A 55,675-nucleotide genomic window follows, 5' to 3' on the forward strand; every position below is an offset into this window, starting at 1 on the left:
TGGTGGGTCCCCAGGGCTGGATGGTTCGGACACCCCGTTGCTCGGCATCCGTTGGGTAACGGTTTTCCGAGAAGGCGGCGCGGTTGCGGACACGCTGCTGGGCTCGCGGACCGTCCGGTGTGCTATTCGCGCCGGTCGATAACCTGTTCTGGCACAACGCAATGCACACCGCGCCGGTTCTGTCAACCCCCGGGGTTGCCTCGTTGTGGCCCTGACCTGCACAGTTGATCGCGCCGTTACCGAGTCGCATGTTAAACTGTGAACATCGAAAGGGGCACGGGACACATGATTTTTAAGGTCGGAGACACCGTCGTTTACCCCCACCACGGAGCGGCGCTGATCGAAGCAATCGAGACTCGCACCATCAAGGGTGTGCAGAAAGAGTATCTGGTCCTGAAGGTCGCCCAAGGTGACCTGACTGTTCGCGTTCCCGCAGAGAACGCCGAATATGTCGGCGTGCGCGACGTCGTCGGCCAGGAGGGTCTCGACCGAGTCTTCCAGGTGCTGCGTGCGCCGCACACCGAAGAACCGACTAACTGGTCTCGCCGCTACAAGGCCAACCTGGAGAAGCTCGCCTCCGGCGATGTGAACAAGGTGGCCGAGGTCGTTCGCGACCTGTGGCGTCGGGAGCAGGACCGCGGTCTGTCTGCGGGTGAGAAGCGGATGCTGGCCAAGGCCCGTCAGATTCTCGTCGGTGAGCTCGCGCTCGCCGAGGGGACCGATGACGGCAAGGCGGAGACGCTCCTCGATGAGGTTCTCGCCGCGGCTTCCTGACCGTGAACGTTTCTAACAGCGACGGATCCGTCGTTGCGTTGGTGCCTGCCGCCGGTCGCGGCGTTCGTCTGGGTGAATCGACACCCAAGGCGTTCGTCACGGTCGGCGGCACACCTATGGTCCGGCTGGCCGTCGACGGCCTGATCGCCTCCGGGGCGGTCGACCGGATCATCGTGATGGTCCCCACTGAACTCGTCGAGAGCGCCGTTGCCCTGCTGCCGCCCTCGGAGTCGGTGCGCGTGGTCATCGGCGGCGCCGAGCGCACCGATTCGGTGCGCTGCGGTATCGCCGCCGCTCCCGATGCCGCCCACTTCCTCGTGCACGACGCCGCCCGCGCATTGACCCCGCCCGAGCTGATCGCCCGGGTCGTCGCGGAACTGCGCGCGGGTGCCGAGGCCGTCGTGCCCGCATTGCCGGTGGTCGACACCATCAAATCCGTCGACGCGCGTGGCGAGGTCACCGGCACGCCCGACCGCGCCGGTCTGCGCGCCATCCAGACTCCACAGGGTTTCGCCGCCGACCTGCTGCGCGCGGCCTATGCCGACGAGCGGCTGCAGGCCACCGACGACGCCGGTCTGGTCGAACTGCTCGGCACCCGGGTGCGCACCATCGCGGGCGACCCCATGGCTTTCAAGATCACCACCCGGCTCGATCTGGTGCTGGCGAACGCCGTGCTCGAGGGCGCGCGGACGGCGGGGCTGGCATGAGTGAGCGCAGCGAGCGAACGTTCAACACAGCCATGAGCATGCGCGTCGGCATCGGCAGCGATGTTCATCCCATCGAGGCGGGTAGGCCGTGCTGGATGGCGGGGCTGCTCTTCGACGGCGACGACGGCTGCGCCGGACATTCCGACGGCGATGTCGCCGCGCACGCGCTGTGCGATGCGCTGCTGTCCGCGGCCGGACTCGGCGATGTCGGTGCGGTCTTCGGTACCGGACGGCCGGAATGGGCCGGTGTCTCCGGTGCGGCCATGCTCAAAGAAGTGCGAAGGCTGCTCGACGAAGCGGACTTCGAAATTGTCAACGCGGCGGTCCAGGTGATCGGCAATCGGCCGAAGATCGGGCCGCGTCGCGCCGAGGCCCAAGAGGTACTCGGCGAACTGCTCGGCGCCCCGGTTTCGGTGTCGGGCACCACCACCGACGGCCTCGGGTTGACCGGCCGCGGTGAGGGCATTGCGGCAGTGGCTACCGCCCTGCTACAAGAGTGTCGCTGATCCAGCTTCCGCCGACCTGAGCCGCTCCATGAACGGCCTTATCTACCAGCTAGGATCGACTTCCGTGACTCTGCGCCTTTTTGACACCGACACGCGGACCATGCGCGATTTCGCGCCATTGGTCCCCGGCCGTGCGTCGGTGTACCTCTGTGGCGCCACCGTGCAGGGGGAACCGCATATCGGTCACGTGCGCAGCGGAGTCGCATTCGACGTACTACGGCGCTGGCTGCTCGCCCACGACTACGACGTGTGGTTCATCCGCAATGTCACCGATATCGAGGACAAGATACTGACCAAGGCCGCCGAAGCGGGTCGGCCCTGGTGGGAGTGGGCGTCGACCTACGAGCGCGCCTTCGACATGGCCTATCAAACCCTCGGCGTACTGCCGCCTTCGGTGGAGCCGCGCGCGACCGGCCACATCACCCAGATGATCGATCTGATGCAGCGGCTGATCGAACGCGGGCACGCCTATGCCTCCGCGGGCAACGTCTACTTCGACGTGGTCAGCTATCCGGAATACGGCAGCCTGTCCGGGCACAAACTCGATGACGTGCACCAGGGCGAGAGCGCGGGTGAGGGCAAGCGCGATCCGCGCGACTTCACGCTGTGGAAGGCGGCCAAACCCGGCGAGCCGACCTGGCCTTCGCCGTGGGGTCCCGGTCGCCCCGGCTGGCATCTGGAATGCTCCGCCATGGCCGAGTTCTACCTCGGCTCCGAATTCGATATCCATTGCGGCGGAATGGATTTGGTGTTCCCGCACCATGAGAACGAGATTGCCCAGTCCAAGGCGGCCGGTGCCGGTTTCGCGCAGTACTGGCTGCACAACGGCTGGGTGACGATGGGCGGGGAGAAGATGTCCAAGTCGCTCGGCAATGTGCTCTCGGTGCCGAATGTGCTGAAAAAGGTTCGGGCCGTTGAACTTCGGTTCTATCTGGGCAGCGCGCACTACCGCTCGATGCTGGAGTACTCGGATAAGGCGCTCTACGATGCCGCCGCCTCGTATCAGCGGATCGAGGCGTTCGTGCACCGGGTGGCCGAGCGGGCCGGTGAGATCGCGGTCGGCAAATGGACCGATGCGTTCGCCGAGGCGCTCGACGACGATCTGGCGATTCCGCGGGCCCTGGCCGAGGTGCATCGCGTTGTACACGAGGGCAATAAGGCGCTGGAATCGGGTGCGATCGATGAGGCGGTCGAGTTGGCCGGGCAGGTCCGGGCCATGCTGAATATCCTCGGCGTCTGCCCGTTCGACCCGCAGTGGTACACCCCACAGGACAATTCGGTCGCGTTGGATGCCCTGGACGTCCTGGTGCGTGCCGAACTCGACCGCCGCCAGCAGGCGCGCGCCGCGAAGGACTGGGCCAGCGCGGATGCGGCGCGGGACCGGTTGCAGGCGGCGGGAATCGAAGTGACCGATACCCCGCAGGGTCCGGAATGGTCGTTGGGCGCGGCACAGCATTCGCCGGGCGCGGTACAGCGTGGAAAGGCGAACTGATGGCAGGTAATTCGCAGCGTCGCGGCGCGATTCGTAAGGGTGGCACCAAGAAGGGTGCGGTCGTCGGCTCCGGTGGGCAGCGTCGGCGCGGTCTGGAGCCGCGCGGTGCGACCCCGCCCGCCGAGGCACGCACCAAACATCCGGCCGCCAAGCGCGCGGCCGCCAAGTCGAAGGCCGCGGCGCAAGGCAGGCCCGGTCCGCGCGGTGGGGCCGGACGCAAGAGCGACGACGGTCCGGAGATGGTGCTCGGCCGCAATCCGGTCGTCGAATGTCTGCGGGCCGGTGTGCCCGCGACCGCGCTGTATGTCGCGGTGGGCACCGAGAACGACGACCGGCTCACCGAAAGTGTGAAAATCGCCGCGGATGCGGGCATTTCGATTCTCGAGGTGCCGCGCACCGAATTGGATCGGTTGAGTGCCAACGGACTACATCAGGGTGTTGCGCTGCAGGTGCCGCCGTATCGGTATGCCCATCCGGATGATCTGGTCGCGCTGGTCCATGATTCGGCCGAACCCGCCCTGCTGGTCGCGCTGGACAATATTTCCGATCCGCGCAATCTCGGTGCGGTGATCCGTTCGGTGGCCGCCTTCGGTGGCCAGGGTGTGCTGATTCCGCAGCGGCGCAGCGCGAGCGTTACCGCGGTGGCCTGGCGGACCAGTGCCGGTGCCGCGGCCCGGCTTCCGGTCGCGCGCGCGACGAATCTCACTCGTACGCTGAAGGATTGGGCGTCGCAGGGATTCCAGATCGTCGGTCTCGACGCGGGTGGTGACACCACCATCGACGATTTCGACGGCCGCATCCCCACCGTGGTCGTGGTCGGCTCGGAGGGGAAGGGCCTGTCTCGGTTGGTTCGCGAGACGTGTGATTCGATCCTGGGCATCCCGATGGCGGGGCCGGTGGAATCGTTGAACGCTTCCGTCGCGGCGGGTGTCGTACTCTCCGAGATCGCGCGCCAGCGTCGAGTCTGAGTACCGCGGCTGGTCGCCTGTTCGAACCGCAACGGGCGGACGGGGAATCAGCCATCGGGCAAATCGGCCGCCGGGGTTGAACCGCAAATCGACTCCGGCCCCGTAGAATTCGACTCGTGGTCATCCCGAATCAGGCTCCCCAGGAGACGATCGAGCATCCGCATGCGACGGCGGTGCTCGCGCTCGGCGCGGCGAGTCTGTTCTGCTGCGGTGCGCTGGGACCGGTGGCCTGGGCGCTCGGAAGACGCGCGCTCGACCAGATCGAGGAATCCCACGGTGGTTACAGCGGCCGCGCGCAGGTGCTGGTCGGCTATGTCCTCGGTGTCATCGGCACGATCCTCATGGTCTGCATGGCGATCGTGTTCCTGCTCATCCTGATCGGCGGCCGCGCGTAAACGAGCGGGTCAGTCCAGGCTGGGCGGTTGCTTGTCACCCTTGCTGTCCCATGCGGGCCATTCCTCGCTGATGCTGCCGGTCCAGTTGGGCTGGCGGCGATCCCGGAAGGCCGCCATCGCCTCACCGCCGTCGATGCTCTTGCTGACGTGCGCGTTCAGATCGGTCTCCAGTTGTCCGACCATGGCCGGGCTCATGCCGAGGCTCTCCCATAGCAGCCGCTTCGACAGTGCCACCGGCAGCGGCGCCGCCCCGTTCGCGATGTCATGGGCGATGGCGAGTGCCGTCGGCAGCACCTCGCCCCCGGGCAGGCAGCCATTGGCCAGCCCCATCGCCTTGGCCTCGTCGCCGTCGAAGGTGCGACCGGTCAGCATGATGTCGGCGGCATTGGCCATGCCGACCAACCGTGGCAGCGTCCAGTGCGCGTAGCCGTCGGCTAGTACACCTCGACGCACCTGATTGAGTCCGTACACCGCGTCGCGTGCCATGTACCGCAGATCGCATTGCAGGGCCAGTGCGAGTCCGATGCCGACCGCGTGTCCGTTCACCGCCGCGATCACCGGCTTGCGCACCCGCCACGGCGCCGGTTCGATGGTCGCGCTGACCTCGCCGACCCGGTTGGACAGATCCGCGCCCGCGCAGAACGCGGGCGCCGTGCCGGTGATGACGACCGCGCGAATCGCATCCTCGACATCGCAACGCTGGAGCGCCGCACTCAATTCGGCGGCCATGGCCGGGGTGACGGCATTTTGCTGTGCGGGTCTATTGAGGGTGAGGACGGCGATGCCCGCGGAGACATCGACGAGCAGTTCCGAACTCATGCCAGGCATGTTAGTCGACCCGCCCGGCTGCGTGCCCGGCCTGACAAAGGCCGTACAAGCACTGATCACCCCGTACGGAGCGAGTCTTACGAGCGAGGAGTTCGCGGCCCGTTTCGCGTCCGCGCGAAGGCGCGGCCATTGACACAGCCGAGTCGTCGAAGCGCATGCGCCGCAGGCGCGAGTCTCGACTATCTGGCACCGGTGCACCGGGTGCCGAACGCCTCCGCCATCCCCGACCACCACGGAGCGAGTCTTACGAGCGAGGAGTTCGCGGCCCGTCTCGCGTCGCGCGAAGGCGCGGCCATTGACACAGCCGAGTCGTCGAAGCGCATGCGACGAAGTCGCGAGTCTCGACGGCTCGGACGCGAGACACCAGGGGGCCGCGAACACGCGGCGCCGTAGGCGCCGCAAATTCAACACCGCAACACATGGCGGCCGATGGCGTACTTGTGCACCTCGGTCGGACCGTCGTAGAGGCGGAAGGCGCGCATGTCGCGGAAGATCATTTCGACGACCGTCTCATCGCTGATGCCGATGCCGCCGAGCACCTGTACGCAGCGGTCGGCGACCTTGAACAGCTCCTCGGAGACGTATGCCTTGGCGATCGAGCTCTCGTGCCTGGCCTTCTCGCCCTGGTCCATCAGCCAGCAGGCGTGCCAGATGGTGAGGCGGCACTGGTGCAGTGCGATCTCGTTGTCGGCCAACATGAACGAAACGCCCTCGTGGTCGCCGATCGGCTTGCCGAAGGCGGTGCGGGTCCTGGCGTATTCGACGGCGATGGATTGTGCGCGTTCGGCCGCGCCGAGCCAGCGCATGCAGTGGGTGAGCCGGGCCGGGGCCAGGCGCAGTTGGGCGTAGCGCAGCGCCTGACCGGTCTCGCCGAGCAGCGCTGTCTTCGGCAGCACCAGATTCTCGAAGCGCACCACGCCGTGGCCGCCGACGTAGTTGCGGTCCATGGTGTTCATGGTGCGTTCGATGATGATGCCGGGCTGGTCGCCCTCGGTCAGGAACAGCGTCGGACCGTCGGGGACATGCGGGTTCGGTGCGACGCGCGCCATGATGATCCAGGTCTTCGCGCCGTCCGCGCCGGTGATGAGCCATTTGCGGCCGTTGATGGTGAAGTTCTCGCCGTCGAAGATGGCCTCGGTGGCCAGCTGGTTCGGATCCGAACCCGCGCCGTCCGGTTCGGTCATGGCGAAGACGGTGCGGCGGTGTCCGGCGACCGCGGGCGCGAGGTGGCGCTCGACCTGCTCCGGGTTGGCGATTTTGGAGAGCAGGAACATATTGCCCTCATCGGGTGCGGCGCAGTTCATGGCGACCGGGCCGAGGGTGGACCAGCCCGCCGCCTCGTAGATCACCGCCTGCTCGATATGGGTGAGGCCGCGCCCGCCGAGAGATTCCGGGGCCTGCACGGTGAGCAGTTTTTCCGCGCGGGCCAGTTCGACGAGTTCCTGGCGCAGTTCGTCGCTGGGCCCGTGCGAGGTGAGTCGCGGATCGCGCTCGAAGGGGACGATCTTGTCGATGACGAACTGGCGGACCCGGTCGCGTTCGGCGGCGAGTTCGGCGGGAATCGTGAAGTCGATCATTGATCACCATTCGTTCGATGGGGCGCGTGGGTCGAGCATACGAAACCGGGGGTGCACGACTGAAGGCGACTGCCGTCAAATGCGTTCTCTAGCTGGCCAGAGCCTTGCTGACCTGCGCTGATGTTCGATATCAGCGCGGGCCGGTCAGGTGTCAGTGCGCTATCAGCGTGGCGAGAGATCGTTCGGTCATTCGAGGAGCCGACTCGACCCGATGAGGAGAAACCCCCATGATGACCATCGCCGCCGTCGCCCAGCTGCTGATCGCCTTCGCCTTCGTCAGCATCCCGCTGGTGCGCCACCGCTATGGGGCCGCCGCGAAGGCCGCCGCCGATGCCGAGCTCACTCGTCAGGGTGTGCGCCACGGCGTACTCGAGGAGAACGGTCTGCGGTTCGACGCCGGTGGCCACGAGACCTGGGCACCGGTCGGGATCGCACTGGTGATGACCGGAATCGCCGCGCTGAATCTGGCGGGCAACGACTGGGGACGGACGCTGACCTTGGTCTGCCAGGTGCTGGTGCTGCTCGGCAATGTCGCGATCGTGTACAGCAACCTGACCGCGGCCAAGAGCGTCCGGGCCGCCTTCGCCCACAAGGGTGACCCGGAACTGGCCCGCATCGACGTCCAGAGCTTCCTCGACGCGGCCGGTGCCGCCTTCCCCCGCTGGGTGCTCCCGCACCTGCAGAACCTGCGCCACGTCATCGTCTTCGGCGGTTCGATAGTGGTCCTGATCGCCCTGTTCACGGTCTGATCACCGCCCACCGGCCAGGTGCTCGCTCCCGCGCCCGGAATCTGCACAGGCGCGCGATCGCCTGTGCGGGGTCAGCGGGCTCGGGCGGCCTGGCGGCGGCGCGGGCCGACGACTCGGCAGACCAGGTAGATGAGGAAGGAGATGGTGGTGACGAAGGTGGAGACCGGGACGCCGGGTGCGAGTGACAGCAGGATGCCGCCCACCGCGGCCGTCTCCGCGAACAGCACCGCGAACACCGTGGCGCGCACCGGATTCGCGGTCAACTGCGCCGCCGCGGCAGCAGGGGTGATGAGCAGCGCGAGCACCAGCAGCGCGCCCACGATCTGCACACCGAAGGCCGCGGTAATGCCGAGCATGACCGCGAACACCACCGAAAGCGCCCGCACCGGAACCCCGCGTGCGAGGGCGACCTCGGGATCCGAACTCGCGAAAAGCAGCGGCCGGTACACCACCGCAAGTACGGCCAGCACTAAAACAGTGCAGGTCAGCAGCAGTGCCAGCCCGTTGTAGCCGACGCTGACCACCTGACCGGTCAGCAGCGAGAATTTCGATCCGGCGCGTTCGGGACCGAGCCACAGGAACAGCACCGACAGCCCGAGCCCGAACGACAGCACCACCGCGATCACCGAATCGCGTTCTCTGGCTTTGGTTCCGAGCAGACCGAACAGCACCGCCGCCACCACCGAGCCGACGATCGCACCCAGCCCGACCCCGATTCCGGCGAGCAGCGCGGCGGCCGCACCGGTCAGCGAGAGCTCGCTGGTGCCGTGCACCGCGAACGACATCTGCCTGCTGATGATCAATGGCCCGATCACACCCGCCAGCAGTCCGAGCAGCGCGGCCGCGAATACCGCCTGCTGAACGAAGGAGTAGGAAAGCAGGTCTGCGGTGGTGCTGAAGTCGAACATCTTCGTGACGACATCGGACAGCTTGTCGATCACGAACGAACCCCGCTCGATTCGGGCAGCTCATCGGAGAGCGTTGCGCCGTGGCAGTGTTGGGCCCCGGCCGCGCCGAGTGCGTCCATGGTGTCGCCGGTGCCGACGACGACCAGCCGCCCGCGCACCCGCAGCACATCGACCTCGGTCTGGTACAGCTCCGAGAGCACCGCCGAGGTCATCACCTCGTCGGGCGTACCGATCCGGAATTTCCCGTCGACCAGATACAGCACCCGATCCACCAGCGGCAGAATGGGATTGATCTCGTGCGTCACGAAAAGCACTGCGGTGCCATGTGTTCGCCTGCGTCGATCGATCAGCTCGGAAACCAACCGCTGATTTGCCAGATCGAGGCTCAGCAGCGGTTCATCGCAGAGCAGCACCTTGGGATCGCCGACCAACGCCTGCGCGACTCGCAGCCGCTGCTGCTCACCGCCGGACATGGATTCCAGTGGCGCGTAAGCGAATTTCTCCGCGCCGACATCGGCAATGGCCGCGCGGACCTTGCGCTTGCGCTCGGCGCGACGGCGCACTCCGAGGCCCCAGCGGTGCCCGTCCACACCGAGTCCGACCAGATCGACCCCGCGCAGCTGCACACCCGCATCGATCGTCTTCTGTTGCGGCACATAGCCGATATCGGAATTGCCAGCGCGTGCGGGTCCGCCCGCGACATCGGCGGTGCCGGAGCTGAGCGCCAGCTGACCGAGCAGCACCTTCAGCAGCGAGGTCTTACCCGACCCGTTCGGCCCGAGAACCGCGACGAATTCACCGGGTGCGATCTCGAGATCCAACCCCTGCCACAGCGTGCGTTCGCCGAATGCCAAGCGGGCGGAATCGAGCTTGACGGCGGCGGAGCGGGTAGCAGACTGCCGCTCCACCTTCTCGGTGTCTTCGGTGGTCAGCGCTGCTCCCATAGTCATGCGATTTCGATCAGCCCAGCGCCGCGGCCAGTGCCTGGGCGTTCTTGGTCTGCCACTGAATGTAATCCACACCGTCGGGCAGCGTTTCGGTCACCTCGACAATGGGTAGACCGTTCGACTGCGCGAGCGCCCGCAAATCCTTGGTGATCTTGTCCTCGGTCTGGATGTTGTAGACCAGCGCGCGGACCTTCTTACCGGTCAGCAGATCCTGGGTGGCGGCGACGGCGGCGGGGGCGGGATCGGTCTCCTGCTCGATCGCCTCCTGGAATTCGTGCGGGGTCAGATCCTGGGTTCCGGCGGCGACCAGCAGATAGTGCGCCAGCGGTTCCGTCTGCAGCACCGGCGTCTTGGGGTGCTCACCCGCGATCTTGGTTGCGATGGCGGTGATCGCGGCCAGCTGGCTCTTGAACGCGGCGGCTCGGTCGGTGTAGGCAGTGGCGTGGGCGGAGTCGATCTCGCCGAGACTGCTCGCGATCCGGTCGGCGACCGTGCTCACCGTGCTCATGTCATAGAAGACGTGCTCGTTCTCGTCGCTCTTATCGCTGCGGGATTCGAATGCGTCGACGGTGCGCTTGTCCTTGCCCTGGATCGCCTTCTCGATGAACTCGTCGTAGCCACCGCCATTGAAGACGACCAGATCGGCGTCGCTGATCCTTGCCGATTCCGTCGCCGAGGTTTCGTGCGAATGCGGGTCGGCGGCGGGGTCGGTGATGAGCGAGGTCACCGAGGCGTCCGGGCCCGCGATGGTTGCCGCGATATTGCCCCAGACGTTGGTGGAGGCGACGACGTTCGGCTTATCCGAAGCCTTCGAGCTACCGCATGCGGTGAGGGCCGCAGCGGTGGCCACCCCCACGGCGATACCGGCGAATTTTATGGCAATTCGTGTGCTCACGCGGGGGTTACTCCTGGCAGTGCGGCAGATCTGAGCGTGCTCTAGATCATAATGGAAATCGTTACCATTTGAACTGTAGCAGCAGGCCCTGCTCGGCACGAGTCGATGTTTGCCGGATCACTTCGGCCGCGGATACGGACCGGGCCCGCGAACCGATCGGTTCGCGGGCCCGGTGCGCGGTGGTCGGCTCAGACGAACGCTTCCACCGGCTTGCCCAACAGCTGTGCACAGCGCAGCAGGCCGAGATGGCTGTAGGCCTGTGGATGATTGCCGAGCGAGCGTTCGGCGACCGGGTCGTACTCCTCGCTGAGCAGACCGGTCGGTCCGGCGACATCGACCAGCTGCGCGAACAGCGCCTCGGCATCCGAGCGCTTACCGATCAGCAGATACGCCTCGACCAACCAGGCCGCGCAGAGGTGGAAGCCGCCCTCGCCGCCGGGCAGGCCGTCGTCGTGGTGGTACCGGTACACCGTCGAACCGCTGCGCAGCTCCGCCTCGGTGGCGACAACCGTCGCCGCGAAACGCGGATCCGACGGTTCGATCAGTCCGCTGAGGCCGATGTGCAGGGTGGCCGCGTCCAGATCGGTGCCGTCGTAGGCGGCGGTGTAGGACTGCACGTCATCGTTCCAGCCCTTGGACTTCACCTCGTCGGCGATGGTCTCGCGCAAGGTGACCCAGACCGGATCGATCTGACGCTGGAACCGCTGCGCGAGCGTGATCGCCCGGTCCACGGTCAGCCAGCCCATCACCTTCGAGTACACATGATGGCGCGGATTGCCGCGGATCTCCCAGATGCCGTGGTCGGGTTCCTGCCAGCGACGCTGCACCGCGGAGACCATGGCGTGCACCAGTTCCCAGTCGGCGTCGGGCAGTGCCTTGGCCGGATCGGTCAGTCCCTTCGCCTCACGGCCGTGCGCCAGCGTTGCGATGAGATCGACAATCGGACCGAAAACGTCCAGCTGCACTTGCATATTCGCGGCGTTGCCGACGCGTACCGGACGCGAACCCGCATAGCCGGGCAGCTGATCGATCGAGGCCTCCGGCGGCAGGGTTTCGCCGTAGAGCGTGTACAGCGGGTGCAGGCGCTCCGGGCCGGGCAGCGTCTCCAGCACCCGGTGCACCCAGCCGAGGAATTCCTCGGCCTCGGTCAGCGAGCCGAGCGAAACCAATGCCTGCGAGGTTAGCGCGGCATCACGCAGCCAGCAGTAGCGGTAGTCCCAGTTGCGTACGCCGCCGATATCTTCCGGCAGCGAGGTGGTGGCCGCGGCCAGGATGGAACCCGACGGCGCGTGCACCAGCCCGCGCAGTGTGAGCGCCGAACGCTTCATCAGATCCGGCTTAAGCGGCGGCAGTTGCAGTTTGGCCGCCCACTTCGACCAGTAGTCCTCGGCATCCCTGCGTCGCTCCGGCTCGCTGACCATTGCGGGCGCGAGATCCTGAGTGCCGCAGCGCATTTCCAGTACGATGGGGCCGCGGGACGGATCGACGACAGCGCGCGCGGAGCTGTGCATGCCGTCGGACTGGATCTGCCAGTGCACGCCGGGCGAGCGCAGCACCATCGGGTCATTGGTGCCGACCACACGCAGGCCGTTCGATTCGATTTCGATGCTGACCGGCACCTGGCCGAATTCCGGTCGGGGCGCGAAGGTTACGACGGCCTTCGCATCGCCGGTGATCACCCGGGTCAGGTCGGTGCGGGTCGGTGCCACATCGTGCGGCAGATAGTCCACCACTTGCAGACTGGCCCAGCGGGTTTCGACGGTCATGGTGCCGTCGATATAGCGCTGCGAGAGCGGCAGCCCGGGACGTTCCGGTTCGATGGTGAAATGTCCGGCCTGCGGTCCGCCGAGCAGATGGGCGAAGACCGCGGCCGAATCCGGTTCGGGATGGCAGAACCAGGTGACGGTCGCATCGGGTGTGAGCAGCGCCACCGAGCGCGGACTGGCCAGCATGCTCAGCCGCTCGATGCGCGGCGCGCTCGCACCCGCCAGCCAGGTGCGCCGCTCCTCGAGCAGGTAGGCCAGCGCCCAGGACACCGCCTCGGTGCTGTCCACCCGGAATTTGGCCAGGCTCTCGCCCTCGCCGACCTTGATGCCGACATCCGGTCCGGACAGCATCCGGAAGGCCTTCTCATCGGTGACGTCGTCGCCGAAGAACACCGCGGCCGACGCGCCCTCCTGATGCCGGACGGTATCCAGCGCGACGCCCTTATCGGTCTGGATCACCGCCAGTTCGATCACCGATTTGCCCTCGGTCACCTGCACGCCGACCCAGCAGGCCGGGCCTTGGCGCACCGCTTTCAGCGCGCGTAGCCCGATTTCCGGACTCGCATTGCGCACATGCAATGCGACGCTGGCCGGTTTCAGCTCGACGCTGGCGCCGGGATTTTCCGCGGCGATCTGCGTCAGACTGGTCTGTACTTCGACCAGCAGTTGTTTGGCGTCATTGTCGATGGCGTGCACGAAACCCACATCGAATTCCGAACCATGACTACCGATAAGTTGCACCTCGACCGGAAGTCGCGACAATGCCGCGAGATCTCGCAGTGCACGGCCGGAGATCACGGCGGCGGTCGTTCCGGTGAGACCGGCCAGCGCTCGTAGCGCGCTTACCGATTCCCGATGCGGAAAGGCCTTCGCCGGGTCGGACACGATGGGTGCGATCGTCCCGTCGTAGTCCGATGCGACCAAAAGCCGTGGCACGCGCGCGACCGTCGACAGTGCACGGCGAAGTTCGAGTGGCAGATCCTGTGCGCTCACGCATCCAACCTAGTGATCGGAGGAGTTTTTTCAGGGGCACGCGTGACAATACTGTGTTGAATTTGCCGCACCGAAGCGCGCCGCGTGGCGTGCGCATGATTGCGCACGCGTCTAGCCGCCCCGTATTGGATCTGCCCAGCTGACGCGTTTTTACACAACCACCAGCGTGTGCAGGCTCACGTCGGCGGATCCGATTGATGCTGCGCGACAGGCCCGGTCGATTTGCCGGGCATGAGCTGATCGGTCCCAGCTACTGACCTTTCCGAGCGACCTGCCCGCAATAGCTAACGGCTACCGCCATTGTCGCCGAGCAATAGATCCACGGTCAGTTCCAGTCGCTCGGTCACATCGGTGGCCGAGGCGCGTCTGGTCAGCCAGGCGACCAGATTCGACAACCAGACATCGCTTATCACCCGCGCGATCGCCAACTGGCGTTCGGTGGGCTCGCCGTCGTTCATGGCCCTGGCGAATACCCGGTCCATCACCTTGCCGACACGGTCGACCTCCGCGGCGGCCGAGGCGTCGGCGAACATGAATGCGCGCGTCATCGCCTCGGTGAGCAATGGGTCGCGCTGCATCATCCGGGTGATCTGGGTCAGCAGCAGATGCATGCGCTCGTTCGGCGTCTGACCGGCAAGTGGTTTGCGTTTGCCCTCGATCTGCTCGAATTCCCGCGACAGCGCGGAAACGAGCAGATGCACCTTGGACGGGAAATACCGGTAGAGCGTGCCGACCGCGACATCTGCGCGTTCGGCAACCGCGCGCATCTGGACGGCGTCGTAACCGCCTTTGGAGGCCAGTGCGAGCGTCGCGTCCAGAATTCGCTTACGCCGTTCCCGCTGCGCGGCCGAGCTGAGCTCGTCCTCGCTCAGCGTCGTGACCGTCGCGGTAGCCGATGCTCGCCCGGCCGCATTCGAATCGGCTGGCTGCGATCGGGAGGGACTGGCCATTGATGAGAGTCCTTTCCTGCATTCCGGCAACGGGCATCGGTCGTCTCTTGACTTCCGCCCAGCTAGGATATTAGAACATGTTCTAGGTGTGGGAGTCACGCCGGAAAGGCGGTACGGACTGTGACCATCGCCACCACTGACGAGCATAAAGCCGTTCAGGAGTCGATGCGCGGATGGGCTGGATCGGTACGTCCGATTGCAACAATGCGGGACGAGCCGACGGACTTCTGGCGCGCATATTGGCCGGGGCTGGCCGACTTCGGAATTTTCCGGGTCGCCATTGCCGAAGCGGCAGGTGGCCACGGTGGATCCGTCGCCGACCTCGCGGTATTGGTCGAACAGGCGGCGCACGATCTGGTCGGTGGGCCGGTGCTGTCCACCGCATTGGCGAATCTGGTCACCGCGGGCGCGCTCGCCGAGGATATGCCGTGCGGGGTCGCGCTCGACTTCGTTGTCGGGGAGATAGTGAGCGTACCGGCCGCATCCGATGAGTTGTTGCTCACGGGTGTCTGGGAATCGGTACTCGGCGCCGCGACGGGTACCTCGGTGCTGTTGCCGGTGATGACTCCGGATGGGTTGCGCTGGTGCGTGATCGGGCCCGATGCCGACGGCCTGCGGGTCGAGGCGCTGACGCCCGCTGACTCGAGTACGCCACTGGCGCGTGTGCATTGCGCCGAGGTGCATGTGCCCGCGGACCGGGTGTTCGTCTCGCCGCATGCGGTGGAAGATCTTCTCGCGGTACTCGTTTCGGCCGAACTCGCCGGTGTGGCGGGCTGGTGTCTGGAGACAGCGGTCGAATACGCCAAGGTGCGTGAGCAATTCGGTCGCAAGATCGGCTCTTTCCAAGCGCTGAAACACATTTGCGCGTGGATGCTGTGCCGGGCCGAGCTGATCCGCTCCGTCGCGGCCGATGCCGCGGCCGCCGTCGACGAGGGCGGTGCGGAACTGCCCATCGCGGCCGCCATCGCCGCCGCGATATCGCTGGACGCCGCGGTGGAGACCGCCAAGGACTGCATCCAGGTGCTCGGTGGTATCGGTTTCACCTGGGAGCACGACGCGCACTTCTATCTGCGCCGGGCCACCGCACTGCGGCAGCTGCTCGGAGGATCGGCGCGCTGGCGGGCTCGGGTTACCGAACTGACCCGGGCGGGGCAGCGTCGAACCACTGGCGCGGACCGGGTGTTCGCCTCTGCGGCGCAAGCGGTGTCCCCGGAGGAGGCGGCGAAACGTAACCACGGAGGGGATCGCGAATCGGACACAGCCGGTGTCGAGCTCACCGGCGGCAATGCGAACGAGCTGGCCGCCGAGGTGGCCGCGATCGCCGCGCTGCCGGTCGATCAGCGCCGCGATGCGCTGGTCGACGCGGGGCTCGCCATGCCGCACTGGCCCGCACCATACGGGCGCGGCGCGAATCCCATGACGGGCCTGGTCATTTCGGAGGAACTGCGACGCGCGGGCTTGGAGTCGCCGGATCTGGCGATCGGCGGCTGGGCCATTCCGACCCTGCTGCAGCACGGCACACAGGAGCAGATCGACCGCTTCGCGTGGCCGACGCTGCGCGGCGAGGTGGTCTGGTGTCAGCTGTTCAGCGAGCCGGAGGCCGGTTCGGATCTGGCCGCGCTGCGCACCACCGCCAAGAAGGTGGACGGCGGCTGGGTGCTGCGCGGGCAGAAGGTGTGGACATCGCTGGGTGATCGGGCGAACTGGGCGATCTGCCTGGCCCGCACCGATCCGGACGCGCCGAAGCATCGCGGTATCAGCTACTTCCTCGTCGATATGCGCAGCGCCGGACTCGAGGTGCGGCCGCTGGTGCAGATCACCGGGGAGGCGCGTTTCAGCGAGGTCTTCCTCGACGATGTGTTCGTACCCGACGACTGTCTGGTCGGCGCGCTGAACAACGGCTGGAAGATCGCCCGCTCGACACTGTCGACCGAACGAGTCGCCATGGGCGGCAATGGGATCGGGCCGGTGCTGGAGGAGCTCATCGCCAAACTGCCCGCCAGCGGGCCGGGTGCCGAGCTATTGAACGATCGGCTCGGCGGCTTCGTCGCCGATGCGATCGCTGGATTATTGCTGGAACAGCGTGCCGCGGTTCGGATGCTGGCGGGCGGTGATCCGGGAGCGCAGAGCAGTGTGCGCAAGCTCGTCGGTGTCCGGCACCGCCAGGCAGTGGCCGAATTCGCGGTGGAGACGGCAGGTCCAACCGGTGCGCAGGACTCGGAAGTGGTAAAGGAGTTCCTGCTTACGCGCTGTTTGTCGATTGCTGGTGGAACCGAGCAGATTCTGTTGACCGTGGCCGGTGAGCGAATTCTCGGACTGCCTCGCGATACCGACAGCTAGTCGACCGAATAACTGGGAGTAAAGCGTGGACTTCACCCGGGACGAGGGCCAGGACGCAGTGGCCGAGGTCGTCGTGAGTTTGCTGGAACGTGAACCGGCACGTGATATCGAGCTGTGGCCGAGTCTGATCGAGACCGGACTGCTCTCGCTCGCGCTGCCGGAACGGTTCGGCGGTGACGGCATGGGCCTGCCGGAGGTCTCGGTCCTCTTGACCGAACTTGCTGCCGAAGCGGTGGCGGCACCCGCACTGCCGACACTCGGCTTCGGCCTGCTGCCGCTGCTTGCCGCCTTGCCGGACAGTGTCGCCGAGCGGGTCTATCCAGAGGTCGCCAAGGGCGCGGTGCTCACCGCTGCCCTCAGCGAGCGTGCGAACCCGTTCGTGGTCAAACCGGAGACCACAGCGGTTTCCGATGGCGACACCGTGCGCATCACCGGTCACAAGGTGGCGGTGCCGTATGCGGAGCAGGCGCGTTGGCTATTGATTCCGACGAATTCCGGTATCGCACTGGTGGATTCGGATGCGGCCGCGCTCACCTTGACGCCGTCACCGGTTTCCGGCGGGATTCCGGAATGTTCGGTGCGCCTGGACCAGGTCGAGATTCCGGCCCAGCAACTGCTGCCCGGCGACATCGCCGACCTGCACCGGCTGGCCGTCGCATCGATCGGCGCGACCGCGGACGGACTGCTCAAAGGTGTGCTCGTGCTCACCGCCGAGCACCTGCGGACCCGTCGTCAGTTCAATCGGCCGCTCGCCGAATTCCAGGCGGTCGCGCAGCAGATCGCCGATGTGTATGTCGTCTCGCGAACCCTGCACGCCGCCGCCGTTTCGGCGAACTGGGCACTGGCACAGTCCGATTCGACGCCGCAGCATCAGGAGCGCATCGATGACGACCTCGATGTGCTCGCCTACACCGTGGCCTCGGAACTGCCCGCCGCCATGCAGAAATGCCATCACCTGCACGGTGGCCTCGGGGTCGATGTGACCCATCCGATGCACCGCTACTACTCACAGGCCAAGGACATCGCCCGCTGGCTCGGCGGCGAATCGTTGCGTCTCGATCGATTGGGGGCCAGATGTTCATCGACCTGACCGCGGAGCAGCGCAAGCTGCGCGATGAATTGCGTGCGTACTTCGCCGATCTCGTTACTCCCGAGGAGGAGGCCGAGATGGCGGTCAACCGCCACGGCGATGCCTACCGCGCGGTGGTGCGCCGAATGGGTGCGGATGGTTGGCTCGGGGTCGGTTGGCCGAAGGAGTTCGGCGGCCAGGGTTTCGGGCCGATGGAGCAGCAGATCTTCTTCAACGAGGCGGTGCGCGCGGACGTTCCGCTGCCGCTGGTCACCTTGCTGACGGTCGGACCAACGCTGCAGAGCTTCGGCACCGACGAGCAGAAGGCGAAGTTCCTGCCCGGAATCCTTTCCGGCGATATCCATTTCGCGATCGGTTACTCCGAACCGGAGGCGGGCACCGACCTCGCTTCGCTGCGCACGAGTGCGGTGCGCGACGAATCCGGCGACTGGATCGTCAACGGGCAGAAGATCTTCACCACCGGTGCGCATGAGGCCGACTATGTCTGGCTGGCCTGCCGCACCGGCTCGGTCGAATCGCGGCACCGTGGCATCACGATCCTGATCGTGGACACCAAGGATCCGGGCTACTCCTGGACCCCGATCATCACCTGCGACGGCGCGCACCACACCAACGCGACGTACTTCGACAATGTCCGGGTGCCCGCGAACATGCTGGTGGGCGAGGAGAACAAGGGCTGGCGACTGATCACCACCCAGCTCAACCACGAGCGGGTGAGCCTCGGCCCGTCCGGCAAGATCGAACAGCTCTACGACCGGGCGCGCGAATGGGCGCAGTCGCGCGGTGTGCTCGCCGAGGCCGATGTGCGCCGCTCGCTCGGTCGCATCCACGCCATGGTTCGGCTCAACGAACTATTGAATTGGCAGGTCGCGGCGACCGTCGACGGTGACCAGGCCACGGTTATCGCCGATGCCTCGGCCACCAAGGTGTACTCGACCGAATCGCTGCAGGAGGCGGGCCGGTTGGCCGAGGAGATCGTCGGACACTACGGCGATCCGGCCGATCCGGACACCGCGGAACTGCTGACCTGGCTGGACCGCAGAACCAAACAGAATCTGGTGGTGACCTTCGGCGGCGGTGTCAATGAGGTGATGCGCGAACTGGTCGCCTCCTCCGGGCTGAAACTGCCTCGGGTACCTCGATGAATCCGCGCGCCATTGCGCGGTACGCCACGACTACAAGGAGCCCCGCGTGCCGGAAACCATGACTCCGGAAGCGATTACCGAAGCCGCCGAGAAGATCATCGCGGCGGGTGATTGCGCGCCACGCCTCGGGCGTGACCCGGTGAACCAGCCGATGATCAACAATTGGGTGGAGGCGCTCGGGGACCGGAACCCGATCTACGTCGACGAGGACGCTGCCCGTGCCGCCGGACATCCCGGCATCGTTGCCCCACCGGCCATGGCGCAGGTGTGGACCATGTTCGGGCTCAATGGTTCTCGTCCGGCCGACGATCCGATGGCGCAGGTGACCGAGCTGCTCGACAGCGCGGGCTACACCTCCGTGGTCGCCACGGACTGTCAGCAGACCTATCACCGGTATGTGAATGTCGGCGAGCAGATCTCGGTGACCAGCAGGCTGTCCGAGATCCGCGGTCCGAAGAAGACGGCGCTGGGCGAGGGCTGGTTCGTCACCTTCCAGACCAGCTGGCACGTCGGCGATGAGATCGTCGCCGAAATGCTTTTCCGGCTACTGAAATTCGCGCCGGGAACCGGCACCGCGCCGAAAGCCCCTGCGGGCGAACGGGTCAAACCGCTGGTCTCCTGGGATACCGAATTCTTCTGGGAGGGCACCAAGCTCGGGGAGTTGCGGATCCAGCGGCTGCCGGATGGCACGCTGCGGCATCCGCCGATTCCGGCGCTGTGGCAGGACAAGTCGGAGCAGACCGACTATGTCGTCGCCTCGGGACGCGGCGAGGTTTTCAGTTACGTGGTGCATCACGCGCCGAAAGTGCCTGGGCGGCAACTGCCTTTCGTGGTCGCGCTGGTCGAATTGGAAGAAGGTGTGCGGATGCTCGGTGAGCTGCGCGGCGTCGATCCGGCCGATGTGAAGATCGGCCTGCCGGTGCGGGTGGAGTTCGAGAAGCTCGACGACGATGCCGTACTGCCGGTTTGGCGGGTGATCGCATGACCGACGTCGAACCGGCCGCGGTAGCGGTCGGCACCGCGCTGCCCGAGTTGGTCATCACCGCCGATCCCACCTTTGTGATCAGTACCGCCGTGGCCACCAGGGACTTTCAGGACGTGCACCACGACAGGGACAAGGCGGTCGCCCGCGGTTCCAAGGACATTTTCGTCAATATCCTCACCGATACCGGGCTGGTGCAGCGCTTCGTCACCGACTGGGCCGGACCGCGCGCCATCGTCAAATCCGTCGCGCTGCGCCTGGGTGTGCCGCTGTATGCCGGTGACACCCTGACACTGTCCGGCACCGTCTCCGCGATCCAGGGTGATGACATCCATATCGATATCGTCGGCCGCGACAGCCTCGGTGACCACATCACGGCGAAAGCCGTTATCGCACTGCGGAGGCCATGATGACCGCTGACAACACCACCGGGATTTCCGGCCGCGCCGCCATTGTCGGCATCGGCGCCACCGACTTCTCCAAGGACTCGGGCCGCAGCGAATTGCGTTTGGCCGCCGAGGCGGTCACCGCGGCGCTCGCCGACGCGGGCCTCACACCGGCCGATGTGGACGGCCTGACCACCTTCACCATGGATACCAATACCCAGGCGGCGGTGGCACGTGCGGTCGGTATTCCGCAGCTGAAGTTCTTCAGCCACATCGGATACGGCGGCGGTGCGGCCTGCGCCACCATTCAGCAGGCGGCCATGGCGGTCGCCACCGGCGTCGCGGATGTGGTCGTCGCCTACCGTGCCTTCAACGAGCGTTCGGTATCGCGCTTCGGCCAGTTCTCCACCGCGCTGGCTACCGCGCCGACCTCGTCGGGCATCGATGCGGGCTGGTCCTATCCACAGGGGTTGGGGACACCGGCCGCGCAGGTCGCGATGGTCGCCCGTAGGTATATGCACGTGTACGGCGCGACGAGCGCGGACTTCGGCCGCGTTGCCGTCGCCGACCGCAAACATGCCGCGGTGAATCCGGCCGCCTTCTTCTATGGCAAGCCGATCACCCTGGAGGATCACCAGAATTCGCGCTGGATCGCCGAACCGCTGCATCTGCTCGACTGCTGCCAGGAGTCCGACGGCGGTGTCGCGATCGTGGTCACCAGCGTCGAGCGCGCCCGGGATCTGCCGCAGCGTCCGGCGGTAATCGCCGCCGCCGCACAGGGTTCCGGTGCGGACCAGTATGTAATGACCAGCTATTACCGCGATGCACTTACCGGTCTGCCCGAGATGGGGCTGGTCGGCGACCAGCTCTGGGAGCAGAGTGGTTTGCGTCCGGCGGATATGCAGGCCGCCATCCTCTACGACCACTTCACCCCGTTCGTCCTCATGCAACTGGAGGAACTCGGTTTCTGCGGCCGCGGCGAAGCAAAGGATTTCATTGCCGACGGCGCCATCGAAATCGGCGGCCGCCTGCCGCTAAATACCCACGGCGGACAGCTCGGCGAGGCCTATATCCACGGTATGAACGGGATCGCCGAGGCGGTCCGGCAGATCCGCGGCACCTCCGTCAATCCGGTGGACAATGTGGAGAACATCCTGGTCACCGCCGGTACGGGCGTCCCGACCTCGGGGTTGGTGCTCAGCGTGAACTGACGACTTCGGTATTCGCCGAGATCCGTCGGCCGCATGCCCTGGTCGGTTATGGATCGAGGAGTGATGCGAATCCCGAGGGGTGATCAGTCGGCGTCGTAGGGGAGCAGAGTGAAATGATCAGCACCCCAGAGCGGGCGGAGTTGGCGAAAGTGCCGCTGGTCCAGGGTCACCATCGCGGTGGTGCGGTAACGGTCTGCTAGTACGACGTTCGATGCGTCGGCGATTCCGATGTAATCCTTCGGCCCGTTGAATTGACGTGTGATTGCCAACGCGACGGCGTGGTCCTCGGCAGTCCACTCAGCCAGCTCATAAGCGCCTGTCACGATATCCTGGCCGAATGTGTGCGCGGCATCGGCTCCAAGCCGCGACGACAGCATGTAGTCGGCTTCGGCAACGATGAATGGCGAAACAATCAGCAGGTCATCGGCATCGCGAAGGATGTGCGCGATTGCTGGATGCTCGGGATACGCCTCGTCGAATGAGGCCAGAATGGCGCTTGTGTCAATGATGAGTGCGGTCACTCGCCGAAGCCTCGGGCCAGCTCCTCGTCGATCTCTGCTGCGTTGAGTGGTCGGTCGCTGCGGTAGCCTCCGATCGTTGGGCGAGGTTTCGTCGCGCTCTCGTCGATCAGTCGGTCGATTTGCTGTGCAAGCGTCAACCCGTGCGCCGCCGCTAGCCGGTGCAGCCGGTCGCGGGTTGCCTTCGGCACCTTGATGGTCGTTGCGGTCATACCGCCTAGTATACCGAGCGACATCTGGCGTGTATGGCATGTTTGATATGGCTCGCTGCCCGCCAGCACTGTCGGCGAAGGTTGGAGGGGCGCAGCACGGGAGGAGTCTGATGACCGAGCGTCATCTAGTCGACGTGCATATTCTGCTCGTGCGCGACGGTGCGGTGCTGCTCAGCAGGCGGCGCAGTGCGGACGAGTTCGACGGGCTGTGGCATCTGCCCGCGGGGAAGCTGGAGTCCGGCGAATCCGCCACCGCTGCCGCCGCGCGTGAGGCGGGGGAGGAGATCGGGATTGTCATCGATCCGGCAGATCTGCGGTTGGTGCATACCGCGCACGTGACCAGCTCCGGTCGGGAAGCCCGGCTCGGGCTGTTCTTTCATGCGCTGCGCTGGACGGGTGAGCCGGTGAATCGCGAGCCGGACAAGAGCTATGGGCTGCAATGGTTTTCGCTCGATGCGCTGCCGGAGGAGTCGCTGATCCGCTACTCCGCTGCTGGAATCCGTGGGCTCACCATGGGTACGCCCTACAGCGAGTTGGGCTGGGCGACGTAGCTACGGGGTGAGATGGCGGTACAGCGTGGCAGCGAGTTGGTCGACGCTGTCCCGGGTACCTGCCGGAACGTGCGCCCGTGCGCCCGCGAACCTATCGAAGACCAAGCCTTCGACCACCGCGATGAAGTTGGCGGCGGCCGCATCGGGATCGGGAAAATCCAAGGCGTGAAATAGTTCTCGCGCCCGCTCGGTCGAAAACAGGCTGTGTGCCAGCCGCCCGTGCAACTCGGTGTCGCCGATCAGATCGATGATCAGCGCGTGCCGGGCGATCAGGTGGTTGCGACGGTCGACGAGTAGCCGGTCGAGCCAGCTCGCGATGGCCTGCGCAATGCCATCGGGGTCGATCGGTGCCGACGGGGCGAGTTCGGCGGCGGTGAAGTCGTCGCGGGAGCGGGTGGTGATCCGGTCCGCGATGGCCTCGATGAGCGCGCGTTTGGTGCGGAAGTAATAGGAGGCCGAGCCGCCGGGTAGCTCGAGGGCGGTATCCAGCGCGCGGTGGGTGAGCGCTCGAATGCCTTGGGCGGCAATCACATCGATGGCGGCATCGACGAGTGCCGCGCGTCGGTCGGTTGTGGACATCATCACCTTCTCTGGCCGCCGCATCGCTGACCCTCTACAACTGTAGAGGATCAGGAGGGTGTTATGGAAGACAGCGTCACACTGGATGGCGACCAACTCCGGGCTCGCGCGCGTCTGCTCGAACTGCTCGACCGGCACGGCAGGCCGATGAAGCGGCACCGCGGCATCTATCTGCACGGCAGACCCGGTCGCGGCAAAACGATGCTGATGGACGACTTCTTCACTCGCATAGCGTCGAACCGCAAGCGCCGCTTCCACTTCCACAACTTATTCGCCCAATTGCACACTGCGGCACACGAATCGGGCTCTATCGACAAGGCCATCGACAATCTGCTCGGCCATACCGAACTGGTCTGCTTCGATGAATTCCACGTGCACGATATCGGTGACGCCATGCTGATCGCCCGCATGCTCGATGCCCTGTTCGCCCGCCGCATCGTCCTGGTGGTGACCTCGAATTACCCTCCCGAACAGCTGCTGCCCAACCCGCTGTTCCACGACCGCTTCCTGCCGACCATCGCGCGCATCCGCGCGCATCTGGATACCGTCTCCGTCGACGGCCCGCTCGACTACCGCACCCGCACCGCACACGGCGGCACCGGTTTCACCTCCGGGTGCTATCGCATCGACGACGCGAGCGACGTCGACACCACACAGGTTGTCGTGTCGGGCATCCGCGATATCCACGCCATCGCCGTCGACGGTTCCGCCATCACCTTCGACTTCGCCGCCCTGTGTGGCACCGCCACCGCCGCCTCGGACTACATCGAACTCGCACACCGCTTTCGCCGATGGATCCTGCGCGACGTCCCACCGCTGCGTGCGGTCCCGCCCGACTGGGCCATGCGCTTGGTCAACCTGGTCGACGTGCTCTACGACGCCGATATCGAACTCACCATCGAGGCCCATACCTCGCTATCCGACCTGGTAGCCGACGTGCCCGCCGTCCCCGACCTGGCCCGGACCGCAAGCCGCCTCAGCGAACTGCGCCAGCCCGAATCCGCTGTGCTCCACTAGCCGCGCACCGGGTAATTGGACGGCCGGTTACGGATAAAAAGGAGGCGATCCTAAGTATTCGATTCACTCCCGAGCGGACCACTCGGCATGTAACTATGTGCCTGTTCAGAGCTGTACTCAGATGTGGTGGTAGCAAGTGGCCAGGGCGGGAGCGCCGATATCGCGCGTGATCGTGCTGATCACGCTGCTGGCGTGTGCCGCGATCGCGCTGCGCGGCCACATTCCCGGGGCCCATGATTCCGGCGATCACCGCGCGGTGCCATCGGCGATTTCGGTGGTATTGATGCCGGTACTGCTCACGGTATCGATGGTGATCCTGATCGCCGGAGTGATTGCCAGCCAGCATCGACTGCCGCTGGCGATGCCGGAGGTGGATCGTGATTCCGAACGCCGACCTGGACTGCTCGGCCGAACCGGCCTACTGGTGCTGGCCGCACTGGCGGTCGTCTCCTTGATCATCGCGGCGGCATCGGCGATCTTCTTCGTAGGATTCGGTCGCGAGGGTGCACCAACGCCGTCGTCGGCGCCGCGCGCCACCACCACCCATACCCCGCAGGAGACGGTCACCGCCCCAGCGACCCCCGACGCCGCACCCACGCAGCATCTCACCGGTACGGCGCTATTGGTGGCCATCGTCGCCGCCGCCGTACTGGTCGGCGGGGCATTGATCGGGCTGATCATGGTCGCGGTGGCGGGGCAGCGCAGGCCGCGCGCGGTGCCGGTTCCGGTGCCCCCGGCCGCACCGACCGTCGCGGGTTCGCTGGCCAGGGCGGCCGAGATGGGTCTGGCCGCGATGAATGTGCCCGGCCAGGATCCGCGCGAGGCCATCATCGCCTGTTATGTCGCGATGGAACGCGGGCTGTCCTTCGATCGCGCGGCCGCACCACTGGCTTCGGATACCCCGATGGAGGTGCTGGCCAGGGCCTTCGAGCGCGGCGCGCTGCACGACGCATCCGCAAGGGAATTGGTCGCGCTCTTCGAGGAGGCCAGGTTCAGTCCGCATTCGATGCTGGAGTGGCAGCGGATGCGGGCCGAACAGCTGCTGCGTATCGTGCTGGCCGATCTGCAAGGGGAGATGGTATGAACCGCGCGATCGTGATCGGTGCGCTGATCCTCATCGTGCTGATCGAGCTCATCACCCTCGGCAAGGCCCGCGGCGCGTTGCTCATCGCCGCAGGAGTTCCGGTGGCGCTGGCCATGATTCAGCTCGTCTGGTCGTTGACCGGTCGATCGGCCTTGAAAACCGAGACCGGACCGGACGAGATCGACAACGGTCCGGCGGAGATGCTGCGGCACTGGCATGCCAGAGCGGAAATGCTCGCCGATCGCGCGGACGGCACCCGAGCCGACTGGGATCGGCATCTGCGTCCGCTGCTGGCCAAGGAGTTCGAGTTGTCCACCGGCCTGCGGGTCGCCAAGAACCGCAAGGCGACCGAGGCCGCCGGAATTCTGCAATTCGGCCCCGAGCTGTGGCGCTGGGTCGATCCGGCCAACTCGGCGCTGCGGGATCAGACGACTCCCGCACCGGGGCGGGCCGCGCTGGACGAAATCCTGCGCTGCTTGCAAAAGATGTAATCGAGTCGTCGAGGAGAATGGTTTGAGCAAGTGCGAGTAGACATATGACGATGCCGATGGACACGACCATCCAGCGCAGCGAGGCGGTGCTCCGGGAACTGTCCCGGGTGATCGTCGGCAAGCGGGATGAGTTGCAGCTGATCATGATCGCCGTACTTGCGGGCGGTCACATTCTGATCGAGGATCTGCCCGGACTCGGCAAGACGCTCATCGCCAGGTCCTTCGCCGCCGCGCTCGGCCTGGAATTCACCCGCGTGCAATTCACGCCCGACCTGCTCCCCGCCGACCTGCTCGGCTCCACCATCTACGACATGTCATCGGGCCGCTTCAATTTCCGGCGCGGACCGGTGTTCACCAATGTGCTGCTGGCCGACGAGATCAACCGGACCCCACCGAAGACCCAGGCCGCACTGCTCGAGGCGATGGCCGAGGGCCAGGTCAGCATCGATGGCGAAACGTTCCAACTGCCACAGCCTTTCATCGTGCTCGCCACCGATAACCCGATCGAGTACGAGGGCACCTATCCGCTGCCGGAGGCGCAGCTGGACCGGTTCGCCATGCAGCTGCGGCTGGGCTATCTGTCCGAGAACGACGAACGCCAGATGATCCGCCGCCGTTTGGAGCGCGGTTCGGCGACGCCGCAGGTGGTGCAGGTGGTGGATGCGAACGGCCTGCTGGAGATGCGGCAGTCCGTCGAATTCGTCACGGTACATCCGGATGTGGTCAGCTATGTCGTCTCGCTGGCCGGTGCGACGCGTGCGCATCCGCAGGTCGAGGTTGGTGCGAGTCCGCGCGCCGAACTCGATCTGGTGCAGATGTCGCGGGCCCGTGCGCTGCTGCTCGGGCGCGACTATGTGATTCCCGAAGACGTCAAGGCGCTCGCGGTTCCGGCCATGGCACACCGCATCACCTTGCGGCCCGAGATGTGGGTGCGCCGGATCCGCGGCGAAGACGTGATCACCGAATTGCTGCGCCGTCTGCCGGTTCCGCGCGCGTCGGTGACATGACCCGGCGGGAAAGGGCATGACCCGGCCGGATGCCACCGCCCCCGTCATCCAGGGGATCGCGGCGGCCAATGCCGCCGCGGCGCGGCCGCCGACCAGGGACGAGCCGATGGCGGGCGGGGCAAGGCATCGGGATATGAGCGCCGCCGTCGAGGCCGAATTGCATTGGCGTCCAGCGCCATTGGTGTTCATGCTGGCGGTGGGCGCGGCCGTGGCGCTGCTACTCGCGGTGGTGCTCGGGCGCTGGCAGTTGGTCGTCTTCGCGGCGCCGCTGCTCGGTGTGCTCGCCACCGCGCCGTGGCAGCAGTCCAGGACCCGCATCCAGGTGGACGGCGGCGGCACGCTGCGGTGTTTCGAGACCGAGGAGATCGTTACGACGATCGGCGCCTTCGTAGAATCGGGGCACGCGTTGCTTCGGTTGAAACCGGAGAAGTTCGCGGGACTCGGAATCGAGATCGAGGAGGCGATCGATTCCGGGACGGCGCCCGCCGGGTTGCGGTTGGCTCTGACGGCGGACCGCTGGGGTCGCTATCCGCTCTCGGTGCGGGTCACCGCGCTGAGCCCGGCGGGACTGTCCGTGGCCTCCGCGGTGCTGCCCGCGGGACAACTGTTCGTCTATCCGATCACCGATCCACAGCGAATGAAGTTGCCCCGCACCGAACTTCCCGAACGGCTCGGCACCCATCTCACCCGCAAGCACGGTCCCGGTGTGGAGTACGCCGACATCCGCGCCTACGCACCCGGTGATCAGCTGCGCATCGTGAACTGGCCGGTGAGCGCGCGGCGCGGGCGACTATATGTCACCGAGCGGCTGACCAACCGATCCGCGGATGTGGTTGTGCTGGTGGATACTTCGCAGCAGGCGCCGGGTCCGGCCACCGATTCGCTCGAGCTGTCGGTGCGCGGCGCGGCGCAGGTGGTGCAGTCGACCTTGCAGGCCGGTGACCGCACCGCGGTGGTCTGTCTCGGCCAGTCCCCGCGCTGGCTGCGGCCCGATATCGGGCGGCGGCAGTTCTATCGGATCGTGGATACCGTGCTGGATGTCGGCGATGAGCACATTCCGACCACCGGCACCTTGGCCCCGCACGCTGCCGTACCGCTCGGCGCGATCATCGTCGCCTTCTCCACACTGCTGGACACCCAGTTCGCGCTGGCATTGATCGATCTGCGCAAGCGTGGACATGTGGTCGTGGTCGTCGATGTCCTGCGCGGTACCCCCTTCCACGAACATCTCGATCCGACCCTGGCTCGGATGTGGAATCTGGAGCGCGCCTCGATGTATCGGGATATGGGAACCGTCGGCGTCGATATCGTGGCCTGGACCGAGGGCGCCCGACTGGATCAGGTCATGCGATTGATCCCCGATCATCGCCGAACCGTAAGGGTGCGCCGATGATTCGATTCCTCGCCATTCTGTCCGGGGTCCTACTGGTGACCTCGGTGACGTTGATGACGCCATGGGCGGGTCTTCCGGCGGTGGCACTGGTGGTGGCGGGCTGGTGGTTCCGACTGCCCGCGGTCGGTGCGGTGCTCCTCGCGATCGGGGTGCTCGCCGCAGCCGACACCGGTGTACTCGCCGCTGCCGCAACAGGTTTGGTGGCCACGGCCTATCTGCTGAATACCGCGACCGTGTCCGCGCCGGTTGGAGTCGTGCCGACCACGGTGCCCTCCGTCATCGGTGCGGTGGCCTTCGCCGCGGTGGCCGTCGGCGCGGCACTGCTCCCATTGCGCTTGGCATGGGTCCCGATCGCCGCCCCCATCCTGATAACCCTGCTATACGCCCTGATAATCCAGGGCATAGCAACCAAACGTCCCCGCAACACGGCGGCACCCAGCTGAGGCCATGCCGCATGGTGATCAAATGTCCAGCGCTCAGGTGTGGCGCAGGATGACGTCCGCGAGGACGGGGGCGTCGGCGCGGTCGGCGACGGTGGCGCTGATGGTGAGCTCGCCGTCGGTGCGCCAGATTCGGGTGCGGATGGTTTCGCCGGGGTAGAGGACACCGGCGAAGCGGGCGCGGAAGCCGGTGACGCGGCTCGCATCCGAATCGAGCACGGTGTCGGTGGCGGTTTTGCAGACGATGCCGTAGGTGCACAGGCCGTGCAGGATGGGGTCGGGGAAGCCTGCGGCGCGGGCGAATTCGGGATCCGAGTGCAGCGGGTTGCGGTCGCCGCACATGCGGTACAGCAGGGCCTGCTGGGGGAGGGTGGGCGTGGTGACGTCGAAATCCGGTGCGCGGTCGGGGAGTTCGGCCTTGGTGCTCGGGCCGCGTTCGCCGCCGAAGCCGCCCTCACCCTTGGCGAAGATGGATGAGCGTGCGGTCCAGAGCGGTGCGCCGTCGGAACCGGTGATCGCATGTTCCTGCACGACGACGGCGGCGGAGCCTTTATCCCAGAGTTCGGTGATGCGCCTGGTGATGGTCGCCTTGCCCGCGGCCGGAATCGGGCGGTGCACTTCGATCTCCTGGTGGCCGTGCACGACCTTCGCCAGATCGATATCTATGCCGGGGAACCGCACCTTCGGCGGCTCGGTTTCGTGGAAGGTGGGCGCCACGGTCGCGAAGGTCGGCAGCACCTGCGGGTCGCGGTCGTCGACGTAGCGTAGTTCGGCCGGATCGGTCCAGCGTGTGCCCGCCCCGAGGCCCAAGTGGTACAGCTGCACTTCGGACGGCGTCCAGGTGAACTCCCCGCTCGGGAGTTCCGCGCCGAGTGCGATTTTCGGGTCGATGGGCATCGAGTTCTCCTTGTGAATGCTTGTGGAGGATCCGAGGCCGTTGTGGCGATTGCCTCGGATCGATCGTGCGGCGGCCGGGTCGCGGCGGGCAAGGTGGCGTCCGCTCGGTGGGACGCCACCCCGCCTCGCCTATGCCTCGGCGGAGGCCTTGGCCGACTGCTGCTTCTTGCGTTCGGCGATATCGAGCACCGCCAGGTAACCGAAGGTGATCGCGGGGCCGATGGTCGCGCCGGGGCCCGCGTAGGTGTGACCCATCACCGGGGTCGCGCTATTGCCGGAGGCGTACAGGCCCTCGATCACGCTGCCGTCCTCGCGCAGCACCCGCCCGGCGGTATCGGCGACCAGACCGCCCTTGGTGCCGAGGTCGCCCGGCACGATCTTGGCGGCGTAGAACGGGCCATGTACCAGACCGGCCAGGCATGGGTTGGGCTTGACGGTCGGGTCGCCGTAGTACCGGTCGTAGTGGCTGTTGCCGCGGCCGAAATCCTCGTCCTTACCGGTCTCGGCGAACGTGTTGAACCGCTCGACGGTCGCGGTCAGATTCTCGGCGGGCACGCCGATCTTGTCGGCCAGTTCGGTGAGGCTATCGGCCTTGACAATCAGGTCGTTTTCCATCCAGCGGGACGGAAACCGCTGACCAGGCTGCAATCCGGCGAAGATGTAGCGGTTCCGGTAGCGCTGGTCGAACACCAGCCATGCCGGGATGTTCTCGCCCGGACCCGCACCCTGCCCGTATTCGCCGCCGTACATGGTGTGCACCGCCTCGACGTAAGGAGCGGACTCATTTCCGAATCGCTTACCGTCGGCGTTGACCATGATGGTGCCGGGCAGATTCCGCTCGGCCAGCGCGAACCACGGCCTGCCGCCCTTGAAGATGGTCGGCCCCCACCAGGCGTCCTCCATGAAGTCGACCGCGCCGCCGACTTCCATCCCGGCGTTGATGCCGTCGCCGGTATTGGCGGCGGCGCCGGTGGTCCACTCGGTGGTGATGGGCTGGCGCTGGTATTTGGTGCGCATCTCGGCGTTGTGCTCGAAGCCGCCGCTGGCGAGCACCACACCGTATTTTGCGGTGAACCGCACGGTCTCGCCGTTGTGCTCGGCCTCGACACCGGTGACCACGCCGTTGTCCACAATGAGCTTGGTCAGCGGAGTATTCAGCAGCAGCGGCACATTCGCGTCCATGAGCCCCTTGCGCATGGCGGCGATAATCGCCTGGCCCATGCCGAGGATGTGCTTGCCGGTCCACTTGGCGAAGTAGGTGCGCGCGCCCACTCGCATGGCCCGCATGATGCCCTTGGGATGGCGACGGATCAGGTTGAGCCGGACGAAGTCGGCCTGCATGACGACCACATTGAGCGGTGCCTTGGCATACGGCGGCTCCAGGTTGAACCGCTCCTCGCCGAGGATCTTGGCGTTGAACGGCGCGGGTTCGCACGAGCGGCCCTGGCCGAGTCCGCCGGGGGCTTCCGGGTAGTAATCGGAGTAGCCGGGCACCCACTTCATCTTCAGCGGGGTGTGGTCGAGGACGAAGTCGAACGCCTCCGCACCACGGTCGATGTAGGTGTCGATCCGGTCCTTCGGGACCACGTCGCCGATGATGCTGTGCAGGTAGGTGCGGGCGTCCTCGCGGTCATCGGGACGGCCGGAGGCTTTGAGCGCCTTGTTGCCGGGGATCCACACGCCTCCACCGGAGCGTGCGGTCGACCCGCCGTAGTGCGCGGCTTTCTCAATGATCACCGCGCTCAGGCCGTGGTGGGCTGCGGCGAGGGCGGCGGTCATCCCGGCAGCACCGCTGCCGACCACCACCACGTCGTAGCTGTGCGGATCGTTAACCGGATCAGTCATGTAGAACACGTTATAGAATGGGACCGCATTTGGTCTATGTTGAGTGGCAGAAGACGCGCTCGACGTTCCATTCGTCGAGAAAACTTGTTTCAGTTTCTGACCGGAGTGATGTACATGGGCGGTGTTGTTTCGAGCGACCAGCGAGCAATCGCCAGCGGCGATTGGGACCTGACCGCCGACGTGGTCGTCGTAGGCTACGGCGCGGCGGGGGCCGCGGCCGCGCTGGAAGCGACCGATGCGGGTGCGCAGGTGCTGGTGCTGGAGCGTTTCGCCGGAGGCGGGGCGTCGGCGTTGTCCGGTGGCATCATCTACGCGGGCGGCGGTACCTCGGTACAGCACGAGGCCGGGGTGCACGATACGCCCGAGCAGATGCTGGCCTATCTGGAGCGTGAGGTCGGCACGGCGGTCACGCCCGAGACACTGCGGCGGTTCGTGGCCGAGAGTCCGGCGATGATCGAATGGCTGAAGGGGCACGGGGTGCCGTTCGAGGCGTCGCTGTGTCCGTACAAGACCTCGTATCCGAATGACAGCTACTACCTCTACTACTCCGGTAGTGAGGTCTCCGGTTACGGTCGCGAGGTCGCCACGCCCGCGCAGCGCGGACATCGGGTCAAGGGCAAGGGCACGTCCGGGAAGAAGCTCACCGGGCCGCTCGCAGCTTCGGCGTCGCGACGCGGGGTTCGCGTCGAAACCCTCACGCAGGCAACGCGATTGATCACCGATGACAACGGCACCGTGACCGGCGTCGAATGTGAGTCACTACGCGACGCACCCGGGCGGGTCCGGGATCGCTACACCCGGTTGGCGAAAATCGCGGCGAAGCCCGGCATCTACTATCCGCCGCTGCGCAAGGCGATGGAGCGTCAGCTCGCGAAGCTGGATCGCCGTTACGGCACCAGGATTCGGATTCAGGCCCGTCGCGGTGTGGTGCTCAGCGCGGGCGGATTCATCGCGAATCGGGAGATGCTGCGCGAGTACGGGCCGCAATACCGCGGCGGACTCGCGCTCGGCACCACCGGTGATGACGGCAGCGGCATTCGGATGGCCGAGCAGGTCGGTGCGGCGACGGATCGGATGGGCAATATTTCGGCATGGCGATTCATCTTGCCGCCCAGTGCTTTTACCGGTTCAGTGCTCGTCGATGCGGACGGACGCCGGGTTATCGATGAGACTCGCTACGGTGCGGCGGTCGGCCACGCGCTGATCACCGAACACGGCGGCAAGGGTTGGCTGCTCGCCGACGACGAGCTCATGCGCACCGCGATCTCGCAGATTCGGACCCAGTCGGCCTGGTTCCAGCGCGGACAGTTCGAAGCCATGCGGCGCAACGCCGTGCGTGGCGAAACTCTGGATGCCGTCGCGGCTAAGGCCGGTATCAATGCCGACGGGTTGCGTGCCACCGTCGCTGAGCACAATGCCGCCATCGCGAGCGGTGCGCCCGATCCGGTCGGCAAGCCCGCCGAATTCACCAAAACGGTGGGAGCCGGGCCGTTCTGGTTGTTGGATGTGGGTATCAAACCGAGCGTTGTCAATCCGTGCCCGATGCTCACCCTCGGCGGTGTCGTCGTAGATGAGCACACCGGAGCGGTGAAATCCGCTGCCGGAACCGATATTCCCGGCCTGTACGCGGCCGGTCGGACGGCGGTCGGCATCTGCTCGGACTCCTATGTCAGTGGATTGTCCCTGGCCGACTGCATTTTCTCCGGTCGGCGTGCGGGCAGATTCGCGGCAGGCGCCGAAGTGCTTTCGCGGGCAGCGGTGCCCGAAGCGACAACAGTGGAAGGAAACTAGCGTGCTGTCCGACCCGGTACGAATCGAATTGGCCGATGAACTCGAGGCCGCCGAACGCGATCGGGTCGGCATCGACCCGCTCATCGCCATGCATCCCGATATCGATGTCGTCGACGCCTACGAGATCCAGCTGATCAATATTCGGCGCAAACTCGATAACGGCGCGAAGGTGGTCGGGCACAAGGTCGGACTTTCGTCGCTGGCCATGCAGCAGATGATGGGGGTCGACGAACCCGATTACGGTCATCTGCTCGCGGATATGGAGGTCTTCGAGGATGTTCCGGTCGAGACCTCGCGCTATCTGATTCCGCGCGTCGAGGTCGAGGTCGGCTTCGTGCTCGGCGCGGATCTGCCCGGCGCGGAATGCACCGAGGCCGATGTGCTCGCCGCGACGGTCGCCTACGCGCCGTCCATCGAGCTGATCGATTCGCGGATCAAGGATTGGAAGATCGGGCTGGCCGACACCATTTCCGATAACGCGTCATCGGCCGGTTTCGTGCTCGGTGCGGCGCGGGTCGCACCGAAAGACCTGGATATCAAGGCCATCGACGCCGTACTCACCCGCAATGGCGAGGTGGTCGCCGAGGGGCGCAGCGATGCGGTGCTCGGCGATCCGGTGATCGCGGTGGCCTGGTTGGCCCGCAAGGTCGCCAGTTTCGGGGTGCGGTTGAAGGCGGGCGACATTGTGCTGCCCGGTTCCTGCACCCGCGCCATCGATGCCCGCGCGGGTGATTCGTTCCATGCCGAGTTCGCCGGACTCGGTTCTGTCCGTTTGCAATTCAAATAGGAGGCTTGCCGTGTCCGAAACGGGGACCGTCACCGCCGCGATCGTCGGATCCGGCAATATCAGCACCGATCTGCTGTACAAACTGCTGCGCTCGACCACGGTGCAACCGAAGTGGATGATCGGAATCGACCCGGAGAGCGAGGGTTTGAAGCGCGCCCGCGGGCTCGGGCTGGAAACCTCGCACGAGGGCGTGGACTGGTTGCTCGCGCAGTCGGAATTGCCGGATCTGGTATTCGAGGCGACCTCGGCATATGTGCATCGGGCGGCCGCGCCGAAGTACGCCGAGGCCGGAATTCGCGCGGTCGATCTCACCCCCGCCGCAGTCGGGCCCGCCGTGGTGCCGCCGGTGAATCTGGTCGGGGCGAATCTCGATGCGCCGAATGTCAATATGATCACCTGCGGTGGTCAGGCCACCATTCCGATCGTCGCGGCGGTATCGCGGGTGGTGCCGGTGGCCTACGCCGAAATCGTCGCCTCGGTATCGTCGGTGTCCGCCGGACCGGGCACCCGCGCCAATATCGATGAATTCACCAAGACCACCTCGCGTGGTGTGGAAACCATCGGCGGCGCGCAGCGCGGCAAGGCCATCATCATTCTGAACCCGGCCGAACCGCCGATGATCATGCGCGACACCATCTTCTGCGCGATTCCCGAGGATGCCGATACCGATGCGATCGCCGATTCCATCCACCGGATGGTCGCCGATATCCAGAAGTACGTGCCCGGCTACCGGCTGCTGAACGACCCGCAATTCGACCCGCCGTCGGTGGTTTCCGGTGGGATGGCGAAGGTTTCGGTCTTCGTCGAGGTCGAAGGCGCGGGCGATTTCCTGCCGCCGTACGCGGGCAACCTCGACATCATGACCGCGGCCGCCACCCAGGTCGGCGAGGTCATGGCACAGCAGATTCTGTCGGCCCGGGTGTAAAGGAGCTCAACCATGGCATATTCCGCAGAACTCGACATCCGCGTCACCGACACGTCGCTGCGTGACGGCTCGCATCACAAGCGCCACCAGTTCACCGCCGACGATGTGCGCAATATCGTGACCGCGCTCGACGGCGCCGGTGTGCCGGTCATCGAGGTGACGCACGGCGACGGCCTCGGCGGCTCGTCGTTCAATTACGGCTTCTCGCACACTCCCGAGCAGGAGCTGGTCAAGATCGCCGCGGAGACGGCGAAGCAGGCCAAGATCGCGGTGCTCATGCTGCCGGGCGTGGGTGTCAAGGAGGACATCAAGATCTCCCAGGACAACGGTGCGTCGATCTGCCGCATCGCCACGCACTGCACCGAGGCGGACGTATCGATCCAGCACTTCGGTCTGGCACGGGAGCTGGGGCTGGAAACCGTCGGCTTTCTGATGATGTCGCACACCCAGCCGCCGGAGGCGCTGGCCAAGCAGGCGCGCATCATGGCCGATGCCGGATGCCAGTGCGTCTACGTGGTGGACTCCGCGGGTGCGCTTGTGCTCGAACAGGTTTCGGACCGGGTGGCGGCGCTGGTCGCCGAACTCGGTGATGACGCCCAAGTCGGCTTCCACGGGCACGAGAACCTGGACCTGGCGGTCGCCAACTCGGTCTACGCCGTTCGTGCCGGTGCGAAGCAAATCGACGGCAGCGCAAGGCGATTCGGCGCGGGTGCGGGTAATACGCCCGTCGAGGCGTTCATCGGTGTCTGCGACAAGCTCGGTATCAAGACCGGTATCGATTTCTTCGCGATCGCCGATGCCGCCGAGGACGTGGTACGGCCCGTCATGCCGCAGGAATGCCTGCTGGACCGACAGGCACTGATGATGGGGTACGCGGGTGTGTACTCCAGCTTCCTCAAGCATGCCGAGCGTCAGGCCGAACGCTATGGGGTCTCGGCGGCCGAAATGCTGGTGCGCGCGGGCAAGCGCAAGTTGGTCGGCGGCCAGGAGGACCAGTTGATCGATATCGCACTCGAACTCCAGCGCGAGGCGTCCGTATCGGCTTGATCCGGTGCCGAAAAGGCCGCGACCACTTTGGGTCGAATGCGCTGTCGCATATCCAGTGGGTACCTCGCACAGGTTCTACCTTGTGCGCGATGCCCATTGGACATGCGCCAGCCTCAGAGCGCGGTGAAGTGCTCAGTGACGATGGGGCCTCCGTTCGGCACCAACGCTCGCGGTGAACAGTCGCGGCTCAGAACACAGTCGAACGCTCGGCATGGCGGTGAGTGCGCTGTCGCATATCCGGTGAGTGCCTCGCACAGGTTCTACCTTGTGCGCGGTACCCACTGGATATGCGGCAGGTGAACATTCGAATTCGGGGTTCCGGAGGGGTGGGGAATCGGCGATCATGAATTGTGATCTGTCCGCATTGCAATGCGAATCTGTTGCGCAAACAGCGCGGCGGTCGGCGCTGTTCGACGTGTAGGCGGGAGTTCGCACTCGAACCGAAGGAAAGTCCGCTCGGGCTGCACGATATTCGGGTGCGCAAGCTGGCCGAGCGGCTCGGTGACGGACGTGGGCTGCGGTACACGCTGTTACAGCTGTGGTACGCGGCCGGGCGCAAGAAGATTCCGGATGTGGAGCGCGGGTTCAAAAGAGCGCGTATCGGAGTCGGCGTGGCCGTCGTGGCTATCGCCATTCTCCTGATGGTGAGCGGTGCGGCACCGGCCGCTGCGGTGATTCCGCTCGGCGTGCCGGTTTTGGTGCTGGCCATTTTCGCGATGGGAGCGGCACGGCCCTGGTTCCTGCGCCGGGCCACAGTACCGATGCCGGTGTTGTACAGCACCTTTCGTCGGGATGTAATCGGTCGGTGGACATCGATTTACGGTGCGCTGCCGCCCAGCGCGGTCGATGAAGATCTGGTGAAACCACCGGCGGTGCAGCGGCCACGATTCGCGGTGTTGTGCCCGGATCGCAGTGTGCTCGCCTGCCTTGCCGCCAACAATGTGTCGCAGACCTGGTCCATGGCGTTGTCCGACCGCATCGACCGGCTGCCGTCGGATGTGCCAGTGATCGTGCTGCACGATGCCAGCATGCCGGGGATCGCGATGGCGGGGAAGGCCCGCGTCGCACTCGGGGCCAGGGCCGTGGTGGTCGGCCTGTCGCCGCGGGCGGTACTGGGCAATGCGTCGGCGCTGCGGTTGCGGGACCCGCGGCCACTGCCGCAGGACACCGCATTTCTGCATGGGGAACCGTTGTCGGCGGCGGAGATCCAGTGGCTCGCCGAGGGGTGGTGGTCGCCGATCGCCGCGATCCCACCCGCGAAGCTGCTCACGGTGCTGGAGCGAGCGGTCGAGCGGATAGCGGATGCGGCCGATCCGGATCGCCGCCGCGCCCGCGAGATAGGTTTCCTCACGTGGCCGAGCCGGTGAAGCAGCACATGCTCGATCGGCTACTACGCGTCGCCGTCGACCGCGCCGCCGCCCCGAGCGGCATCCGATTCACCGAGCGCCAGCTCTACTACGAGCTCTGCCGCCTGCTCACGCCGATGCATCGAGCGCCGCGCCGGTTCACCTTCACGGTCCCGGCACCACTGAGCTACGCCACCTTCCGCGCCGCCCTCGACCGCCTGGAGTTCCCGGGCCTACTTATCCCCACCCCGCCCCGCACCACCCGCGCCGGACTCCACACCCCCGAACCCGACCTCTTCGACTACGGCTTACCCCGCCTACTCGTCTGCGAGTCCGACGCGATCGCACAAATGCTGCGCGCCAACGGATTACCCATGGAATCCGCCTGCCCCGTACTCAGCGCGTCCGAACTCCCGCTCGACCCCGGCATCGCCCAAATGCTCACCCGAGCCGACGGCACCATCTACCTCCTGCACGACGCCAGCCCCCACGGCCTCACCTTCCCAGCCCGGCTCACCGACCTCACCGAAATCCCGGAGAAGCTACGAGTAGTCCCCTTGGGCCTACGTCCACGCCAAGTGGCCACCCTCCACCTCCCCCACCTCCGCGCCCCGATACCGACTTCCCTCGCGGCGCAGGTGGATCCGCGCGAGCGCGATGAGCCGCGCGCTGGGGCCGCGCGCATGGATTCGGGGGAGCGCGCAGGTTTGTACGCCCTCGAGCCGAGTACCCGGGCAACGCAACTGGACTCATGGGAACGCGCATGGCTACACCACGGCCGGTTCGTCGAGGTCGAAGCTGTGCGCCCGGCATCGCTACTGCGCACCGTGCACCGCCTCGTCCGCGACATTCACCCACCCCGAACGGCCCTGCCCGAACTGCGCCGCGCCCGAACCACGGGCTTCATGACCTGGCCCACCGCATGAGGTCCCTCAGCATCATGCCGCAGCCCCTCGCAATGCCACCCGCTCTCGAGGATCTGGCTGCCGAATGGTCGCAGCACGGGACTGGGTGCGTTGCGGCCCGTTCCGTATTGCGCGCAGTTTGGTTTGCGCCGCGTGCCGCGCGAGGGCCTCGACGCGAAGATTCGATCGAACTGTGCTGTGCTCGGAATGCGGGCATGTCGACTTGGCCTGCTGCATGAAAGGGAATTGTTGTGCCGGAGCATCGGCAGATCACGTATACCGATGAATTGCTTGCTGACGAGTCTGTGCATCGGCGGTATGCCGATGGGCGGCAGGAGTGGCGGACGCGCGGTGCGCAGGGGGTGGTGTCCTGGCGCGATGATCGGGGGAATTCGGGGACCGATGAGGGGCTCGGGCCGAAGATCGTCAAGCGCGTGTACCACAACGGATCCGTCGTCTACGGCAGGGAGGCGGGGTTCGGGCGGACGCTGTGGGGTGACGGGGTATTGACCGTCAATCGCTCCTCGTTCGGTGGTCGGCTCGGCGGCATTCTGGCCGCGGTGGCGGGCGGTGCGCTGCTCGGCGCGTTGATCATGCCGCCGACTTCGCTGACCGCCGAGGAAGAGGAGGAGTTGCGCCGACAGGCGGCAGCGCAGTCGTCCGGTTCCGGCGACGGGGACAGCGATTACGGCGGTTGGGACGATGACGGCGGGGACGACGGCGGCGATTTCGGCTGAGGGAAACGATGTCTCGTTGGTGTGCATTCTCGACTCCGGACGATCCGGCCGGTCAAGTGCGAGCGGTTGGCGGCAAACCGGTTTCGGTGCTGGCCGGTCACGCGCTCGGTTTGCTCGATGGGCCGGGCATTGCGGCAGGTCCGTTCACCGTTGGTGAGCTGACGGCCGTCGGTGAGGTCACGCTGTTCAACGCGGCCCGGCTGCGTGCCCGACTCGGCGCGGACGTGCGGCCGAACTGCGCGGACGGTGAACTGCTTTTGCACTGCTACGCCCGCTTCGGACTCGACGGAATCGCCGCCGCCGACGGCATGTTCGCACTCGCCATCGCGGACGGCGACGATCTGGTTTTGATCCGCGATCACGTCGGCACCCGCACGCTCTTCCACGCCCGCGCAGCCAATGGCTGGGCCGCGTCCACCTCGCTTCGCGCATTGCACCGATGGCCCACGCTGCGGACGGGCCTGCATCTACCCGCGGTTCGCTCCTTCCTCACCTTCGCCTACCTGCCGGGCCGCGAGACCCTGCTGCGCGGCGTCCACGAGGTCCTGCCGGGACGCTGTGTTCGCCTGCACGGCGATGGTTCGATGACCGAGGAAACCTACTGGGAGCCAATCGAAGTCGAGGATGCCCGATCGGCCGCCGAGCACGCACTCGAACTCCGCGGGCTGCTCGAGGACGCGGTCGCGAGGCGACTGCCAGCGGGCGAGCCGGTCGCAGTGCTGCTCTCCGGCGGCATCGACAGCAGTCTTGTCACCGCCCTCGCCGCGAAACTGCACGATCAGCGCGTCCGCTCGTATTCCATCAGCTTCGGCGGAACAACCCCGAATGAACTCGCGTACTCCGGGCTCGTTGCCGCACACTGCAATACCGATCATCGAGTGCTCACCGTGCCCGGTGAAACGGTCGCGTCGCGACTGGCGGAGACGGTATCGCTGCTGGACTGCCCGGTCGGCGACCCGCTCACTGTGCCCAATCTGATGCTCGCGGAAGCCGTTGCGGCAGACGGCATTCGGGTCGTCCTCAATGGCGAGGGTGGCGATCCGGTTTTCGGCGGTCCGAAAAACCTGCCGATGCTCATCTTCGAATTATCCCGCGACGACCCGTCTCCGGACGCCAGAGCGCTGGCCTATCTGGACAGTTACCGCAAGTGCTACAGCGACCTGCCGGTACTACTGAGCCCCGACGTCCTGACCGCACTGGCAGACGCACCACCGATGACCGATCTGCTCTCGCCCTACCTGCGCCAGGGCCGGATGACCGGCCTGCTGAACCAACTGCTGCACACCAACCTGCGCACAAAAGGCGCACACCATATCCTCACCAAGGTCGAACGTCTCACCGCCGCAAGCGGTTTGGAGGGCCGCGCGCCGCTGTTCGACCGCGCCGTCATCGACCACGCCTTCCGCGTACCAGGACGGTTCAAGCTGGCGGGTACCAGCGAGAAGTGGATACTCAAACAGGCTGTGCGCGACCTACTTCCGGCGACCATCGTGGACCGTCCGAAGAGCGGTATGCGAGTTCCCGTGCAGCAGTGGCTCTCTGGGCCGCTGCGCGAGCTCGGACACGATCTGCTGCTCGGCTCGTCCGCACGGGCGCGCGGCCTGTTCCGCGAGGACACCATTCGCTCGTGGCTGCGCGGCGACGGTGCGCTGCTGCCGCGGCAGGGCGGCAAGTTGTGGCTGGTGCTGTCGTTGGAACTGTGGCTGCGGTCCTTCGAAGTCGGACCATGAGTACCTAGGAGCCGAATGTCCGATCCCCGAATCAAGCACCACGCGGACGACGAGAACGAGATCCACGATCTTGCCGAATTCGTCGACGCGGGCCGTAATGTCGTCACACCCGTCGCACAGTTCCCGGCGGAGGTCGCCGCGGTGGTCGTCCAGGCCTTCGCTCAGATAGTCCGGAATGCGAAGGCCAGCCGCGTCGCGACCGCACCCGACGCGGATGGCATCATCCGCTCCCAGACCTTCGAAGAGGGCGACGTCTACATGATCGAGTCGCCCTTCGACGGCTTCTTCGCCGATCGCTACATCATGGATTTCTACAATGCCGCCGAACGCGGCATCTGCTCGCGCATGCATCTGCACACCGGCCTGCGCTTCGTTCGCATGATGACCGGTCCGGACACCCACATCCGGGTCAGCAGCCTCTCGCCTTTCCGCGTAACCGATGTGGAAGGCGTCACGCCCTTCGCGCCCGAGCAATTCGAGGACGAGCTCCCCGACACCCCACCCGACCTGCTCCGCACCAGATACAACCTGATCGTCCCGCCCTGCTCCTTTGTCGATATGCAGATCCCGCGCGGCGTGAGCCATCAGTTCAATGCCATCGGCCCGCACGCCGTCATCGACTCGGTCCACCCGGAAGAGTCCATCGAGGTCTTCCGTGAACAGATGTCCGGCTTCAAGATGATGGCCCAAACCGTCTTCCTGGCAGAGGAATTGCCGGATGCCGCCTCCTGCACCTCGCTCCCATAGCGCCCAGTATCAGCTGCGATACGCCGCCGCTCCGCTCCGCTGGCCGCGCACCGATCGCGACTCGCGGCCCCTATCGTCCGCGTCGTCGCGGTCGCGTCACATGCGTAACGAGGCTCCCGCATATCCAACGATTACTTCGCAGAGGGTACAACCTATGCGAGGTAGCCATTCGTTGTGCGACAGCATATTCCGGCCCGCGCTGGCGATTTAATTCGGTTGCGATCGGGTGCGGTGGTGCATACGGTGAGTGCACCGAAGTTCAAGGGAAGGACCCGCAATGACCACCAAGGCGAAATTCGATGAGCGTGAGCGCTTGTTCGATGCTGCCTTGGAAAGTGCTCTCTCGCAGAGTATTTCGTCCGATAAGAGTTGCGGACCATGACATGAACGTCGTGTCATCGGGCCGCACCGGGCAAATGCCGGGTAGCGGCCCTTCTTCATTTCGGCGCAGTTGCTCTGTTGGTATGGGCAACCTGACTTTCATTCAGGGACCACGTCGGTTCGATTCCGATCTGCGTCACGCCCGTTTAGCTCAATGGTGCAGAGCGCCTCTCTGATACGGAGGAGATGGGAGTTCAATTCTCTCAACGGGTATATGGCCTCGTGCTCTGTTGGTCGAGCACTCTGATTGTCGATCAGAACGACGCGGGTTCGATTCCCGTCGAGGTCGCGATGCGCCTGTAGCTCAGCTGGTAGAGCTGCGGACTTTTAATCCGAAGGTCGTAGGTTCGATCCCTACCGGGCGCACACCGGGAAAGTCGGCCAGACGGGTGTCTGGGATCGCTTGCTAAGCGAATCGAGGCCAGCGGCCTTGGGGATCGTGCCCTCGTCTTTCCGCACCCGGAAAGTCATGCGGACCGGCGTCCGTCACCGTCTTGAAAACGGCTAGTCCCATGCGAATGGGATGGGGATCGACACCTCGGCTTTCCGCCACTCAATTGCGCGCGCGCATACCGTCCAGCGTCACATCGAGCATCCGAGGGGCCGCTTCGGGAACCGTTTCGCAGGCGATCCCGATGCCGTGGCCGAATCTGAGCAGATCGCGGGGCTCGATGTCGCGACGGATATCGCCCGAATCCTGCGCCGCATGCAGCAGCGCGGCCGCCGCATCGGTGATCAACGATCGACACAGGGTGAAGGTCGGCGAGCCCTTGTCCATCCCTGCCTTCAAGGTGGTCGCGAGGCTGCGGTTGTTCATCACCCACTGCACCTGTTCGCGCAGCCACGTTTCCAATGCCTCGGCGGCCGAATGGGTTTCGAGCAGCTGGTGAGCGCGGGCGCTCAATTGTTCAATGTTGGAACGGTATACCGCCTCAACCAGCACCTCGCGGCTCGGGAAGTGCCGATAGAGCGTGCCGATGCCGACTCCGGCGCGGCGGGCGATCTCTTCCAGTGCGGAATCCGGACCTTCTTCGGCGAATGCCTCCCGAGCGGATGTCACGATCCGCTCGTAGTTGCGCCGGGCGTCCGCGCGCATCGGCCGTCCGGTTGACGGTGCTGTCATGTTCCCTCCACTGGAAAACGGAAGGACCCTCCAGATAGGCTTGCGTAACTGGAGGAACCCTCCATATGATAGCTCTATCGGAAGCGGAGGCTCCCTCCGTTTGAGTCCCACTCGATGGAGCGTTCTTTGTCCACCACCATGTCCGCGGACACTCGTGTGCCCGCAATCTCCAGCGCCGGTCGGCTGCGATCCGGCATTGTGCTGGTCACGCTGCTGACCTGCCAATTGATGATCATCCTCGACATCACCGTGATGAATGTCGCGCTGCCGCGCATCCGCACCGATCTGCACTTCAGCGCGACCAACCTGGCCTGGGTGATGAACGCCTACACCCTGGTCTTCGGCGGTCTGCTGCTGCTCGGCGGCCGCGCGGGCGATCTGTTCGGCCGTCGCAACCTCTTCATCGCCGGTACGGCACTGTTCACGCTGGCCTCGCTGGCGGGCGGGCTGGCGCCGTCGGCCACCTGGCTGCTCATCGCCCGAGTTGTGCAGGGCATCGGCGGTGCCATGGCCGGTCCCAGCACTCTCGCGCTGCTGACCACCACATTCAGCGAACCCAAGGCCCGGATGCGGGTGCTCGCGCTGTTCTCCGGCATGTCCAGTGCGGGCTTCGCGATCGGTCTCATCGTCGGCGGCCTGCTGACCGAATGGCTGAGCTGGCGCTCCGCGCTGTTCATCAATGTGCCCTTCGGCCTGGCCGTGGTCGTCCTCGCGCTGCGCTATCTGCCGGATGCCGCACGTCAGCCCGCCCGCCTCGACCTGCCTGGTGCGGTGACCGCGACCGGCGGTGTCGCCGCGCTGGTGTACGGCTTCATCAGCGCCGCATCACACGGCTGGAGCGATGCGGGCACCGATATCTGGCTCGCTGTCGGCGCGGTATTGATCGCCGCCTTCCTGACCATCGAGGCACGCACGGCCCAGCCCCTGCTGCCGCTGCGGCTGTTCGTCGATCGCAACCGCGCCGCGGCCTACGCCAATATGTTCCTCGGCCCGATGGCCGGTATGTCGATGTTCTTCTTCCTCACCCAGTACCTGCAGGAAGTGCGCGGATTGAGTGCGCTGGCAACAGGTTTCGCCTTCTTGCCGACCGCGCTGCTGATGTTCACCATGATCCGGCTGATCCCGCGCCTGCTGCCGCGCTTCGGTCCGAAGCCGGTGACGGTAATCGGCACGCTGCTGATGGCGGCCGGTCTGGTGCTGCTGACCCGACTGACGGTCGACACCGCCTATTTCCCGATGCTGTTCATCGCCATGATCCTGATGGGAGGCGGTATCGGCCTCGCCTTTTCACCGCTCAATGTGATCATCATGTCGAGCGTTGCGCCGACCGAGGCCGGTGCCGCTGGTGGCGCACTGCAGACCCTGCAGCAGACCGGCGCCTCCCTCGGCCTCGCCATTCTGGTTACCATCTTCGGCACCGCCGCCCGCGATGCCGGAGGTTCGGCACACCACGCCCTGGTCAGCGGCATCACGGCCGCCTTCGCGGGTGCCGTGGTCATCGCCGCGCTGACCTTCGTCGTCGCCCTCACCTTCCGCAGCACGCGTCCTGCGGAGTGAAATATGGCCCCGCCCAGGTGATTCCGGGCGGGGCCATATTTTCAGAGCCAGGTGTCCAGCGTCGTCGTGGTGAGGAAATGCTCCAGGTCGTGCCGCCAGGGGGCCGGTACGGTCTTATCCGGCTCGATGGCGGTGTACTGGCCGCGATAGAACAGCAGCGGCCTGCCGGAGCTGGTCGACTCCGACAGGGCCAGCACTCGGCCGATCACGATGTAGTGATCGCCGCCGTCGACGACGCTGTCCACCTTGCACTGGATGGTAGCCAACGCGTCGTCCAGGAGCGGGAGCTCCAGTTCCGAAGTGTGCCATTTGGTTTCGGCGAACTTATCCGGTTCGCGGGAACCGAAGCGGGCACACAGTTGCTGCTGTTCCTCGGCAAGGACATTCACACAGAAGCCGCCGGACTGTTCGATGGCCGCCCAGGACCGGGAGGTCTTGGTCGGGCAGAACAGCACGAGCGGCGGGTCGAGGGACAGGGCGGCGAAGGATTGGCAGGCGAACCCGATCGGGGCGTCGGCATCGAAGGTGGTGATCACCGTGATCCCGGTGCAGAACTGCCCCAATACATTTCGGAACTGTCGTCCGTCGATCGCCGGATATTCGTCGGTCGTCATCGTCTCCCCGCTCGCCCTGTCACGCATCGCTACTGCTGCCGCTGTCCGACCGTGAAGTCGTGACCCCACAGGCTGACCGCGGTGGACTCGCGCGCGATCCAGTCCTCGTCGTCGACTTCCAAACCTTCACAACCGAATTCGACGTCGAAGCCGCCCGGTGTCTTCATATAGAAGGACAGCATCTTGTCGTTGACGTGCCGACCCAGCGTCGCCGACATCTTCACCTTCTTGCGCAGTGCGCGATCCAGGCAGAGCCCGACATCGTCGGAACCCTCCACCTCGAGCATCAGGTGCACGATGCCGCTCGGGGTCGGCATGGGCAGGAAGGCCAGCGAGTGATGGCGCGGGTTGCAGCCGAAGAAGCGCAGCCAGGCCGGTTCACCGTCGGCGGGCCGCCCGACCATCTGCGGTGGCAGCCGCATCGAATCGCGCAGCCGGAAGCCGAGTACGTCGCGGTAGAAGGTCAGCGCGGCCGCATCGTCGGAGGTGCTGAGCACCACATGGCCGAGCCCTTGTTCGCCCGTGACGAATCGGTGTCCGTAGGGGCTGACCACGCGCCGGTGTTCCAGCGCCGCACCGTGAAACGCCTCCAGGGTGTTGCCCGAGGGATCCTCGAACGAGATCAGCTCGTAGACCCGTCGATCGGCCTTCTCCTGTGCGGTGCCTTCCTTGAACGGCACTCCAGCCGCATCCAGCCGGTCCCGAATGTCTTGCAGCTCAGCGGCATTGGCCGTCTCCCAGCCGGAGACCTGCAGCTGATCCTTCTCACCCGGCGAGATGACGAGTCGAGCCGGGAAATCGTCCATGCGCAGATACAGCGCCTCGGGATTGCTGCCCTTGCCCTCGACCATGCCGAGCACCTTGAGGCCGTATTCACGCCAGGCCGCCATATCGGTGGCCTCGATGCGCAGATACGCCAGTGATCGAATGCCCATCACTTCTCCTTCACACCGGCAAGGAAATCCGTTGCCAGCCGGTTGAATTCGTCGAACTTCTCCAGCTGGGCCCAGTGCCCGCAACCGCCGAAGACGTGCAGCTGCACCCGTGGAATCATCTTCGTCGCGACCAGCGCGCCGTCGAGTGGATTCACCCGATCTTCCCGGCCCCAGATGAGCAGCACCGGCTGGCGCAGCTTATAGGCATCGCGCCAGATCATGCCCTGCTCGAAATCGGCTCCGGCGAAGGACTTGCCCATCGCCCTGGTCGCGGCCAGCGCCTCGGGCGTACTCGCCGAGGCGAAGCGCTCATCGATCAGCTCGTCGGTGATCAGCGACTGATCGAAGACCATGATCCGCAGGAATGCCTCCAGGTTTTCCCTGGTCGGCTCGTAATTGAACTTCGCGAGGTTCTTCACGCCCTCGGTCGGATCCGGGGCGAACAGGTTGACGCTCAACCCGCCCGGACCCATCAGCACCAGCTTGCCCGCCCGATCCGGGTAGTCCAGCGCGAATCGCACCGCGGTACCCCCGCCGAGCGAATTGCCCAGCAGGTGCACGCGTCCGGTGATCTCGAGCGCATCGAGCAGATCCTTCAGCGCCGAGGCGCTGTGCACGAAGTACTGCGGATGCTCGGTCGGCTTATCCGAGAGTCCGAAGCCCGGCTGATCCACGGCGAGCACGTGGAACTCGCGCGCCAGCACCGGGATATTGCGGGCGAAGTTGGACCACGAGGAGGCGCCGGGCCCGCCGCCGTGCAGCAGCACGATCGTCGGGCCGTTGCCCACTCCGGCCTCGTGATAGTGCAGGCGCAGATCGGGCCGCACCTGCGCGTATCGCGAGGTCGATTGGTAGGTGAGTTCGGTAGTCGCTGTCACAGCTAGACCATGCCGTCGGTAACCGGAAGCCCGAATTCGTGCGTGCCGTACATGACATAGGCGCGCTCGGGATCATTGGCCGCGTGCACCCGACCGGCGTGCGCGTCACGCCAGAAGCGTTGCAGCGGAGTGCCGTTCGCGAGCGCGGTGGCGCCGGAGGCCTCGAAGAGCTTATCGATGGATGCGATCGCCCGGCCGGTCGCGCGCACCTGGTCGCGGCGGGCCCGCACCCGCAGGTCGAACGGAATCTCCTTGCCCGCCACCAGCAGTGCGTATTCGTCGGCGACATTGCCCGACAGCTGACGCCAGGCCGCATCGATATCGCTGGAGGCCTCGGCGACGCGCACCTTGGTGAACGGATCGTCCTTGGCCTTCTCACCGGCGTAGGCCGCGCGCACCCGCTTGCCCTGGTGCTCGACATGGGCGGCGTACGCGCCGTAAGCCATGCCGACGATCGGCGTGGAGATGGTGGTGGGATGGATCGTGCCCCAAGGCATCTTGTACACCGGATCGGTGTTCTGGGCCAGGCCGGGGGATTTCAGCTCGCTCATCGCGCGGAAGCTGAGGAACCGATGCTTCGGCACGAAAACATCCTCCACCACAACGGTATTGGAGCCGGTGCCGCGCAGGCCGACCACATTCCACACATCATCGATGCGGTAGTCGCTGCGGGGGATCAGGAAGCTGCCGAAGTCGACCGGCTTGCCGTCCTTGATCACCGGACCGCCGAGCACCGCCCAGGTGGCGTGATCCGAGCCCGACGACCAGGCCCACGCGCCCTTGACGATATAGCCGCCGTCGACGACCGTGCCCGCGCCCATCGGAGCGTACGACGAGGAGATCCGGACCTCGTTGTCCTCGCCCCACACATCCTCCTGCGCCTGCTGGTCGAACAGCGCGAGGTGCCAATTGTGCACGCCGACGATGCCCGCCACCCAGCCGGTGGAGCCGCATGCGCTGGCGAGCTTGCGAACCGTGTCGTAGAACACGACCGGATCGGCCGCGTGGCCACCCCACTGCTTGGGCTGCAGCAGGCGGAAGAAGCCGGTCTCCTGCAGGGCCTTCATCGATTCGTCGGGGATGCGCCGCAGGTCCTCGGCCTCCTGCGCGCGCTCGCGCAGTGTCGGCAACAGTGCTTCGACCCGTTCGGTCACTTCTTGCGTCATCGCGGGAGCCGCTCCTGCCTGGTCGGATTGGTAACCGGTACTCATTTGCCTCTGAGACTAGAACAGGTTCTTATTTCTGTCGAGAACGGGTGACCATACCGGGCATTCGTCACCGATTCGCAGGTGGTCGACGGAATCGCTGGCGTGGAACGCGACATTTTTGTAACGTGTTCTAGTACAGAAGGAGGAGGAATCGCGATGGCAGTTACCCCACAGGGGAGCGGTGCGAAGGTTCGCGAGCTCGACGTGGGCTCCGCGCCCACCCGATACGCGCGGGGATGGCATTGCCTCGGTTTGGCGAAGTCGTTCCGGGACGGCAAGCCGCACGCGGTCGAGGTGTTCGGAACCAAGCTCGTCGTCTGGGTCGACAGCAATGACGAACTCCGAGTGCTGGACGCCTACTGCAGGCATATGGGTGGCGACCTGAGCATGGGCGAGGTCAAAGACGGCGACATCGCCTGCCCGTTCCACGATTGGCGCTGGTCCGGAACCAGCGGCAAATGCACCGCGATTCCCTATGCGCGGCGCGTGCCGCCGCTGGCGCGGACCCGCAAGTGGACCACGCTCGAGCGCAACGGGCAGCTGTTCGTCTGGCACGATGTCGAGGGCAGCCAGCCGCCGCCGGAGGTGACCATTCCGCACATCGTCGGCCCGTACACCGACGCGGATGGCAACCCGAGCGAACAGCTCGACAGCGGGTGGACCGAATGGACCTGGAACTCCCTGCTGATCGAGGGCGCGAACTGCCGCGAGATCATCGACAACGTGGTGGATATGGCGCACTTCTTCTATATCCACTTCGCCTTCCCGACGTACTTCAAGAACGTCTTCGAGGGGCATATCGCCACCCAGTTCCTGGAGACCAAGGGTCGTCCCGATATCGGCATGGCCTCCAAGTACGGCGGCGACACCCTGCTGAAGTCGGAAGCGTCGTACTTCGGGCCCTCTTACATGATCAACCCGCTGGTCAATATCTACAGCGGATACGAGGTCAAGAGCGTCCTGATCAACTGCCACTACCCGGTGACGCAGGATTCGTTCGTGCTGCAGTGGGGTGTCTCGCTGGAGAAGCCGAAGGGCGTCGACGGTGAGATGGCCGACAAGCTGGCCGCGAAGATGACCGAAGGCATCAGCGTCGGGTTCCTCCAGGATGTCGAGATCTGGAAGCACAAGTCCAAGGTCGAGAATCCGCTGCTCTGCGAGGAGGACGGCCCGGTCTACCAGCTGCGTCGCTGGTACGACCAGTTCTATGTGGATCTGGCCGATGTGACCGACAAGATGACCCAGCGCTTCGAATTCGAGGTGGATACCACCAAGGCGAACGAGGCGTGGGAGGCCGAGGTCGCCGAGAATCTGCGGCGCAAGCGGGAAACGGAAGCGGAAGCAGGAGTCTGATGGCGCCGACCTGGGCGAAAGCACCCGACTTCGCCGACCAACCGGCGCGGCGGGCCGAGGTGCAGGCCCAGACCGCCGTCGACAAGCAGCGCTATCTGGAGGAGGGTCTGACGCCGCTGCGGTGTCAGTCATGCCAGAGCGAGGTGCTGGTGCGCAAGAGTTCGTCGCACCAGACCTCGGTGCAGTGGACCGAGAATCCGGCCGCGCGCTGCCCGGTCTTCGCCAGACTCAGCGCGCAGGGTTACGGACCGGGGCGTCCGGAAACCTGTGCGCAACTGGAGAAGACGATCAAATGGGCCGTCGACGAGGGTCTGCTGGAAATCGACTGATCAGTCCAGGGTGAAGTCGGCGAAGTCGAATCCCGGCGCGACGATGCAGCTGACCAGCACGTATTCATCGCCAGCTGGCCGCGCGGCCTGACTGGTCCCGCCCGGCACCACCGCCTGCAACACCTGCCCGTGCTCGACATCGGGCCCGAGGACAATCTCCTCGCCCCCGATGTCGAGCACCAGCGCCCCACCCCGATGCCACAACCACACCTCATCCGAGCGCACGGTATGCGGTGCCGACTTCTCACCCGGCATCAATAAGAAGTAGATCCCGGTCGCACTGGCCCGCGGCCCCGGGTAGCCCTCCGGCGTGAATTCCGTAGCACTACGCCAGGTTTGCCGATACCGCCCGCCTTCCGGATGCGGCTCCAAATCCAGTGCGACAGCCAGCGCCGGTCGATTGTCGGTCATGCTCCGACTATGCCCGATCGATGGTCTTCTGGGAGCCCAGCCACTGATGCGGCTGATCCCGGTCTGCCGCCGAACGCGCACAACAGAAGAACTCGGGTTCGACGATCGGGCACGCCGCGATCAGCCCGGCCGCTGCCACGCCTCTCATAGACATGGGCGACGGGTTAGAAGAGGGTGGGTTCGCCGAAGCCAGGGGTGCGTTCGATCTCCAGGAGGCGCTGTTTTGTGCTGATGCCGCCCGGGGCGGAGAAGCCGGTGAGGGCGTGGTCGGCGGCGAGGACTCGGTGGCAGGGGATGATCAGGGGGATCGGGTTGCGGCCGAGGGCTTGGCCGACGGCTTGGGCCGCGCCCGGTGCGCCGATGCGGTCGGCGACCTGGCCGTAGCTGAGGGTGTGGCCAGGATCGATGGCGCGGGTCACCTCGTAGACGGCGCGGTGGAATTCCGGAATTCCCTTGGTGCTCACGGGGATCCAGCGCAGATCGTCGAGTTCGCCAGCGAGGTGGGCCTGGATGCGTGTGATGGCATCGGCGATAGGGCCGGTGGGTTCGTCCTCCGGGATCTCATCCGAGTCCGGAATTCGGCTGCTGCGACGCATGATCCGGGTCCGCGTCGCGGCGGGGCTCGCCTCCGGCAGGCCGAAGCGGAAGACGAACTCGTCGGTCCAGGCGATCGCGCAGGTGCCGATCGCGGTTTCGAACAGCGCCGACCCGGTGACCGGTCGAGCGGAAGCACTCATGCGGTCAGTGTGCACTCCGGGGCCGACATCTTGGAGCAGACCAGTCCAGTTCTCAGAAACTGGCCTGGACTCCGCCGATGGTCGGCTTGACGGCTCCGCAACTCGGGTTCGAGATACGGCGCTGCGCGGTCCGTTCCGGCCGTGCGAGGGCGGGAGCATCCGGATCCGGCACATCGTCGCGGCCGTAGATCGCGGCGAGATCCGCGTATTGGCGCTGGTTTTCGTAGTAGGACGGCGACCAGTCGGTCAATGGCCCCGGCGCGTGGAACCGTTCGAGGTGGAAGGCCTCCCTCGGGCGGCGCGGTGCGAACCGGTGCACGAGATAGGCGAAGGCGGCGATGACGAGCAAGGTGGCGAGGGCGGTCATAGCAGTCAGCGTGCGCGCACTGGCCTTGCTATTAAATATCCACTTGGCTAATACTGGACTTTATGTCGACGAGAGTTATCGGTGCCGCCAGCCTTGCCCGTGATCTGGGCAGTTGGCGCAGTGCGGACGAGAACGGCGAATCCGGGGAGCGCCGCACGACGCGTCCGGCCTATCTTGCTCTCGCCGAAGGCATTCGCCTGCTCATCCACGACGGCCGCGCACCGCTCGGCGTCGCGCTGCCCAGTGAGCGCGACCTCGCCGCCACCCTCGGCGTCAGCCGCACCACCATTACCTCCACCTACAGTCTGCTGCGCGAACACGGCTATCTGATCAGCCGTCAGGGCTCACGCAGCACCGTCGCCCTCCCGCGCGACGTGCAGCACGACGGCACCAAACCGGCCCGCAGCATCCTCGCGATGATGGCGCAACCGGAACTGCCGACCATTGATATGACCTATGCCGCCATGGCTGCGCCCTTGGAAATGCAGGAGGCGTACTCCGTTGCGCTGCAAGGCCTTCCGGCCTACCTCGGCACGCACGGTATGGATCCGGTCGGTGTGCTCGCGCTGCGCGAGGCACTGGCCCGCCGCTACACCGAGCGTGGCCTGCCCACCCAACCGGACCAGATCCTGGTCACCCTCGGTGCCCAGCACGGCCTGCGCCTGTTGCTCAATGTGTTGACCGCGCCCGCGGCCCGCGTCCTCATCGACCACCCGACCTATCCCAATGCCATCGAGGCTATCCGCGATGTCGGCGCTCGCCCGGTGCCGGTGCCGCTGCGCCCGGAAACCCCGGAGTCGGGCTGGGATCTCGACGGAATCCGCAGTGCCGCAAGGCAAACCGCGGCCACCCTGGCCTACCTGGTGCCGGACTTCAACAACCCGACCGGCCTGCTGCTCGACGCCGACGGCCGCGCCGAACTGGCCGCCATCGCCCGCGAAACCCGGATGACCGTGGTGATCGACGAGTCGATGGTGGACCTGAGTTTGACCGACCGGACCGCGCCTCCGCCGGTCGCGGCCTTCGCCAAGGGCAGCGAGATCATCTCCATCGGCTCGGCATCGAAATCCTTCTGGGGTGGTCTGCGCGTCGGCTGGATTCGCACCAACCAGTCGCTGATCACCAAACTCCTCGGCATCCGCTCCACCGTCGACCTCGGCACCCCTGTCATGGACCAGTTGGCCACCATCCACCTTCTGGAGAACGCCGACACCATCCTCACCCGCCGTCGCGACCAACTCCACGCCCAGCGTGCGGCCCTGCTCACCGCGCTCGGCGAAGAGCTTCCGGACTGGCGCACGATCGTCGGGGACGGCGGCATGTCCGTCTGGGCGCAACTACCCGCCCCGGTCTCGACGGCTCTGGCCGCCACCGCCCCCAATCACGGCGTATTGCTCGCCGCAGGACCGCGGTTCGGCGTTCAGGGCGCCTTCGAACGCTTCATCCGCCTTCCCTTCACCCACCCCGAACCCGAACTCCGCCTGGCGGTCAAATCGATCGCCGCCGCCTACGAAGCCCTCACTCCCCGCGCCGCCGACCCCCTCCAGCCCCTCACCTGCTACTGATAGCTGTCGCATAGCGAATGGCTGTCTCGCACAAGGTATACGGTTTGCGAGGTAGTGACTCGGTATGCGGCAGCCGATCGCTGATGTAGGGCAAGATCGAGGTATGGGGCCTAGTGCGGGACCGAGTGTCCCGGAGAGTGTCGAGGACTTTCGTGTGCTCGCGCGGGCGCGGTTGGGTGAGTTCCCGCATACCGAGGTCGCGGATGCGCCGGGAATCCGTCGCGCGGCGGTGTTGCTGTGTGTGGTGGCACACGCAGGGCCGCTGTCGGTGATGGTCATCAGGCGTGCGTATCGCGGGCGGAATGCCGGGCAATGGGCGTTGCCGGGTGGACGGCTCGACGACGGGGAAACCATTGAGCAGGCGGCAATCCGTGAGCTGCGCGAGGAACTGGGACTGACCGCCAGCCCGGCCGATCTGCTCGGCAGGCTCGACGATTTCCCCGCCGCATCGGGCTTCGTCATCACCCCGATCGTGGCGGCTCTGGCCGACGCGTCCGAGCTGCGCCCCAGTCCGGACGAGGTCGACTCGGTTCATCAAGTGGCTCTCGCCCGGCTGGCCGCCGACGATGTCCCGCATTGGGTGCATCCGAAAGATGCGGTGCGACAAAAGGATCTGCGCTCCGATGCCCCTTCGGTCGGTTACGACGGCCCTGGTCTACTGCAGATGCGCCTCGCCGAGAACATGACCATTCACGCACCGACCGGTGCCATGCTGTGGCAGTTCCGTGAAGTCGTCCTGCTCGGCCGAGCCCCCGCCGCCGCCCGAATCGCGCATTTCGCCCAGCCGGAATGGACACGGAACTAGCGCAGGGAAGCCACGGGCCAGCGCCGCGCCCTTTCTCACGGCGCGCACGCATACGCGCCGCGTACGCATCTTGCCGCGGGCCCGCATTCTTGCCGTGTGTGCGGACCGTTGTGGGGCGCCCGGACCCTTGGCGTGTGCCCGTGCTCTGGTGGCGTGTCCGCGTTCTTGTGGTGGGCTGGATCCTTGCCGCGCGCATGCACTCTCGTCGCCTGCGCATCTTTCCCGTGGGTCCGCGTTCTTGGCGTGCGCCTGCATTCTTGCGTGTGCCCGGATTCTGGCCCGGTGCCCGAACTGCGGTGGCGGACGGGACTCTTGGCGCCTGCCAGGACTCGCATGACGTGCCCGAATTCTTGCCGGGACACGCACTCTCGTCGCGTACGCATCTGCCCGTGCGCCCGCGTTCTTGTGGGTGCCTGGACTCTTGTGAGCGCGCCCGGACTCTTATGGGCACGTTCGCATTCTCGCGGCGCGCATGCATTCGCGGGCGAAAACATGCGCGGCGCGTGAATTGGTGTGTGGGAGCAGTTGGAGTGCGGGGCGGGCGGTTCTGGCGACGAGTCGTCAGTCCGCCCAGACGGATTCGATCGGTGTGGCCTCGTTGGGCGGTGGGGTGGGCGTACCTGCGGGGGTGCGGGAGAAGCGGGGCGCTGGTGCGTGCTGGACGACACCGTCGATCTCGATCAATCCCGTGCGCGCGACGATGTGCGGATTCTGTTCTGCCTCAGTGAAAGTCAGCACCGGCGTCGTGCACGCATCGGTGCCGTCGAAGATCGCGGCCCACTCGTCGCGGGTCTTGGTCTTGAACTTTTCCGAGAACAGCTTTTTCAGCTGATCCTGACCATTCGGATCGAGCTGCATCGGCAGACCCTCGGGGCTGATCTCCAAGCCCTGCAACAGTTCCGCGTAGAACTGCGGCTCGATCGCCCCGACCGCCATGTACTTGCCGTCCGAGGTTTCGTACGTGTCGTAGAACGCCATACCGGTATCGAGCAGGTTGGTGCCGCGCTCATCCGACCACAGGCCCATGCCGCGCATACCCCAGATCATGTGCGAAAGCGCAAGCGCCCCATCGATCATCGCCGAATCGATGACCTGCCCCTTACCAGAACTCTCCCGTTCGACCAGCGCCGCGAGAATGCCGAACACCAGGAACATCGAGCCGCCACCGAAGTCGCCGACCATATTCAGCGGCGGCACCGGGCGCTCACCCTTGCGGCCGATGGCGTGCAGCACACCGGTCAGCGAGATGTAGTTGATGTCGTGTCCAGCGCGGTCGGCCAGCGGGCCGTCCTGACCCCAGCCGGTCATCCGGCCGTAGACCAACCGCGGATTGCGCGCGTGCACGGCATCCGGGCCGAGGCCCATGCGCTCGGTGACGCCCGGCCGGAAACCCTCGATCAGCACATCGGCCTTCTCGGCGAGTGCGAGCACCTTCTCGATATCCGCCGGATCCTTCAGATTCGCCTCGACGATGGTGCGCCCGCGCCACTGTGGCCGCTCCATGAAGCCGGGCAGCATATTGGGCCGCTGTACCCGCACCACATCGGCGCCGAGATCGGCCAGCAGCAGTGCCGCATGCGGTCCTGGGCCGATACCGGCAAGTTCGATGACCTTGATGCCCGCGAGCGGGCCCTGCTCGGCGGTGGATGGTGTGCTCACGCCCTACCTCGGTTCGTCGTTGATCCAGCGCTCCCCGGGGCGACCCGAGGCTGTATTGACAGTATGACAATAACGCCGAACCTATACCCGAGACG

The 55,675-nt window shown here is 65.9% G+C and carries 57 protein-coding genes and 5 tRNA genes (1 of these 62 cut by a window edge); 39 read left to right on the forward strand and 23 right to left on the reverse strand.

Going from position 1 to position 55,675, the window contains the following annotated elements; translation table 11 throughout:
- The first annotated feature begins 285 nt into the window (after positions 1 to 285).
- The 6 genes from carD to NA5_RS24570 all read left to right on the forward strand — a co-directional run bounded on the left by carD (position 286) and on the right by NA5_RS24570 (position 4,842).
- Positions 286 to 774, forward strand: a complete 489-nt coding sequence (gene carD, locus NA5_RS24545) for an RNA polymerase-binding transcription factor CarD (protein ID WP_040686206.1) — start codon at positions 286 to 288, stop codon at positions 772 to 774.
- A 2-nt stretch (positions 775 to 776) separates the two neighbouring features.
- The gene (gene ispD, locus NA5_RS24550) at positions 777 to 1,481 is read left to right on the forward strand and encodes a 2-C-methyl-D-erythritol 4-phosphate cytidylyltransferase (RefSeq protein ID WP_062990016.1); all 705 of its coding nucleotides are present in this window, start codon (positions 777 to 779) and stop codon (positions 1,479 to 1,481) included.
- A gap of 38 nt (positions 1,482 to 1,519) precedes the next feature.
- Complete coding sequence (ispF, locus tag NA5_RS24555) at positions 1,520 to 1,987, forward strand: 2-C-methyl-D-erythritol 2,4-cyclodiphosphate synthase (protein ID WP_062990256.1); 468 nt, start codon at positions 1,520 to 1,522, stop codon at positions 1,985 to 1,987.
- 64 nt (positions 1,988 to 2,051) lie between these two features.
- Positions 2,052 to 3,479: a cysteine--tRNA ligase gene (gene cysS / locus NA5_RS24560; protein ID WP_062990018.1), complete on the forward strand. Its 1,428-nt coding sequence runs from the start codon at positions 2,052 to 2,054 to the stop codon at positions 3,477 to 3,479.
- Positions 3,479 to 4,447, forward strand: a complete 969-nt coding sequence (gene rlmB, locus NA5_RS24565) for a 23S rRNA (guanosine(2251)-2'-O)-methyltransferase RlmB (RefSeq protein WP_062990020.1) — start codon at positions 3,479 to 3,481, stop codon at positions 4,445 to 4,447. Before cysS ends, rlmB begins: the two co-directional genes overlap by 1 nt.
- Before the next feature lie 116 nt (positions 4,448 to 4,563).
- Positions 4,564 to 4,842 carry a DUF4190 domain-containing protein gene (locus tag NA5_RS24570; protein WP_062990029.1) on the forward strand — a complete coding sequence of 93 codons (279 nt, stop codon included), beginning with the start codon at positions 4,564 to 4,566 and terminating at the stop codon, positions 4,840 to 4,842.
- A gap of 9 nt (positions 4,843 to 4,851) precedes the next feature.
- On the opposite strand, the gene NA5_RS24575 is transcribed toward NA5_RS24570, so the two are convergent.
- A complete protein-coding gene (locus NA5_RS24575) occupies positions 4,852 to 5,661 on the reverse strand; it encodes an enoyl-CoA hydratase/isomerase family protein (protein ID WP_062990031.1) in 810 nt (269 codons plus the stop codon).
- A gap of 413 nt (positions 5,662 to 6,074) precedes the next feature.
- Complete coding sequence (locus NA5_RS24580) at positions 6,075 to 7,247, reverse strand: acyl-CoA dehydrogenase family protein (RefSeq protein WP_062990033.1); 1,173 nt, start codon at positions 7,245 to 7,247, stop codon at positions 6,075 to 6,077.
- 227 nt (positions 7,248 to 7,474) lie between these two features.
- On the opposite strand from NA5_RS24580, the gene NA5_RS24585 reads away from it, so the two are divergent.
- Complete coding sequence (locus tag NA5_RS24585; RefSeq protein ID WP_062990035.1) at positions 7,475 to 7,996, forward strand: hypothetical protein; 522 nt, start codon at positions 7,475 to 7,477, stop codon at positions 7,994 to 7,996.
- Positions 7,997 to 8,067: 71 nt separating this feature from the next.
- Here NA5_RS24585 and NA5_RS24590 read toward each other — a convergent pair whose 3' ends face one another.
- The 5 genes from NA5_RS24590 to kstR all read right to left on the reverse strand — a co-directional run bounded on the left by NA5_RS24590 (position 8,068) and on the right by kstR (position 14,455).
- The gene (locus NA5_RS24590; protein WP_371856456.1) at positions 8,068 to 8,904 is read right to left on the reverse strand and encodes a metal ABC transporter permease; all 837 of its coding nucleotides are present in this window, start codon (positions 8,902 to 8,904) and stop codon (positions 8,068 to 8,070) included.
- Between the two features lie 29 nt (positions 8,905 to 8,933).
- On the reverse strand, positions 8,934 to 9,854 hold the full coding sequence (locus NA5_RS24595; protein ID WP_084484390.1) for a metal ABC transporter ATP-binding protein: 921 nt from the start codon (positions 9,852 to 9,854) through the stop codon (positions 8,934 to 8,936).
- 10 nt (positions 9,855 to 9,864) lie between these two features.
- Complete coding sequence (locus NA5_RS24600; protein WP_062990039.1) at positions 9,865 to 10,746, reverse strand: metal ABC transporter solute-binding protein, Zn/Mn family; 882 nt, start codon at positions 10,744 to 10,746, stop codon at positions 9,865 to 9,867.
- 188 nt (positions 10,747 to 10,934) lie between these two features.
- Entirely contained in the window at positions 10,935 to 13,505 is a 2,571-nt protein-coding gene (gene otsB / locus NA5_RS24605; RefSeq protein WP_062990041.1) for a trehalose-phosphatase, read from the reverse strand.
- Positions 13,506 to 13,789: 284 nt separating this feature from the next.
- Positions 13,790 to 14,455: a cholesterol catabolism transcriptional regulator KstR gene (gene kstR, locus NA5_RS24610; RefSeq protein WP_062990043.1), complete on the reverse strand. Its 666-nt coding sequence runs from the start codon at positions 14,453 to 14,455 to the stop codon at positions 13,790 to 13,792.
- 165 nt (positions 14,456 to 14,620) lie between these two features.
- On the opposite strand from kstR, the gene NA5_RS24615 reads away from it, so the two are divergent.
- From NA5_RS24615 to NA5_RS24640, 6 genes are read left to right on the forward strand one after another with little or no spacing between them, the layout of a single operon-like run.
- Complete coding sequence (locus tag NA5_RS24615; RefSeq protein WP_245672376.1) at positions 14,621 to 16,795, forward strand: acyl-CoA dehydrogenase family protein; 2,175 nt, start codon at positions 14,621 to 14,623, stop codon at positions 16,793 to 16,795.
- Between the two features lie 25 nt (positions 16,796 to 16,820).
- A complete protein-coding gene (locus tag NA5_RS24620; RefSeq protein ID WP_062990046.1) occupies positions 16,821 to 17,885 on the forward strand; it encodes an acyl-CoA dehydrogenase family protein in 1,065 nt (354 codons plus the stop codon).
- Complete coding sequence (locus NA5_RS24625; protein WP_062990047.1) at positions 17,870 to 19,030, forward strand: acyl-CoA dehydrogenase family protein; 1,161 nt, start codon at positions 17,870 to 17,872, stop codon at positions 19,028 to 19,030. Before NA5_RS24620 ends, NA5_RS24625 begins: the two co-directional genes overlap by 16 nt.
- A 58-nt stretch (positions 19,031 to 19,088) precedes the next feature.
- Positions 19,089 to 20,015: a bifunctional MaoC family dehydratase N-terminal/OB-fold nucleic acid binding domain-containing protein gene (locus tag NA5_RS24630; protein WP_084484391.1), complete on the forward strand. Its 927-nt coding sequence runs from the start codon at positions 19,089 to 19,091 to the stop codon at positions 20,013 to 20,015.
- Complete coding sequence (locus NA5_RS24635; protein ID WP_062990260.1) at positions 20,012 to 20,422, forward strand: MaoC family dehydratase; 411 nt, start codon at positions 20,012 to 20,014, stop codon at positions 20,420 to 20,422. Before NA5_RS24630 ends, NA5_RS24635 begins: the two co-directional genes overlap by 4 nt.
- Positions 20,422 to 21,609 (forward strand): lipid-transfer protein, encoded by a 1,188-nt coding sequence (locus NA5_RS24640; protein ID WP_062990051.1) that lies wholly within the window; start codon positions 20,422 to 20,424, stop codon positions 21,607 to 21,609. The genes NA5_RS24635 and NA5_RS24640 overlap by 1 nt, the downstream gene beginning before the upstream one ends.
- Before the next feature lie 83 nt (positions 21,610 to 21,692).
- On the opposite strand, the gene NA5_RS40610 is transcribed toward NA5_RS24640, so the two are convergent.
- Together NA5_RS40610 and NA5_RS40615 are read right to left on the reverse strand one after the other, a co-directional pair.
- Entirely contained in the window at positions 21,693 to 22,130 is a 438-nt protein-coding gene (locus NA5_RS40610) for a PIN domain-containing protein (protein ID WP_062990053.1), read from the reverse strand.
- On the reverse strand, positions 22,127 to 22,339 hold the full coding sequence (locus NA5_RS40615; protein WP_157110615.1) for a toxin-antitoxin system protein: 213 nt from the start codon (positions 22,337 to 22,339) through the stop codon (positions 22,127 to 22,129). Before NA5_RS40615 ends, NA5_RS40610 begins: the two co-directional genes overlap by 4 nt.
- Before the next feature lie 110 nt (positions 22,340 to 22,449).
- Here NA5_RS40615 and NA5_RS24655 point away from each other — a divergent pair, with 110 nt between their 5' ends.
- Positions 22,450 to 22,890, forward strand: a complete 441-nt coding sequence (locus NA5_RS24655; RefSeq protein WP_062990056.1) for an NUDIX hydrolase — start codon at positions 22,450 to 22,452, stop codon at positions 22,888 to 22,890.
- Here NA5_RS24655 and NA5_RS24660 read toward each other — a convergent pair whose 3' ends face one another.
- On the reverse strand, positions 22,891 to 23,469 hold the full coding sequence (locus NA5_RS24660; protein WP_062990262.1) for a TetR/AcrR family transcriptional regulator: 579 nt from the start codon (positions 23,467 to 23,469) through the stop codon (positions 22,891 to 22,893).
- Positions 23,470 to 23,532: 63 nt separating this feature from the next.
- On the opposite strand from NA5_RS24660, the gene zapE reads away from it, so the two are divergent.
- The 6 genes from zapE (at position 23,533) to NA5_RS24690 (ending at position 28,904) form a co-directional block, all read left to right on the forward strand.
- On the forward strand, positions 23,533 to 24,486 hold the full coding sequence (gene zapE, locus NA5_RS24665; RefSeq protein ID WP_062990059.1) for a cell division protein ZapE: 954 nt from the start codon (positions 23,533 to 23,535) through the stop codon (positions 24,484 to 24,486).
- Positions 24,487 to 24,622: 136 nt separating this feature from the next.
- The gene (locus NA5_RS24670) at positions 24,623 to 25,570 is read left to right on the forward strand and encodes a DUF4129 domain-containing protein (RefSeq protein ID WP_218020149.1); all 948 of its coding nucleotides are present in this window, start codon (positions 24,623 to 24,625) and stop codon (positions 25,568 to 25,570) included.
- The gene (locus NA5_RS24675) at positions 25,567 to 26,061 is read left to right on the forward strand and encodes a hypothetical protein (protein WP_062990063.1); all 495 of its coding nucleotides are present in this window, start codon (positions 25,567 to 25,569) and stop codon (positions 26,059 to 26,061) included. The genes NA5_RS24670 and NA5_RS24675 overlap by 4 nt, the downstream gene beginning before the upstream one ends.
- Positions 26,062 to 26,105: 44 nt before the next feature.
- Entirely contained in the window at positions 26,106 to 27,068 is a 963-nt protein-coding gene (locus NA5_RS24680) for an AAA family ATPase (protein ID WP_062990066.1), read from the forward strand.
- Positions 27,069 to 27,201: 133 nt separating this feature from the next.
- Entirely contained in the window at positions 27,202 to 28,461 is a 1,260-nt protein-coding gene (locus NA5_RS24685; protein ID WP_062990265.1) for a DUF58 domain-containing protein, read from the forward strand.
- The gene (locus tag NA5_RS24690) at positions 28,458 to 28,904 is read left to right on the forward strand and encodes a hypothetical protein (protein WP_062990068.1); all 447 of its coding nucleotides are present in this window, start codon (positions 28,458 to 28,460) and stop codon (positions 28,902 to 28,904) included. The genes NA5_RS24685 and NA5_RS24690 overlap by 4 nt, the downstream gene beginning before the upstream one ends.
- A gap of 33 nt (positions 28,905 to 28,937) precedes the next feature.
- Here the strand turns inward: NA5_RS24690 and chsH3 are convergent, their stop codons facing one another.
- Both chsH3 and kstD read right to left on the reverse strand, forming a co-directional pair.
- Entirely contained in the window at positions 28,938 to 29,798 is an 861-nt protein-coding gene (gene chsH3, locus NA5_RS24695) for an enoyl-CoA hydratase ChsH3 (protein ID WP_062990069.1), read from the reverse strand.
- A gap of 129 nt (positions 29,799 to 29,927) precedes the next feature.
- Complete coding sequence (gene kstD / locus NA5_RS24700) at positions 29,928 to 31,652, reverse strand: 3-oxosteroid 1-dehydrogenase (protein ID WP_062990071.1); 1,725 nt, start codon at positions 31,650 to 31,652, stop codon at positions 29,928 to 29,930.
- A gap of 105 nt (positions 31,653 to 31,757) precedes the next feature.
- Between kstD and NA5_RS24705 the strand changes: the two genes are divergently transcribed.
- The 14 genes from NA5_RS24705 (at position 31,758) to NA5_RS40620 (ending at position 42,591) form a co-directional block, all read left to right on the forward strand.
- Positions 31,758 to 33,434, forward strand: coding sequence for an FAD-binding protein (locus NA5_RS24705; protein WP_062990267.1), 1,677 nt, complete (start codon positions 31,758 to 31,760; stop codon positions 33,432 to 33,434).
- Between the two features lies 1 nt (position 33,435).
- Positions 33,436 to 34,221 (forward strand): 2-keto-4-pentenoate hydratase, encoded by a 786-nt coding sequence (locus tag NA5_RS24710; protein WP_062990073.1) that lies wholly within the window; start codon positions 33,436 to 33,438, stop codon positions 34,219 to 34,221.
- 10 nt (positions 34,222 to 34,231) lie between these two features.
- Positions 34,232 to 35,146, forward strand: a complete 915-nt coding sequence (locus NA5_RS24715) for an acetaldehyde dehydrogenase (acetylating) (RefSeq protein ID WP_062990075.1) — start codon at positions 34,232 to 34,234, stop codon at positions 35,144 to 35,146.
- 12 nt (positions 35,147 to 35,158) lie between these two features.
- Positions 35,159 to 36,193 carry a 4-hydroxy-2-oxovalerate aldolase gene (dmpG, locus tag NA5_RS24720; protein ID WP_062990077.1) on the forward strand — a complete coding sequence of 345 codons (1,035 nt, stop codon included), beginning with the start codon at positions 35,159 to 35,161 and terminating at the stop codon, positions 36,191 to 36,193.
- A 476-nt stretch (positions 36,194 to 36,669) separates the two neighbouring features.
- Positions 36,670 to 37,560: a hypothetical protein gene (locus tag NA5_RS24725; protein WP_157110617.1), complete on the forward strand. Its 891-nt coding sequence runs from the start codon at positions 36,670 to 36,672 to the stop codon at positions 37,558 to 37,560.
- Positions 37,545 to 38,465, forward strand: coding sequence for a hypothetical protein (locus tag NA5_RS24730; RefSeq protein ID WP_245672377.1), 921 nt, complete (start codon positions 37,545 to 37,547; stop codon positions 38,463 to 38,465). The genes NA5_RS24725 and NA5_RS24730 overlap by 16 nt, the downstream gene beginning before the upstream one ends.
- 230 nt (positions 38,466 to 38,695) lie before the next feature.
- Positions 38,696 to 39,181 (forward strand): hypothetical protein, encoded by a 486-nt coding sequence (locus NA5_RS24735; protein ID WP_062990081.1) that lies wholly within the window; start codon positions 38,696 to 38,698, stop codon positions 39,179 to 39,181.
- A 56-nt stretch (positions 39,182 to 39,237) separates the two neighbouring features.
- Complete coding sequence (locus NA5_RS24740) at positions 39,238 to 40,911, forward strand: asparagine synthetase B family protein (protein ID WP_245672378.1); 1,674 nt, start codon at positions 39,238 to 39,240, stop codon at positions 40,909 to 40,911.
- Between the two features lie 15 nt (positions 40,912 to 40,926).
- Entirely contained in the window at positions 40,927 to 41,658 is a 732-nt protein-coding gene (locus NA5_RS24745; protein ID WP_062990085.1) for a hypothetical protein, read from the forward strand.
- A 444-nt stretch (positions 41,659 to 42,102) separates the two neighbouring features.
- Positions 42,103 to 42,178 (forward strand) — tRNA-Glu (locus NA5_RS24750).
- Position 42,179: 1 nt separating this feature from the next.
- Positions 42,180 to 42,252, forward strand: a tRNA-Ile gene (locus tag NA5_RS24755).
- A 3-nt stretch (positions 42,253 to 42,255) separates the two neighbouring features.
- A tRNA-Asp gene (locus tag NA5_RS24760) sits at positions 42,256 to 42,328 on the forward strand.
- Between the two features lie 4 nt (positions 42,329 to 42,332).
- Positions 42,333 to 42,405 (forward strand) — tRNA-Lys (locus tag NA5_RS24765).
- A gap of 95 nt (positions 42,406 to 42,500) precedes the next feature.
- Positions 42,501 to 42,591 (forward strand) — tRNA-OTHER (locus NA5_RS40620).
- A gap of 1 nt (position 42,592) precedes the next feature.
- On the opposite strand, the gene NA5_RS24770 is transcribed toward NA5_RS40620, so the two are convergent.
- Positions 42,593 to 43,162: a TetR/AcrR family transcriptional regulator gene (locus NA5_RS24770; protein WP_062990087.1), complete on the reverse strand. Its 570-nt coding sequence runs from the start codon at positions 43,160 to 43,162 to the stop codon at positions 42,593 to 42,595.
- Between the two features lie 126 nt (positions 43,163 to 43,288).
- Here NA5_RS24770 and NA5_RS24775 point away from each other — a divergent pair, with 126 nt between their 5' ends.
- Positions 43,289 to 44,719, forward strand: coding sequence for an MFS transporter (locus NA5_RS24775; protein WP_245672379.1), 1,431 nt, complete (start codon positions 43,289 to 43,291; stop codon positions 44,717 to 44,719).
- A 41-nt stretch (positions 44,720 to 44,760) separates the two neighbouring features.
- Here the strand turns inward: NA5_RS24775 and hsaB are convergent, their stop codons facing one another.
- Genes hsaB through hsaA form a run of 4 tightly spaced genes read right to left on the reverse strand, consistent with a single transcriptional unit; the run spans position 44,761 to position 48,312 of the window.
- The gene (gene hsaB / locus NA5_RS24780) at positions 44,761 to 45,333 is read right to left on the reverse strand and encodes a 3-hydroxy-9,10-secoandrosta-1,3,5(10)-triene-9,17-dione monooxygenase reductase subunit (RefSeq protein ID WP_062990273.1); all 573 of its coding nucleotides are present in this window, start codon (positions 45,331 to 45,333) and stop codon (positions 44,761 to 44,763) included.
- Between the two features lie 29 nt (positions 45,334 to 45,362).
- A complete protein-coding gene (hsaC, locus tag NA5_RS24785) occupies positions 45,363 to 46,268 on the reverse strand; it encodes an iron-dependent extradiol dioxygenase HsaC (protein ID WP_062990089.1) in 906 nt (301 codons plus the stop codon).
- A complete protein-coding gene (gene hsaD / locus NA5_RS24790) occupies positions 46,268 to 47,146 on the reverse strand; it encodes a 4,5:9,10-diseco-3-hydroxy-5,9,17-trioxoandrosta-1(10),2-diene-4-oate hydrolase (RefSeq protein ID WP_062990091.1) in 879 nt (292 codons plus the stop codon). Before hsaD ends, hsaC begins: the two co-directional genes overlap by 1 nt.
- A gap of 2 nt (positions 47,147 to 47,148) precedes the next feature.
- On the reverse strand, positions 47,149 to 48,312 hold the full coding sequence (gene hsaA / locus NA5_RS24795) for a 3-hydroxy-9,10-secoandrosta-1,3,5(10)-triene-9,17-dione monooxygenase oxygenase subunit (protein ID WP_062990275.1): 1,164 nt from the start codon (positions 48,310 to 48,312) through the stop codon (positions 47,149 to 47,151).
- 198 nt (positions 48,313 to 48,510) lie between these two features.
- Here hsaA and NA5_RS24800 point away from each other — a divergent pair, with 198 nt between their 5' ends.
- Both NA5_RS24800 and NA5_RS24805 read left to right on the forward strand, forming a co-directional pair.
- Positions 48,511 to 49,707 (forward strand): 3-ketosteroid-9-alpha-monooxygenase, oxygenase component, encoded by a 1,197-nt coding sequence (locus tag NA5_RS24800; RefSeq protein WP_062990093.1) that lies wholly within the window; start codon positions 48,511 to 48,513, stop codon positions 49,705 to 49,707.
- Positions 49,707 to 50,036: a hypothetical protein gene (locus tag NA5_RS24805; protein WP_084484393.1), complete on the forward strand. Its 330-nt coding sequence runs from the start codon at positions 49,707 to 49,709 to the stop codon at positions 50,034 to 50,036. Before NA5_RS24800 ends, NA5_RS24805 begins: the two co-directional genes overlap by 1 nt.
- Here the strand turns inward: NA5_RS24805 and NA5_RS24810 are convergent, their stop codons facing one another.
- From NA5_RS24810 to NA5_RS24820, 4 genes are read right to left on the reverse strand one after another with little or no spacing between them, the layout of a single operon-like run.
- Entirely contained in the window at positions 50,037 to 50,447 is a 411-nt protein-coding gene (locus NA5_RS24810) for a cupin domain-containing protein (RefSeq protein WP_062990095.1), read from the reverse strand.
- Between the two features lie 7 nt (positions 50,448 to 50,454).
- Positions 50,455 to 50,601 carry a PIN domain-containing protein gene (locus tag NA5_RS41870; protein ID WP_218020150.1) on the reverse strand — a complete coding sequence of 49 codons (147 nt, stop codon included), beginning with the start codon at positions 50,599 to 50,601 and terminating at the stop codon, positions 50,455 to 50,457.
- A 10-nt stretch (positions 50,602 to 50,611) separates the two neighbouring features.
- Positions 50,612 to 51,184 carry a methylated-DNA--[protein]-cysteine S-methyltransferase gene (locus tag NA5_RS24815; RefSeq protein ID WP_062990098.1) on the reverse strand — a complete coding sequence of 191 codons (573 nt, stop codon included), beginning with the start codon at positions 51,182 to 51,184 and terminating at the stop codon, positions 50,612 to 50,614.
- Between the two features lie 52 nt (positions 51,185 to 51,236).
- Positions 51,237 to 51,551 carry a hypothetical protein gene (locus NA5_RS24820; RefSeq protein WP_062990100.1) on the reverse strand — a complete coding sequence of 105 codons (315 nt, stop codon included), beginning with the start codon at positions 51,549 to 51,551 and terminating at the stop codon, positions 51,237 to 51,239.
- A 62-nt stretch (positions 51,552 to 51,613) separates the two neighbouring features.
- Between NA5_RS24820 and yczR the strand changes: the two genes are divergently transcribed.
- Both yczR and NA5_RS24830 read left to right on the forward strand, forming a co-directional pair.
- Positions 51,614 to 53,116 (forward strand): MocR-like transcription factor YczR, encoded by a 1,503-nt coding sequence (gene yczR, locus NA5_RS24825; protein WP_062990102.1) that lies wholly within the window; start codon positions 51,614 to 51,616, stop codon positions 53,114 to 53,116.
- 103 nt (positions 53,117 to 53,219) lie between these two features.
- Positions 53,220 to 53,921 (forward strand): NUDIX hydrolase, encoded by a 702-nt coding sequence (locus NA5_RS24830; protein WP_062990104.1) that lies wholly within the window; start codon positions 53,220 to 53,222, stop codon positions 53,919 to 53,921.
- A gap of 561 nt (positions 53,922 to 54,482) precedes the next feature.
- On the opposite strand, the gene NA5_RS24835 is transcribed toward NA5_RS24830, so the two are convergent.
- Positions 54,483 to 55,580, reverse strand: a complete 1,098-nt coding sequence (locus NA5_RS24835; protein ID WP_062990106.1) for a CaiB/BaiF CoA transferase family protein — start codon at positions 55,578 to 55,580, stop codon at positions 54,483 to 54,485.
- Positions 55,581 to 55,661: 81 nt separating this feature from the next.
- Positions 55,662 to 55,675 carry the end of a hypothetical protein gene (locus NA5_RS24840; protein ID WP_062990108.1) on the reverse strand. 301 nt of this gene lie beyond the right edge of the window, so only the last 14 of its 315 coding nucleotides appear in the window; the start codon falls outside the window, past its right edge; its stop codon occupies positions 55,662 to 55,664.

It is taken from the genome of Nocardia anaemiae NBRC 100462, assembly GCF_001612725.1.
GTDB classification, from domain to species: Bacteria; Actinomycetota; Actinomycetes; order Mycobacteriales; family Mycobacteriaceae; genus Nocardia; species Nocardia anaemiae.

What these genes read in the sequence shown, in the direction of transcription:
- carD (WP_040686206.1), top strand. Translation starts at nt 286, where the DNA reads ATGATTTTTAAGGTCGGAGACACCGTCGTTTACCCCCACCACGGAGCG.
- ispF (WP_062990256.1), top strand. Translation starts at nt 1,520, where the DNA reads ATGCGCGTCGGCATCGGCAGCGATGTTCATCCCATCGAGGCGGGTAGG.
- rlmB (WP_062990020.1), top strand. Translation starts at nt 3,479, where the DNA reads ATGGCAGGTAATTCGCAGCGTCGCGGCGCGATTCGTAAGGGTGGCACC.
- NA5_RS24575 (WP_062990031.1), bottom strand. Translation starts at nt 5,661, where the DNA reads ATGAGTTCGGAACTGCTCGTCGATGTCTCCGCGGGCATCGCCGTCCTC.
- NA5_RS24580 (WP_062990033.1), bottom strand. Translation starts at nt 7,247, where the DNA reads ATGATCGACTTCACGATTCCCGCCGAACTCGCCGCCGAACGCGACCGG.
- NA5_RS24585 (WP_062990035.1), top strand. Translation starts at nt 7,475, where the DNA reads ATGATGACCATCGCCGCCGTCGCCCAGCTGCTGATCGCCTTCGCCTTC.
- NA5_RS24590 (WP_371856456.1), bottom strand. Translation starts at nt 8,904, where the DNA reads ATGTTCGACTTCAGCACCACCGCAGACCTGCTTTCCTACTCCTTCGTT.
- NA5_RS24595 (WP_084484390.1), bottom strand. Translation starts at nt 9,854, where the DNA reads ATGACTATGGGAGCAGCGCTGACCACCGAAGACACCGAGAAGGTGGAG.
- kstR (WP_062990043.1), bottom strand. Translation starts at nt 14,455, where the DNA reads ATGGCCAGTCCCTCCCGATCGCAGCCAGCCGATTCGAATGCGGCCGGG.
- NA5_RS24615 (WP_245672376.1), top strand. Translation starts at nt 14,621, where the DNA reads ATGCGCGGATGGGCTGGATCGGTACGTCCGATTGCAACAATGCGGGAC.
- NA5_RS24625 (WP_062990047.1), top strand. Translation starts at nt 17,870, where the DNA reads ATGTTCATCGACCTGACCGCGGAGCAGCGCAAGCTGCGCGATGAATTG.
- NA5_RS24630 (WP_084484391.1), top strand. Translation starts at nt 19,089, where the DNA reads ATGACTCCGGAAGCGATTACCGAAGCCGCCGAGAAGATCATCGCGGCG.
- NA5_RS24635 (WP_062990260.1), top strand. Translation starts at nt 20,012, where the DNA reads ATGACCGACGTCGAACCGGCCGCGGTAGCGGTCGGCACCGCGCTGCCC.
- NA5_RS24640 (WP_062990051.1), top strand. Translation starts at nt 20,422, where the DNA reads ATGACCGCTGACAACACCACCGGGATTTCCGGCCGCGCCGCCATTGTC.
- NA5_RS40615 (WP_157110615.1), bottom strand. Translation starts at nt 22,339, where the DNA reads ATGACCGCAACGACCATCAAGGTGCCGAAGGCAACCCGCGACCGGCTG.
- NA5_RS24655 (WP_062990056.1), top strand. Translation starts at nt 22,450, where the DNA reads ATGACCGAGCGTCATCTAGTCGACGTGCATATTCTGCTCGTGCGCGAC.
- NA5_RS24660 (WP_062990262.1), bottom strand. Translation starts at nt 23,469, where the DNA reads ATGTCCACAACCGACCGACGCGCGGCACTCGTCGATGCCGCCATCGAT.
- zapE (WP_062990059.1), top strand. Translation starts at nt 23,533, where the DNA reads ATGGAAGACAGCGTCACACTGGATGGCGACCAACTCCGGGCTCGCGCG.
- NA5_RS24675 (WP_062990063.1), top strand. Translation starts at nt 25,567, where the DNA reads ATGAACCGCGCGATCGTGATCGGTGCGCTGATCCTCATCGTGCTGATC.
- NA5_RS24680 (WP_062990066.1), top strand. Translation starts at nt 26,106, where the DNA reads ATGACGATGCCGATGGACACGACCATCCAGCGCAGCGAGGCGGTGCTC.
- NA5_RS24685 (WP_062990265.1), top strand. Translation starts at nt 27,202, where the DNA reads ATGAGCGCCGCCGTCGAGGCCGAATTGCATTGGCGTCCAGCGCCATTG.
- NA5_RS24690 (WP_062990068.1), top strand. Translation starts at nt 28,458, where the DNA reads ATGATTCGATTCCTCGCCATTCTGTCCGGGGTCCTACTGGTGACCTCG.
- chsH3 (WP_062990069.1), bottom strand. Translation starts at nt 29,798, where the DNA reads ATGCCCATCGACCCGAAAATCGCACTCGGCGCGGAACTCCCGAGCGGG.
- NA5_RS24705 (WP_062990267.1), top strand. Translation starts at nt 31,758, where the DNA reads ATGGGCGGTGTTGTTTCGAGCGACCAGCGAGCAATCGCCAGCGGCGAT.
- dmpG (WP_062990077.1), top strand. Translation starts at nt 35,159, where the DNA reads ATGGCATATTCCGCAGAACTCGACATCCGCGTCACCGACACGTCGCTG.
- NA5_RS24745 (WP_062990085.1), top strand. Translation starts at nt 40,927, where the DNA reads ATGTCCGATCCCCGAATCAAGCACCACGCGGACGACGAGAACGAGATC.
- NA5_RS24770 (WP_062990087.1), bottom strand. Translation starts at nt 43,162, where the DNA reads ATGACAGCACCGTCAACCGGACGGCCGATGCGCGCGGACGCCCGGCGC.
- hsaB (WP_062990273.1), bottom strand. Translation starts at nt 45,333, where the DNA reads ATGACGACCGACGAATATCCGGCGATCGACGGACGACAGTTCCGAAAT.
- hsaC (WP_062990089.1), bottom strand. Translation starts at nt 46,268, where the DNA reads ATGGGCATTCGATCACTGGCGTATCTGCGCATCGAGGCCACCGATATG.
- hsaA (WP_062990275.1), bottom strand. Translation starts at nt 48,312, where the DNA reads ATGACGCAAGAAGTGACCGAACGGGTCGAAGCACTGTTGCCGACACTG.
- NA5_RS24800 (WP_062990093.1), top strand. Translation starts at nt 48,511, where the DNA reads ATGGCAGTTACCCCACAGGGGAGCGGTGCGAAGGTTCGCGAGCTCGAC.
- NA5_RS24805 (WP_084484393.1), top strand. Translation starts at nt 49,707, where the DNA reads ATGGCGCCGACCTGGGCGAAAGCACCCGACTTCGCCGACCAACCGGCG.
- NA5_RS24810 (WP_062990095.1), bottom strand. Translation starts at nt 50,447, where the DNA reads ATGACCGACAATCGACCGGCGCTGGCTGTCGCACTGGATTTGGAGCCG.
- NA5_RS41870 (WP_218020150.1), bottom strand. Translation starts at nt 50,601, where the DNA reads ATGTCTATGAGAGGCGTGGCAGCGGCCGGGCTGATCGCGGCGTGCCCG.
- NA5_RS24815 (WP_062990098.1), bottom strand. Translation starts at nt 51,184, where the DNA reads ATGAGTGCTTCCGCTCGACCGGTCACCGGGTCGGCGCTGTTCGAAACC.
- NA5_RS24820 (WP_062990100.1), bottom strand. Translation starts at nt 51,551, where the DNA reads ATGACCGCCCTCGCCACCTTGCTCGTCATCGCCGCCTTCGCCTATCTC.
- yczR (WP_062990102.1), top strand. Translation starts at nt 51,614, where the DNA reads ATGTCGACGAGAGTTATCGGTGCCGCCAGCCTTGCCCGTGATCTGGGC.
- NA5_RS24830 (WP_062990104.1), top strand. Translation starts at nt 53,220, where the DNA reads ATGGGGCCTAGTGCGGGACCGAGTGTCCCGGAGAGTGTCGAGGACTTT.